At 56.7% G+C, this 56,668-nt stretch carries 53 protein-coding genes, 1 other RNA gene and 2 pseudogenes (1 of these 56 cut by a window edge); 28 read left to right on the top strand and 28 right to left on the bottom strand.

Annotation, left to right across the window (positions count from 1 at the left end; translation table 11 throughout):
• The 5 genes from tpiA to rlmE all read right to left on the bottom strand — a co-directional run.
• A protein-coding gene (gene tpiA / locus GHO25_RS08445) for a triose-phosphate isomerase (RefSeq protein ID WP_153390577.1) crosses the window boundary here: on the bottom strand, window positions 1-452 show its 5' portion. Its footprint begins 304 nt before the window's first position; only the first 452 of its 756 coding nucleotides appear in the window; its start codon is at window positions 450-452; the stop codon falls past the left edge of the window.
• 66 nt (window positions 453-518) lie between these two features.
• Complete coding sequence (gene glmM, locus GHO25_RS08440) at window positions 519-1,856, bottom strand: phosphoglucosamine mutase (protein WP_048373262.1); 1,338 nt, start codon at window positions 1,854-1,856, stop codon at window positions 519-521.
• A gap of 16 nt (window positions 1,857-1,872) precedes the next feature.
• Window positions 1,873-2,724, bottom strand: a complete 852-nt coding sequence (folP, locus tag GHO25_RS08435; protein ID WP_048385670.1) for a dihydropteroate synthase — start codon at window positions 2,722-2,724, stop codon at window positions 1,873-1,875.
• A gap of 8 nt (window positions 2,725-2,732) precedes the next feature.
• Window positions 2,733-4,646: an ATP-dependent zinc metalloprotease FtsH gene (gene ftsH / locus GHO25_RS08430; RefSeq protein ID WP_048373258.1), complete on the bottom strand. Its 1,914-nt coding sequence runs from the start codon at window positions 4,644-4,646 to the stop codon at window positions 2,733-2,735.
• Window positions 4,647-4,836: 190 nt separating this feature from the next.
• A complete protein-coding gene (gene rlmE, locus GHO25_RS08425) occupies window positions 4,837-5,487 on the bottom strand; it encodes a 23S rRNA (uridine(2552)-2'-O)-methyltransferase RlmE (protein WP_019410404.1) in 651 nt (216 codons plus the stop codon).
• 105 nt (window positions 5,488-5,592) lie between these two features.
• Between rlmE and yhbY the strand changes: the two genes are divergently transcribed.
• Window positions 5,593-5,901: a ribosome assembly RNA-binding protein YhbY gene (gene yhbY / locus GHO25_RS08420; RefSeq protein ID WP_048373256.1), complete on the top strand. Its 309-nt coding sequence runs from the start codon at window positions 5,593-5,595 to the stop codon at window positions 5,899-5,901.
• Between the two features lie 292 nt (window positions 5,902-6,193).
• On the opposite strand, the gene greA is transcribed toward yhbY, so the two are convergent.
• From greA to grpE, 7 genes are all read right to left on the bottom strand, one after another.
• Window positions 6,194-6,670: a transcription elongation factor GreA gene (greA, locus tag GHO25_RS08415; protein ID WP_048373254.1), complete on the bottom strand. Its 477-nt coding sequence runs from the start codon at window positions 6,668-6,670 to the stop codon at window positions 6,194-6,196.
• A complete protein-coding gene (gene carB, locus GHO25_RS08410) occupies window positions 6,667-9,888 on the bottom strand; it encodes a carbamoyl-phosphate synthase large subunit (RefSeq protein ID WP_048373252.1) in 3,222 nt (1,073 codons plus the stop codon). Before carB ends, greA begins: the two co-directional genes overlap by 4 nt.
• Before the next feature lie 114 nt (window positions 9,889-10,002).
• Window positions 10,003-11,139, bottom strand: a complete 1,137-nt coding sequence (carA, locus tag GHO25_RS08405) for a glutamine-hydrolyzing carbamoyl-phosphate synthase small subunit (protein ID WP_048373250.1) — start codon at window positions 11,137-11,139, stop codon at window positions 10,003-10,005.
• A gap of 260 nt (window positions 11,140-11,399) precedes the next feature.
• The gene (dapB, locus tag GHO25_RS08400) at window positions 11,400-12,206 is read right to left on the bottom strand and encodes a 4-hydroxy-tetrahydrodipicolinate reductase (protein WP_048373248.1); all 807 of its coding nucleotides are present in this window, start codon (window positions 12,204-12,206) and stop codon (window positions 11,400-11,402) included.
• 10 nt (window positions 12,207-12,216) lie between these two features.
• Entirely contained in the window at window positions 12,217-13,341 is a 1,125-nt protein-coding gene (gene dnaJ, locus GHO25_RS08395) for a molecular chaperone DnaJ (protein ID WP_048373247.1), read from the bottom strand.
• A 319-nt stretch (window positions 13,342-13,660) separates the two neighbouring features.
• The gene (gene dnaK, locus GHO25_RS08390; protein ID WP_048373245.1) at window positions 13,661-15,577 is read right to left on the bottom strand and encodes a molecular chaperone DnaK; all 1,917 of its coding nucleotides are present in this window, start codon (window positions 15,575-15,577) and stop codon (window positions 13,661-13,663) included.
• 100 nt (window positions 15,578-15,677) lie between these two features.
• Window positions 15,678-16,244, bottom strand: coding sequence for a nucleotide exchange factor GrpE (grpE, locus tag GHO25_RS08385; protein WP_048373243.1), 567 nt, complete (start codon window positions 16,242-16,244; stop codon window positions 15,678-15,680).
• A gap of 253 nt (window positions 16,245-16,497) precedes the next feature.
• Between grpE and recN the strand changes: the two genes are divergently transcribed.
• The gene (gene recN, locus GHO25_RS08380; protein ID WP_153390575.1) at window positions 16,498-18,180 is read left to right on the top strand and encodes a DNA repair protein RecN; all 1,683 of its coding nucleotides are present in this window, start codon (window positions 16,498-16,500) and stop codon (window positions 18,178-18,180) included.
• A 96-nt stretch (window positions 18,181-18,276) separates the two neighbouring features.
• On the opposite strand, the gene fur is transcribed toward recN, so the two are convergent.
• Window positions 18,277-18,690, bottom strand: a complete 414-nt coding sequence (fur, locus tag GHO25_RS08375; protein WP_048373240.1) for a ferric iron uptake transcriptional regulator — start codon at window positions 18,688-18,690, stop codon at window positions 18,277-18,279.
• 98 nt (window positions 18,691-18,788) lie between these two features.
• Here fur and GHO25_RS08370 point away from each other — a divergent pair, with 98 nt between their 5' ends.
• Window positions 18,789-19,322, top strand: coding sequence for an outer membrane protein assembly factor BamE (locus GHO25_RS08370; RefSeq protein ID WP_048373239.1), 534 nt, complete (start codon window positions 18,789-18,791; stop codon window positions 19,320-19,322).
• A gap of 59 nt (window positions 19,323-19,381) precedes the next feature.
• On the opposite strand, the gene GHO25_RS08365 is transcribed toward GHO25_RS08370, so the two are convergent.
• Both GHO25_RS08365 and GHO25_RS08360 read right to left on the bottom strand, forming a co-directional pair.
• On the bottom strand, window positions 19,382-19,699 hold the full coding sequence (locus GHO25_RS08365) for an RnfH family protein (protein WP_153372986.1): 318 nt from the start codon (window positions 19,697-19,699) through the stop codon (window positions 19,382-19,384).
• Entirely contained in the window at window positions 19,692-20,126 is a 435-nt protein-coding gene (locus GHO25_RS08360; RefSeq protein ID WP_153327479.1) for a type II toxin-antitoxin system RatA family toxin, read from the bottom strand. Before GHO25_RS08360 ends, GHO25_RS08365 begins: the two co-directional genes overlap by 8 nt.
• 233 nt (window positions 20,127-20,359) lie before the next feature.
• Here GHO25_RS08360 and smpB point away from each other — a divergent pair, with 233 nt between their 5' ends.
• Entirely contained in the window at window positions 20,360-20,842 is a 483-nt protein-coding gene (smpB, locus tag GHO25_RS08355; RefSeq protein WP_153390573.1) for an SsrA-binding protein SmpB, read from the top strand.
• A 123-nt stretch (window positions 20,843-20,965) separates the two neighbouring features.
• Here the strand turns inward: smpB and GHO25_RS08350 are convergent, their stop codons facing one another.
• Window positions 20,966-21,733 carry a GntR family transcriptional regulator gene (locus GHO25_RS08350; protein WP_048373231.1) on the bottom strand — a complete coding sequence of 256 codons (768 nt, stop codon included), beginning with the start codon at window positions 21,731-21,733 and terminating at the stop codon, window positions 20,966-20,968.
• A 260-nt stretch (window positions 21,734-21,993) separates the two neighbouring features.
• On the opposite strand from GHO25_RS08350, the gene GHO25_RS08345 reads away from it, so the two are divergent.
• The 5 genes from GHO25_RS08345 (at window position 21,994) to GHO25_RS08325 (ending at window position 29,574) form a co-directional block, all read left to right on the top strand.
• Window positions 21,994-23,688, top strand: a complete 1,695-nt coding sequence (locus GHO25_RS08345) for a lactate permease LctP family transporter (RefSeq protein WP_153390571.1) — start codon at window positions 21,994-21,996, stop codon at window positions 23,686-23,688.
• Between the two features lie 144 nt (window positions 23,689-23,832).
• Window positions 23,833-24,657, top strand: coding sequence for a (Fe-S)-binding protein (locus GHO25_RS08340; RefSeq protein ID WP_123751756.1), 825 nt, complete (start codon window positions 23,833-23,835; stop codon window positions 24,655-24,657).
• Entirely contained in the window at window positions 24,654-26,105 is a 1,452-nt protein-coding gene (locus tag GHO25_RS08335; protein ID WP_153390569.1) for a LutB/LldF family L-lactate oxidation iron-sulfur protein, read from the top strand. The genes GHO25_RS08340 and GHO25_RS08335 overlap by 4 nt, the downstream gene beginning before the upstream one ends.
• Window positions 26,102-26,773, top strand: a complete 672-nt coding sequence (locus GHO25_RS08330) for a lactate utilization protein C (RefSeq protein WP_153390567.1) — start codon at window positions 26,102-26,104, stop codon at window positions 26,771-26,773. The genes GHO25_RS08335 and GHO25_RS08330 overlap by 4 nt, the downstream gene beginning before the upstream one ends.
• Window positions 26,770-29,574, top strand: coding sequence for an FAD-binding and (Fe-S)-binding domain-containing protein (locus GHO25_RS08325; protein WP_153390565.1), 2,805 nt, complete (start codon window positions 26,770-26,772; stop codon window positions 29,572-29,574). Before GHO25_RS08330 ends, GHO25_RS08325 begins: the two co-directional genes overlap by 4 nt.
• Window positions 29,575-29,719: 145 nt before the next feature.
• On the opposite strand, the gene GHO25_RS08320 is transcribed toward GHO25_RS08325, so the two are convergent.
• A complete protein-coding gene (locus GHO25_RS08320; RefSeq protein ID WP_048373219.1) occupies window positions 29,720-30,070 on the bottom strand; it encodes a DUF6124 family protein in 351 nt (116 codons plus the stop codon).
• Between the two features lie 490 nt (window positions 30,071-30,560).
• Between GHO25_RS08320 and GHO25_RS08315 the strand changes: the two genes are divergently transcribed.
• The 4 genes from GHO25_RS08315 to GHO25_RS08300 all read left to right on the top strand — a co-directional run bounded on the left by GHO25_RS08315 (window position 30,561) and on the right by GHO25_RS08300 (window position 32,376).
• Window positions 30,561-30,839: a hypothetical protein gene (locus GHO25_RS08315; protein WP_153390563.1), complete on the top strand. Its 279-nt coding sequence runs from the start codon at window positions 30,561-30,563 to the stop codon at window positions 30,837-30,839.
• A 72-nt stretch (window positions 30,840-30,911) separates the two neighbouring features.
• Window positions 30,912-31,303: a transfer-messenger RNA gene (ssrA, locus tag GHO25_RS08310) on the top strand.
• A 120-nt stretch (window positions 31,304-31,423) separates the two neighbouring features.
• Window positions 31,424-31,978 (top strand): hypothetical protein, encoded by a 555-nt coding sequence (locus GHO25_RS08305; RefSeq protein ID WP_153390561.1) that lies wholly within the window; start codon window positions 31,424-31,426, stop codon window positions 31,976-31,978.
• A gap of 158 nt (window positions 31,979-32,136) precedes the next feature.
• Window positions 32,137-32,376 (top strand): hypothetical protein, encoded by a 240-nt coding sequence (locus tag GHO25_RS08300; protein ID WP_153390559.1) that lies wholly within the window; start codon window positions 32,137-32,139, stop codon window positions 32,374-32,376.
• A gap of 44 nt (window positions 32,377-32,420) precedes the next feature.
• On the opposite strand, the pseudogene GHO25_RS26865 reads toward GHO25_RS08300, so the two are convergent.
• Window positions 32,421-32,630, bottom strand: a pseudogene (locus tag GHO25_RS26865) (DUF2514 family protein); the annotation flags it as partial.
• Between the two features lie 48 nt (window positions 32,631-32,678).
• Window positions 32,679-32,912 (bottom strand): hypothetical protein, encoded by a 234-nt coding sequence (locus GHO25_RS26105; RefSeq protein WP_178110032.1) that lies wholly within the window; start codon window positions 32,910-32,912, stop codon window positions 32,679-32,681.
• Between the two features lie 78 nt (window positions 32,913-32,990).
• On the opposite strand from GHO25_RS26105, the pseudogene xerC reads away from it, so the two are divergent.
• A pseudogene (xerC, locus tag GHO25_RS08285) lies at window positions 32,991-33,905 on the top strand (tyrosine recombinase XerC); the annotation flags it as partial.
• Window positions 33,906-33,930: 25 nt separating this feature from the next.
• On the opposite strand, the gene GHO25_RS08280 reads toward xerC, so the two are convergent.
• The 5 genes from GHO25_RS08280 to GHO25_RS08260 form a co-directional block, all read right to left on the bottom strand.
• Entirely contained in the window at window positions 33,931-34,215 is a 285-nt protein-coding gene (locus GHO25_RS08280; protein WP_153390557.1) for an STAS-like domain-containing protein, read from the bottom strand.
• A gap of 2 nt (window positions 34,216-34,217) precedes the next feature.
• Entirely contained in the window at window positions 34,218-35,201 is a 984-nt protein-coding gene (locus GHO25_RS08275) for a hypothetical protein (protein ID WP_153390555.1), read from the bottom strand.
• A 242-nt stretch (window positions 35,202-35,443) separates the two neighbouring features.
• Complete coding sequence (locus tag GHO25_RS08270; protein ID WP_153390595.1) at window positions 35,444-36,754, bottom strand: IS4 family transposase; 1,311 nt, start codon at window positions 36,752-36,754, stop codon at window positions 35,444-35,446.
• Between the two features lie 148 nt (window positions 36,755-36,902).
• Window positions 36,903-37,187, bottom strand: coding sequence for a DNA-binding transcriptional regulator (locus tag GHO25_RS08265; protein ID WP_178110031.1), 285 nt, complete (start codon window positions 37,185-37,187; stop codon window positions 36,903-36,905).
• Complete coding sequence (locus tag GHO25_RS08260) at window positions 37,177-37,494, bottom strand: hypothetical protein (protein WP_048372842.1); 318 nt, start codon at window positions 37,492-37,494, stop codon at window positions 37,177-37,179. Before GHO25_RS08260 ends, GHO25_RS08265 begins: the two co-directional genes overlap by 11 nt.
• A 605-nt stretch (window positions 37,495-38,099) precedes the next feature.
• Here GHO25_RS08260 and GHO25_RS08255 point away from each other — a divergent pair.
• Window positions 38,100-40,025, top strand: coding sequence for a tyrosine-protein phosphatase (locus GHO25_RS08255; protein ID WP_153390553.1), 1,926 nt, complete (start codon window positions 38,100-38,102; stop codon window positions 40,023-40,025).
• A gap of 36 nt (window positions 40,026-40,061) precedes the next feature.
• On the opposite strand, the gene GHO25_RS08250 is transcribed toward GHO25_RS08255, so the two are convergent.
• The gene (locus tag GHO25_RS08250; protein WP_372240929.1) at window positions 40,062-41,045 is read right to left on the bottom strand and encodes a helix-turn-helix transcriptional regulator; all 984 of its coding nucleotides are present in this window, start codon (window positions 41,043-41,045) and stop codon (window positions 40,062-40,064) included.
• Window positions 41,046-41,461: 416 nt separating this feature from the next.
• Between GHO25_RS08250 and GHO25_RS08245 the strand changes: the two genes are divergently transcribed.
• Complete coding sequence (locus GHO25_RS08245; RefSeq protein ID WP_153390550.1) at window positions 41,462-41,749, top strand: hypothetical protein; 288 nt, start codon at window positions 41,462-41,464, stop codon at window positions 41,747-41,749.
• 24 nt (window positions 41,750-41,773) lie between these two features.
• Here the strand turns inward: GHO25_RS08245 and GHO25_RS08240 are convergent, their stop codons facing one another.
• Window positions 41,774-43,384 (bottom strand): hybrid sensor histidine kinase/response regulator, encoded by a 1,611-nt coding sequence (locus GHO25_RS08240; RefSeq protein WP_153390549.1) that lies wholly within the window; start codon window positions 43,382-43,384, stop codon window positions 41,774-41,776.
• Between the two features lie 113 nt (window positions 43,385-43,497).
• Between GHO25_RS08240 and GHO25_RS08235 the strand changes: the two genes are divergently transcribed.
• From GHO25_RS08235 to GHO25_RS08200, 8 genes are all read left to right on the top strand, one after another.
• The gene (locus tag GHO25_RS08235; RefSeq protein WP_153390547.1) at window positions 43,498-44,100 is read left to right on the top strand and encodes a response regulator transcription factor; all 603 of its coding nucleotides are present in this window, start codon (window positions 43,498-43,500) and stop codon (window positions 44,098-44,100) included.
• Between the two features lie 279 nt (window positions 44,101-44,379).
• Window positions 44,380-45,276, top strand: a complete 897-nt coding sequence (locus GHO25_RS08230; RefSeq protein ID WP_153390545.1) for an EcsC family protein — start codon at window positions 44,380-44,382, stop codon at window positions 45,274-45,276.
• Window positions 45,277-46,012: 736 nt separating this feature from the next.
• Window positions 46,013-47,044 (top strand): phosphate ABC transporter substrate-binding protein PstS, encoded by a 1,032-nt coding sequence (pstS, locus tag GHO25_RS08225; protein ID WP_048372862.1) that lies wholly within the window; start codon window positions 46,013-46,015, stop codon window positions 47,042-47,044.
• A 71-nt stretch (window positions 47,045-47,115) separates the two neighbouring features.
• A complete protein-coding gene (pstC, locus tag GHO25_RS08220; protein ID WP_048372864.1) occupies window positions 47,116-48,081 on the top strand; it encodes a phosphate ABC transporter permease subunit PstC in 966 nt (321 codons plus the stop codon).
• Window positions 48,081-48,974 (top strand): phosphate ABC transporter permease PstA, encoded by an 894-nt coding sequence (pstA, locus tag GHO25_RS08215; RefSeq protein WP_048372866.1) that lies wholly within the window; start codon window positions 48,081-48,083, stop codon window positions 48,972-48,974. Before pstC ends, pstA begins: the two co-directional genes overlap by 1 nt.
• A 75-nt stretch (window positions 48,975-49,049) precedes the next feature.
• On the top strand, window positions 49,050-49,811 hold the full coding sequence (gene pstB / locus GHO25_RS08210) for a phosphate ABC transporter ATP-binding protein PstB (RefSeq protein ID WP_218581072.1): 762 nt from the start codon (window positions 49,050-49,052) through the stop codon (window positions 49,809-49,811).
• A gap of 72 nt (window positions 49,812-49,883) precedes the next feature.
• Entirely contained in the window at window positions 49,884-50,582 is a 699-nt protein-coding gene (locus GHO25_RS08205) for a hypothetical protein (protein ID WP_048372868.1), read from the top strand.
• Window positions 50,582-51,217 (top strand): hypothetical protein, encoded by a 636-nt coding sequence (locus GHO25_RS08200; protein WP_048372871.1) that lies wholly within the window; start codon window positions 50,582-50,584, stop codon window positions 51,215-51,217. Before GHO25_RS08205 ends, GHO25_RS08200 begins: the two co-directional genes overlap by 1 nt.
• Window positions 51,218-51,362: 145 nt before the next feature.
• Here the strand turns inward: GHO25_RS08200 and GHO25_RS08195 are convergent, their stop codons facing one another.
• Window positions 51,363-52,238, bottom strand: coding sequence for an EamA family transporter (locus GHO25_RS08195; protein ID WP_153390543.1), 876 nt, complete (start codon window positions 52,236-52,238; stop codon window positions 51,363-51,365).
• Window positions 52,239-52,355: 117 nt separating this feature from the next.
• Here GHO25_RS08195 and GHO25_RS08190 point away from each other — a divergent pair, with 117 nt between their 5' ends.
• The 3 genes from GHO25_RS08190 (at window position 52,356) to GHO25_RS08180 (ending at window position 55,001) form a co-directional block, all read left to right on the top strand.
• Entirely contained in the window at window positions 52,356-53,129 is a 774-nt protein-coding gene (locus tag GHO25_RS08190; RefSeq protein ID WP_153390541.1) for a helix-turn-helix domain-containing protein, read from the top strand.
• 182 nt (window positions 53,130-53,311) lie between these two features.
• Window positions 53,312-53,695 carry a helix-turn-helix domain-containing protein gene (locus tag GHO25_RS08185; RefSeq protein ID WP_178110030.1) on the top strand — a complete coding sequence of 128 codons (384 nt, stop codon included), beginning with the start codon at window positions 53,312-53,314 and terminating at the stop codon, window positions 53,693-53,695.
• Complete coding sequence (locus GHO25_RS08180; RefSeq protein ID WP_153390539.1) at window positions 53,679-55,001, top strand: type II toxin-antitoxin system HipA family toxin; 1,323 nt, start codon at window positions 53,679-53,681, stop codon at window positions 54,999-55,001. The genes GHO25_RS08185 and GHO25_RS08180 overlap by 17 nt, the downstream gene beginning before the upstream one ends.
• A 94-nt stretch (window positions 55,002-55,095) precedes the next feature.
• On the opposite strand, the gene GHO25_RS08175 is transcribed toward GHO25_RS08180, so the two are convergent.
• Window positions 55,096-55,554 carry an Rrf2 family transcriptional regulator gene (locus GHO25_RS08175; protein WP_153390536.1) on the bottom strand — a complete coding sequence of 153 codons (459 nt, stop codon included), beginning with the start codon at window positions 55,552-55,554 and terminating at the stop codon, window positions 55,096-55,098.
• A 143-nt stretch (window positions 55,555-55,697) separates the two neighbouring features.
• On the opposite strand from GHO25_RS08175, the gene GHO25_RS08170 reads away from it, so the two are divergent.
• Window positions 55,698-56,582, top strand: coding sequence for an NAD(P)/FAD-dependent oxidoreductase (locus tag GHO25_RS08170; RefSeq protein ID WP_153390534.1), 885 nt, complete (start codon window positions 55,698-55,700; stop codon window positions 56,580-56,582).
• Window positions 56,583-56,668 lie beyond the last annotated feature (86 nt).

The raw sequence follows: 56,668 nt of genomic DNA, 5'->3' as shown, positions 1-56,668 counted from the left end.
ATGACAGCGTTCAGTTGACGCTCTACAACCTCAAGCGTTTGCCCCGCTTCGCGCTGCGCCAGGGTCTCCCCTATGCACAACACCGGCGTTAAGCCAGAAGCTTGAGCAGCTGCAAACTTGCGATTCAGCGTCTCGTCCGACTCACCTAAAATCAGGCGTCGCTCAGAGTGCCCTATCAACACCAGCTCACAACCCGCATCCACCAACTGGCTTGGAGATATCTCCCCAGTCAGCGCACCTTGCTTGGAGTCTATCGCAGCATCCTGAGCGCCAACCGAGATTGGCGTATCTTCCAAGCCATTGATTACACGATCAATAAACAAGTCAGACGGGAATACCGCGATTTCAACATCACTCGGCAAGTCCAGATTACGCAGACCATCGATCAGCTCAGCGACGCTGGCGCGGGTACCGTGCATCTTCCAGTTACCAGCTACCATAGTGCGACGCATGCTTTACCTCGTCGGTCAAAGTGGGCGCAGATGTTACCCAACCAAATCAACGCTTGCAAGCCGAAATCAGGCACAAACTTCACTTACTAGCTTTGTCAGCTCTTCTGCGTAGCCGCGAACCATGTTTTCGTCGTCACCTTCGACCATGACACGCACCAAAGGCTCAGTGCCAGACTTGCGCAGCAACACGCGGCCACGGCCTTTCATTTCATCGGTAACACGTGCACACGCCTCTTTTACAGCCGGGTGCTCAACTGGATTGACGCCCCCGCTAAAACGCACGTTCAACAGTACTTGCGGGCATTTGCGCAGCGCTTGACGCGCTTGAGCGAGGCTTTCACCACGACGGCGCAGCGCCAACAACACTTGCAGCGCCGCAATAATCGCGTCGCCGGTTGTGGTGTGCTGGAAGCAAACGATATGCCCGGAGTTTTCACCACCGATCTGCCAGTCACGCTCTTGCAGTGCAGCAATCACATAACGGTCACCGACACCGGCACGCACAAATGGAATACCCAGATCAGCCAAGGCCAGCTCAAGCCCCAGGTTGCTCATCAACGTGCCCACCACACCGCCCTGCAGCTTGCCGCGCTCATGCAGGTCTCGCGCAATGATGAACAGCAACTCGTCACCATCAACAATGGCGCCCGTGTGATCCACCATCAGCACGCGGTCACCGTCACCGTCGAAGGCGATACCCAGGTCGGCTTTTTCAGCGAGCACAGCCGCCTGCAACGACTCCATATGCGTCGAGCCGCAGTTGTCGTTGATGTTCAAACCATTGGGCTGGGCCGACAACACCGTAACGTTGGCGCCCAGCTCTTTGAACACGCTAGGGGCAACCTTGTAGGTCGCGCCGTGAGCGCAGTCGAGAACCACTTTCAGGCCGCTAAAGTTGGTACTGGTCGGCACACTGCTTTTGCAGAACTCGATATAGCGACCGGACGCATCATTGATACGCGACACTTTGCCAAGCTTGTCCGAGTCCACAACGGTCATCTGTGCGTCGAGCAACTCTTCGATCATCAGCTCAACTTCATCGGGGAGCTTGGTACCCTCACCCGAGAAAAACTTGATGCCGTTGTCGTCATGAGGATTGTGCGACGCACTGATCACGATGCCGGCTTCGGCATGAAAAGTTCGCGTCAGGTACGCAATGGCCGGTGTCGGCATTGGTCCCAGAAGCATGACATCTGCACCCGCAGCCGACAGGCCCGCTTCTAGCGCCGATTCAAACATGTAACCGGAAATACGCGTGTCCTTACCCACCAGAATCCGACAAGCACCCATGCTACGAAACGCCATACCCGCCGCCCAACCCAACTTGAGCATGAAATCCGGGGTAATCGGATAAACGCCGACGCGACCGCGAATACCGTCGGTGCCAAAATACTTCTTCGTCATAAGTGCTCCATCATTCTTAGTCGGCGGACTCTACCGCTGCGATCATCCGTACCACATCAACCGTTTCGGCCACATCATGGACACGCAAAATACGCGCGCCCTTGGTCACGGCAAGTGCCGCCAGCGCAAGGCTGCCAGACAAGCGCTCAGTGACAGGCCGATTCAACGCCTGACCAATCATACTTTTACGCGACACACCCACCAGCAAAGGCCGCCCCAACGCATGCAGGGCCTCCATATGCTTGAACAAGCTGAGGTTATGTTGCAGTGTTTTTGCAAAGCCAAACCCTGGGTCCAGCACAATACGCTCTGGCGCAATACCGGCCGCAACGCATTGCCGGGTACGCTCCAGCAGAAACGCCGAGACCTCACCCACCAGATCCGTGTAATGCGGATTATCCTGCATATCGCCCGGCTCGCCCAACATGTGCATCAAGCACACCGGCAAACCTGTAGCTGCAGCAGCCTGCAAGGCACCTTCACGACGTAACGAGCGAACATCATTGATAAGCCCCGCACCGAGGCGCGCAACTTCCGTCATGACGATTGGCGTGGAGGTATCGACCGAGATAATCACATCTAGTTCACGACTGATGCGCTCAACTACAGGGGCGACCCGATCAAGCTCTTCCTGTGCCAGGACTACACGGGCACCCGGACGCGTCGACTCCCCCCCGACATCAATGAGGGTTGCGCCCGCCAGCACCATCGACTCTGCATGGCGCACAGCCGAATCCGCCGGCGCAAAGCGACCACCGTCAGAAAAGGAATCTGGGGTAACGTTGAGAATACCCATAACATGCGTATGGGCTAAATCAAGAACCCGGTTGCCGCAAGGCAACCGGGTCAGGGACTGAACAGAAGTCATTTCAAGCCTTAGTGATCAGCTGCAGGACCGCCGATAGGCGCTTCTGGACGATCGGTCTTGTCCAGGGTCGGCGGAGGCGTCGGAGTGCCCTTGCCGCTGTCATCCCAATCACGCGGCTCGCGTGGCGTGCGTCCCGCCATGATGTCGTCGATCTGATCTGCATCAATCGTCTCGTACTTCATCAGTGCATCAGCCATGGCTTCAAGCTTGTCACGGTTGTCCGTAAGGATCTGCTTGGCCGTGCCGTAGCACTCATCAATGATGCTGCGCACTTCAGAGTCAATCAGCTTGGCTGTCTCGCCCGAAACGTTCGCACCCTGACCACCACCGCCACGGCCCAGGTAAGACTCGTCATCCTCGGCGTACATCAACGGACCCAGCTTCTCGGACAAGCCCCACTTGGTCACCATGTTCCGCGCAATCTGGCTCGCACGCATGATGTCGTTGGAGGCGCCGGTGGTAACACCGTCAAAGCCCAAGGTCATCTCTTCAGCAATACGACCACCGTAAAGCGAGCAGATCTGGCTGATCAAAGCACGCTTGGAGAGGCTGTAACGATCCTCTTCCGGCAGGAACATCGTCACACCCAGCGCACGACCACGTGGAATGATCGACACTTTGTACACCGGGTCATGCTCTGGCACCACACGACCGACGATAGCGTGGCCCGCTTCGTGATAAGCCGTGTTGCGCTTCTCTTTATCCGACATCACCATCGATTTGCGCTCGGCGCCCATCATGATTTTGTCTTTGGCCAGCTCAAACTCTTTCATTTCAACAATGCGTTTACCGGTACGCGCAGCGAACAAGGAAGCCTCGTTCACCAGGTTCGCGAGGTCTGCACCCGAGAACCCTGGCGTACCCCGTGCAATCACACCCGGCTGAACGTCATCACCCACCGGCACTTTACGCATGTGCACTTTGAGGATCTGCTCACGACCACGGATGTCCGGCAAGCCCACCACCACCTGACGGTCAAAACGGCCTGGACGCAGCAGCGCAGGGTCGAGTACGTCAGGGCGGTTGGTTGCGGCAATCACAATGATGCCGTCATTCATTTCAAAGCCGTCCATCTCAACCAGCAATTGGTTGAGGGTCTGCTCACGCTCATCATGACCGCCGCCCATACCGGCGCCACGGTGACGACCGACAGCGTCGATTTCGTCGATGAAGATGATGCAAGGTGCGTGCTTTTTAGCTTGTTCAAACATGTCGCGAACGCGGCTTGCACCGACACCCACGAACATTTCAACGAAGTCAGAACCAGAAATCGTGAAGAACGGTACTTTCGCTTCGCCAGCAATCGCCTTGGCGAGCAAGGTTTTACCGGTACCGGGCGGGCCAACCATCAGAACGCCACGAGGAATTTTGCCGCCCAGGCGCTGGAACTTGCCCGGATCACGGAGGAACTCAACCAGCTCGCCCACTTCTTCTTTCGCTTCGTCGCAGCCTGCTACATCAGCCAGGGTCGTTTTGACCTGGTCTTCTGATAACAGACGCGCCTTGCTCTTGCCAAAGCTCATCGGGCCGCCTTTACCGCCAGCACCGCCCTGCATTTGACGCATGAAGAACATGAAGACCGCGATGATCACCAGAATCGGGAAGCTCGCTACCAGCAATTGAGTCCAGATGCTTTGCTGCTCAGGCAATTTGCCTTCTACGGTCACATGGTTATCAACCAGATCGCCGATCAAACCGTTGTCCTGAATAGCAGGACGAATGGTTTTGAAGGTATCGCCATCACTGCGTTTGCCGGTGATCACGTAGCCATCCACGGCAACGCGCTCGACTTTGCCATCCTTAACTTGCTGGATGAAGTCGGAATAGTTGAGGGTTTGTGGCTCGTTTGGACTGGAGAAGTTGTTCATCACCGTCACCAGGACAGCTGCGATGATCAACCACAGGATCAGATTCTTTGCCATATCGTTCAATTAGCTACCCTCTGAAGCAAGCCCCGCTATTGAAGCGTGCTTCGCATGATATTCACCGGCATAACTTACTACATTGCCTACAACCCTTGCAGGCTCCGTCTGTAACCCTTTGTGAAACTTGCCTACACAATATTCGTTATGTCAGTTCTGTAAAGCGATACAAAAAAAGCTATCACTTCAGTTAGAGACGCTCATCGCTGGCCGAACCTTCGATGCCGCGGAAGCCGCGCCCCAATAAATACTGCTCGCGAGACCGGTCTCGTGACGACGTCGGCTTGCGCATCTGCACTTTATCAAAAAGTTTGCGGATGTCTTTGTGGTATTGGTCGAAGCCCTCACCCTGGAAGACCTTGATCAAGAAATCACCACCTGGACGCAGTACACGCCCGGCAAGATCCAGTGCCAATTCGCAAAGGAACATTGCACGCGGCATATCTACGGCGGCCAATCCACTCATATTGGGGGCCATATCTGAAATCACAAGGTCTACCTGTGTATTTCCGACGGCTTCGAGAATCTGGGCCAGAACGGCGTCCTCAGTAAAGTCACCTTTAATGAAGGTCACGTCCGGGATGCTGTCCATGTCCAGAATGTCGGAAGCGATCAAACGCCCTTGGCCACCAATCAGACGACTGGTCACCTGCGACCAGCCACCCGGGGCCGCGCCCAGGTCAATTACGGTCATGCCCGGACGGATCAAACGGTCACGCTCCTGGATCTCCAGCAGCTTGTAACTTGCACGCGAGCGGTACCCATCCTTTTGCGCCATTTTGACGTATGGGTCGTTGAAATGCTCTTTCAGCCAGTTAAGGCTAGTCTTGGAACGGGCCACGGGGCACCTCAAAAATATAAACGGGTCGTGATTAACTGGGCGGTCCCGGACTCGCTCGGGTAAACTGGCCGCCGCTTTTACAAGATCAGACACAGGGGTCAGATTATGCCGCTCACTCAAGAGCAGAAGAAACAGTACAAATCCATTGGCCACCATCTGAAACCAGTATTGACTGTGGCTGATAATGGTTTGACTGAAGGTGTTTTAGCCGAACTCGAACGCGCATTGGGCGATCACGAGTTGATTAAAATCAAAGTCAACATCCTGGACCGCGAGTCTCGCCTGGAAGCCATTGCAGAACTCTGCAAGGCCGGCAAAGCGGAACTGGTACAGATTATCGGCAAAATGGCGCTTCTGTACCGCAAGAACGTCAATGTTAACAAGAACCTGTCGAACATCCATCGCTTCAAGTGATGCCGACAGGAGTCAAGGGTGCGCCTGGCGCGCCCTGACACTCTTGCTTTGCAATAGCAAAACTGCCCGCGCAATGCATCAGGCAATCAGATCCGCCCAACGCAACACCTCCCGCCGACAGCCACCCTCAAAACGCTATAACGCGTACTGACGGGCGTCTTGTACATCAGCGATGCCAGTCGGTTGTGACCAGCATCGTACACATTCGTTGTACCGCACCTGCCAGCTGCCAACCCGCAACATCCGGGCTGACGGCCAAAGCAGAACGCCCGCACGAAGCGGGCGCTGTTACTTAGATATGACGCACTTCAACAATCTCGTACTCAATGACGCCACTCGGTGTTTTCACCGCGACCACGTCACCCTCTTCCTTGGCAATCAAGGCGCGAGCAATGGGCGAACCCACAGAGATTTTTCCGAGTTTAATGTCAGCCTCATCCTCACCCACGATCTGATACGTCACGGATTCGTCAGTTTCAACGTTCGCGATTTCAACCGTGGTACCGAAAATCACTTTGCCGGTGTGAGGGATCGTCGTGACATCAATGATGACCGCGTTCTGCATGCGGCCTTCGATATCACGAATACGCGCCTCAACCATACCTTGCTGCTCACGGGCAGCATGGTATTCAGCGTTTTCCTTAAGGTCACCCAGCTCACGCGCCGTGCCGATATCCTGGCTCAGCTTGGGCCGAACAACCTTGGTCAGATGAGTGTGCTCTTCTTCCAGGGCTTTCGCGCCCTGGACCGTCATTGGGTATTTGATCATGCCTTCAATCCTGCGTGTAGATCCTGCAAGCGACGTACGGTTTTTTCAGGACCGAATTTAAGCGCTTCACAGATCGCCGCGCCAGCAGCAATAGTCGTGGTGCAGTAAATCTTGTGCTGCAGAGCGTTGCGGCGGATGGAGTAAGAGTCAGCAATCGACTGACGACCTTCAGTGGTGTTGATAATCAACGTCACTTCGTCGTTTTTGATCATGTCGACAACGTGAGGGCGGCCTTCAGTCACCTTGTTCACGCGACGCACTTTCAAGCCGGCGGCTTCGATGAACTTGGCAGTACCCACCGTCGACACGATTTCAAAGCCGAGGTCGATCAGATCACGCGCAACAGCAGCCACCAGTGGCTTGTCGTCGTCACGCACGCTGATAAACGCAGTACCGCCAGTCGGCAGCACTTCGCTCGCGCCCATTTGCGCCTTGGCAAAGGCCTCACCGAAGGTGTCGCCCACGCCCATCACTTCACCGGTGGACTTCATCTCTGGGCCGAGGATCGGGTCAACACCAGGGAATTTGGCGAACGGGAAGACCGCCTCTTTCACACTGTAGAAGTCAGGAATGATTTCTTTAGTGAAGCCGATTTCTTTCAGGGTCTTACCGGCCATCACACGCGCAGCGATCATTGCCAGGGAGACACCGATGCACTTGGACACGAAAGGAACGGTACGCGATGCACGCGGGTTCACTTCGATCACGTAGATGTCTTCGCCTTGCAGGGCCAATTGCACGTTCATCAGGCCAACTACGCCCAGCTCCAGCGCCATTTTCTTGACCTGCTCACGCATCTCGTCCTGGATGTGCAGCGGCAGCGAGTACGGCGGCAGCGAGCAAGCAGAGTCACCGGAGTGAACACCAGCCTGTTCGATGTGCTGCATGATCGCGCCGATCACAACGTCAGTGCCGTCGCAGACAGCGTCAACGTCCATTTCGATTGCGCAGTTGAGGAAGTGGTCCAGCAGCACCGGGCTGTCGTTGGACACTTTCACTGCATCGCGCAGGTAACGCTTGAGCTCTTCTTCTTCGTAAACGATTTCCATCGCACGGCCGCCCAACACGTAGGACGGACGAACAACCAGCGGGTAACCGATCTTGCCAGCCGCACGAATCGCTTCGTCTTCGCTGCGCACAGTGGCGTTTGGCGGCTGACGCAGGTTCAGACGCTCAACCATTTGCTGGAAGCGCTCACGGTCTTCTGCACGGTCGATGGCGTCAGGGCTGGTACCGATGATCGGCACGCCGGCTTCTTCCAGCGCACGTGCCAGTTTCAGCGGGGTTTGGCCGCCGTACTGAACAATCACGCCCTTAGGCTTCTCGACACGCACGATTTCCAGCACGTCTTCGAGGGTCACAGATTCGAAGTACAGACGATCCGAGGTGTCGTAGTCGGTCGAAACTGTTTCCGGGTTGCAGTTAACCATGATGGTTTCGTAACCATCGGCACGCAACGCCAGCGCCGCGTGAACGCAGCAGTAGTCGAACTCGATACCTTGACCGATACGGTTAGGGCCGCCACCCAGGATCATGATCTTGTCACGGTCCGACGGATTGGCTTCGCACTCTTCCTCATAGGTCGAGTACATATAAGCGGTGTCAGTGGCGAACTCGGCCGCGCAGGTGTCAACGCGCTTGTAAACCGGGAACACTTCCAGCTTGTGACGGTGGCGACGCAGGTTCTTCTCGGTCACACCCAGCAATACAGCCAGACGTGCGTCAGAGAAGCCTTTGCGCTTGAGGCGGTACATGGTGTCGCGATCGATCGCAGACAGGCCCATGGTCTTGATCTTTTCTTCGTCCTTGATCAGATCTTCGATCTGTACCAGGAACCAAGGGTCAATCATGTTCATGCCGAAAATGTCTTCGACTGTCATACCCGCACGGAACGCGTCAGCCACGTACCAGATACGCTCGGCGCCCGGCACAGTCAGCTCGCGCTTGAGCACAGCCATGCTTTCCGGGTTGCTCAGGTCCAGCTTCGGATCAAGACCGCTAACGCCCACTTCCAGACCGCGAAGGGCTTTTTGCAACGATTCCTGGAAAGTACGGCCGATGGCCATTACTTCACCCACGGACTTCATTTGCGTGGTCAGGCGCGCATCGGCTTTAGCAAACTTCTCGAAAGCAAAGCGTGGCAGCTTGGTCACAACGTAGTCGATGGACGGTTCGAAGGACGCCGGGGTCGCGCCGCCGGTGATTTCGTTTTGCAGTTCGTCCAGGGTGTAGCCAATCGCCAGCTTGGCGGCGATACGCGCAATCGGGAAACCAGTGGCTTTGGAAGCCAGCGCCGAGGAGCGGGATACACGCGGGTTCATCTCGATCACGACCATACGGCCAGTGTTCGGGCAAATACCGAACTGAACGTTGGAACCGCCGGTTTCAACGCCGATCTCACGCAGTACCGCCAAAGAGGCGTTACGCATGATTTGGTATTCTTTGTCGGTCAGGGTTTGTGCTGGAGCCACGGTGATCGAGTCACCGGTGTGCACGCCCATCGGGTCAAAGTTTTCGATCGAGCAAACGATGATGCAGTTGTCCTTCTTATCGCGGACAACCTCCATTTCGTACTCTTTCCAGCCGATCAGCGATTCGTCGATCAGCAGTTCTTTGGTTGGCGACAGGTCCAGACCGCGAGAGCAGATCTCTTCAAACTCTTCACGGTTGTAAGCGATACCGCCACCGGTGCCGCCCATGGTGAAGGACGGACGAATGATGCACGGGAAGCCCAGCTTTTCGAGAACCGCGTTGGCCTCTTCCATGCTGTGAGCGATACCGGAGCGCGGGCAATCCAGGCCGATGGACTTCATGGCCTTGTCGAAACGCGAACGGTCTTCAGCCTTGTCGATGGTGTCAGCGTTGGCACCGATCATTTCTACGCCGAACTTCTCCAGAACGCCTTCGCGCTCCAGGTCCAGCGCGCAGTTCAGGGCAGTTTGGCCGCCCATGGTTGGCAGCAGAGCGTCTGGACGCTCTTTTTCGATGATCTTGGCAACCGTTTGCCACTTGATCGGCTCGATGTAGGTCGCATCGGCCATGTCCGGGTCGGTCATGATGGTGGCCGGGTTAGAGTTCACCAGGATGACGCGGTAGCCCTCCTCACGCAGAGCCTTACAGGCCTGGGCGCCGGAGTAGTCGAATTCGCACGCCTGGCCGATAACAATCGGGCCAGCGCCGAGAATCAGGATGCTTTTAATGTCTGTACGTTTTGGCATGGGTTTGTCACTCAAATCCGCAGGTCAGTCGGCAAGCCGTCAATCAGGTTCCTGAGCCGCACAAGGGGCCGCCGATTTCGGGGCCGCCTTGGGCTACTCATTACAAAGGACTGATCAGCGGCGCTTGGCCATCTCATTGATGAAGCGATCGAACAGCGGCGCAACGTCGTTCGGGCCAGGGCTTGCTTCAGGGTGACCCTGGAAGCTGAAAGCGCTCTTGTCGGTGCGCTCGATACCTTGCAGGGTACCGTCGAACAGCGACTTGTGGATGGCACGCACGTTGGCAGGCAGGGTCGCCTCATCAACCGCAAAACCGTGGTTTTGGCTGGTGATCATCACAACACCGGTGTCCAGGTCTTGAACCGGGTGGTTCGCGCCGTGGTGGCCATGACCCATTTTCACGGTCTTGGCGCCGGAGGCCAGTGCCAGCAGTTGGTGGCCCAGGCAGATACCGAATACCGGAATCTCTGTCTTCAGCACTTCTTGAATAGCCGTGATTGCGTAGTCGCAAGGCTCAGGGTCACCCGGGCCGTTGGACAGGAACACGCCATCCGGGTTGAGCGCCAACACATCGCTGGCAGGAGTTTGCGCCGGTACAACAGTGACGCGGCAGCCACGCTCAACCAACATGCGCAGGATGTTCCACTTTACGCCGTAGTCATAAGCCACTACGTGGTAAGGCAGATCGCTGGCTTCGATAGTCGGGTGACTGTCAGTTGCCAAGTTCCAGACGCTCGAACGCCATTCGTAAGTTTTGTCGGTGCTGACAACTTTCGCCAGGTCCATGCCTTTCAGGCCAGGGAAACCGCGCGCCGCCGCAATCGCAGCTTCGTCAGAAATGTTGTCACCGGCCATGATGCAGCCGTTTTGCGCGCCTTTCTCACGCAAAATACGGGTCAGACGGCGCGTGTCGATACCGGCGATTGCCACAACATTGTTGGCTTTCAGGTAGTCAGACAGCGACATTGTGTTACGCCAGTTGCTGGCAACCAGCGGCAGATCACGGATTACCAAACCTGCGGACCAAACACGATCAGACTCGGCATCTTCCGGTGTAGTGCCGGTATTGCCAACATGCGGGTAAGTCAGGGTCACGATTTGCTGAGCGTAGGAAGGATCCGTCAGGATCTCCTGGTAGCCAGTCATTGCGGTGTTAAACACCACCTCACCAACGGTCTGACCGTCGGCCCCAATGGCTTCGCCGCGAAAAATGCTGCCATCAGCGAGGGCGAGTATGGCTTGCTTAGTCAAGAAGACCTCCCGTAAATAAAGCCTGAAAGGGCGATCGCAGGTTGTAAAAAAGCGGAGTGACGTATGGACACGTCACCCCGCTTCTTCATCGAATTATCTGCGCGCTTTTAGTGGACACACTAAAGCTGTAGCTTACAGAAAAAGGCTTTTTTGGTCTACCGCTAAAAGAGCCCAAAAGGCAGAGGAATGCGACAGATCATCGCTTAGCGGTTGAAAATCGGACTGTTGCGCTTGCAACAGCCCGATTTTACAAAGATGACTCAACGCAGGTCGAGCACATCCTGCATGTCGTACAGGCCGGGCTCACGCCCGTCGAGCCACTGGGCAGCGCGAACGGCGCCCTTGGCGAAGGTCATACGGCTGGATGCCTTGTGGGTGATTTCCAAACGCTCACCCTCGGCCGCAAACAGCACCGTATGGTCACCCACCACATCACCGCCACGAACGGTCGCAAAACCGATCGTCTCGTGCTCACGCGCACCGGTATGGCCTTCACGACCATAAACGGCAACCTTTTGCAGATCACGCCCCAGCGCATCGGCAATCACTTCACCCATGCGCATGGCCGTGCCCGACGGCGCGTCGACTTTGTGACGATGGTGCGCTTCGATGATTTCAATGTCGGCATCATCACCCATCACCCGCGCTGCGATATCCAGCAGCTTGAACGACAGGTTAACGCCGACACTGAAATTCGAAGCAAAGACCACCGGGATGTCTTTGGCAGCGTCAACCAGCAACTGCTTTTGCGCAGCATTCAAGCCCGTGGTGCCAATGACCATGGCCTTGCCCGCCTGACGGCAGAACGCCAGATTGCCGAGCATCACCTCAGGCAGGGTGAAATCGATCAACACATCGAACTCATCTGCCACGTCTTCAAGGCTTGCAGACAACGGCACGCCAATTCGCCCGAGCGACACCAGCTCACCGGCATCAGCGCCTACAAGCGAACTGCCCGGACGGACAACCGCCGCCGTCAGCCCACACACCGGCGAGCGCTGCTGAACCGCGTCAATCAGGGTTTTGCCCATGCGCCCGGCAGCGCCCATCACAGCTATACGTCGCATGCCCCGCTCCTTATAAGTCGCCGAAGAAGCGCTTCACGCCTTCGAACCAACCAGTCGCGTTTGGCGAATGGCAGCTATCGCCTTCCAGTGTCGAGCGGAACTCTTCCATCAGCTCGCGCTGACGACGGCTCAACTTCACCGGAGTCTCGACCACGACGCGGCACATCAAGTCGCCAACGCCACCGCCACGCACCGGGGACACACCCTTGCCACGCAGACGGAATTGCTTACCGGTTTGTGTACCTTCAGGCACTTTGAGCTTGACCCGACCATCCAGCGTCGGCACTTCCAGCTCTGCACCCAGCGCCGCATCAGCAAAGCTGATAGGCACTTCGCAGAACAGATGCTTGCCATCGCGCTGGAAAATCGCGTGCTCACGCACCTCGATCACCACGTACAGGTCACCCGCCGGGCCACCCTGCACACCCGCCTCGCCTTCGCCCGACAGACGGATACGGTCGCCCGTATCAACACCCGCAGGCACTTTCACGGACAGGGTTTTGTATTCTTCTACGCGACCGTCGCCGTTGCAGCTTTCGCACGGGTCGGAAATGATCTTGCCCTGACCATGGCAACGCGGGCAGGTCTGCTGCACAGAGAAGAAACCCTGCTGCATGCGCACCTGGCCAATACCGCCACAGGTGGTACAGGTCACAGGCGAAGAACCCTTCTTCGCGCCCGAACCGTCACACGGCTTGCAGTTGACCAGCGTTGGCACACGAATATTGACCGTAGTCCCGCGCACCGCTTCTTCCAGGTTCAGCTCCAGCGTGTAGCGCAAATCGCTACCGCGCTGCGCGCCGCCCCGGGAGCCGCCACGGCCACCGCCAAAGAAATCACTGAATACATCGCCGAAAATATCGGAGAAGTTCTGACCACCAAAACCTGCACCGCCGCCACCCATTTGCGGATCAACACCCGCATGACCGTACTGGTCATAAGCAGCACGCTTGCTGGTATCAGACAGCACTTCATACGCTTCGTTAGCCTCTTTAAACAGCTCTTCAGAGGCTTTGTCGCCCGGGTTACGGTCCGGGTGGTGTTTCATTGCGAGACGACGATAAGCTTTTTTCAGCTCGACCACAGTGGTGGTCCGTTCGACACCCAATACTTCGTAATAGTCGCGCTTTGCCATAATTCTTTGCACTCTCAAGGACGTTTGGAAGAACCCTCCCGAGCCTCACCAAACCCGCTGAGCCTGAACGTACAAGGCTCAACTCACGTCTTTTCAACGATATTGGTTTCTGATTAACAGCCAATGCATTGGCCGACAGGAGCGGTCACCTCGGGCAGAAACACAAAGAAGTCCCTGCCTCAACCGCCAGCATCCGAGCTTGTCGCATGCTGTAAAAATTCCCTTGCTCCAGACACGCCAACGCGGGAGCAAGCTCCCGCGCGGCGACATCCTACCAGTCACCGCTTATGCACGGTTAACCGGCCGACCAACAAGCTTATTACTTGTTGTCTTTAACTTCTTCGAACTCAGCGTCGACAACGTCGTCCGCTTTTTCAGCCGAATCAGCTGGCTTGGCCGCTGCGTCTGCCGGGTTCGCTTGCTCAGCGTACATTTTCTGTGCGACTGGAGCAGACACCTTGGACAGCTCTTCAACCTTGGCTTCGATAGCGGCTTTGTCGTCGCCTTTAACAGCGGCTTCCAATGCGACTACTGCAGCTTCGATTGCAGTTTTCTCTTCCTCGGTCACTTTATCGCCAGCATCGACGATCATTTTACGAGTCGAGTGAACCAGTGCGTCGCCCTGGTTACGTGCAGCTGCCAGCTCTTCGAACTTACGGTCTTCTTCAGCGTTGACTTCAGCGTCACGGACCATCTGAGCAATTTCGTCCTCGGACAGACCCGAGTTCGCCTTGATCACGATGGACTGGGACTTGCCAGTCGCCTTGTCTTTCGCGCTCACGTTCAAGATACCGTTAGCGTCGATGTCGAAGGTTACTTCGATCTGAGGCACGCCACGTGGAGCGGGTGGAATGTCCGCCAGGTCGAACTTGCCCAACGACTTGTTCTGAGCCGCTTGCTTACGCTCACCTTGCAGCACGTGAATGGTCACAGCGCCCTGGTTGTCGTCAGCCGTCGAGAACACTTGCGATTTCTTGGTGGGAATCGTGGTGTTTTTCTCGATCAGAGCAGTCATCACACCGCCCATGGTTTCGATACCCAGAGTCAGCGGGCTCACGTCCAGCAGCAGAACGTCTTTAACGTCACCGGCCAATACCGCACCCTGAATAGCAGCACCCATGGCAACAGCTTCGTCCGGGTTCACGTCTTTACGTGCTTCTTTACCGAAGAACTCAGTTACCAGCTTCTGAACCAGCGGCATACGGGTCTGACCACCGACCAGGATCACGTCGTTGATCGCGCCAACGTCGATACCTGCGTCTTTCAGAGCAATGCGGCAAGGTTCGATGGTGCGCTGAACCAGGTCTTCAACCAGCGATTCCAGCTTGGCGCGCGAAATTTTCACGTTCAAGTGCTTAGGACCGGTCGCGTCTGCAGTGATGTACGGCAGGTTCACGTCAGTCGACTGGCTCGAAGACAGCTCGATTTTTGCTTTTTCTGCAGCTTCTTTCAGACGCTGCATTGCCAGCGGATCACCTTTAAGGTTCATGCCGGTTTCTTTCTTGAACTCGTCAACCAGGTAGTCGATCAGACGAATGTCAAAGTCTTCACCACCCAGGAACGTGTCACCGTTGGTCGCCAACACTTCAAACTGGTGCTCGCCATCAACTTCAGCAATTTCGATCACCGACACGTCGAAAGTACCGCCACCCAAGTCGTAAACGATGACAGTGTGGTCGCCTTTCGCTTTGTCCATACCGTAAGCCAGAGCAGCTGCGGTTGGTTCGTTGATGATGCGTTTTACGTCCAGACCCGCGATACGGCCGGCGTCTTTAGTCGCCTGGCGCTGGCTGTCGTTGAAGTAAGCAGGCACGGTGATAACCGCTTCAGTCACTGCTTCGCCGAGGTAGTCTTCGGCGGTTTTCTTCATTTTCTTCAGAATTTCAGCCGAGATTTGTGGCGGAGCCATTTTCTGGCCGTTCACTTCAACCCACGCATCGCCATTGTCTGCCTTGACGATTTTGTAAGGGACCATCTGAATGTCTTTCTGTACAACTTCTTCGTCAAAACGACGACCGATCAGACGCTTCACCGCGTACAGGGTGTTATGCGGATTGGTCACTGCCTGACGCTTGGCCGACTGGCCAACCAGAATTTCGCCATCGTTGGCGTACGCAATGATCGACGGCGTAGTACGCGCGCCTTCAGCGTTTTCGATAACTTTTGCTTTACCGTTTTCCAGAACCGACACGCACGAGTTGGTGGTCCCGAGGTCGATACCAATAATTTTGCCCATCTTCACTCTCCCTAAATTTGAATTTTTTTGCCGTAGCAGTAATGACCAACTACGGCATTTCTAAACGCATGACATCTAAATGGGGGCCTTGCGGCCGATTTCAAGCCTGCTCGTCAATCGATGGCGAAACCGGCGCTGGCGCCTTGCTGACTACGACCATAGCCGGGCGCAGTAAGCGACCATTGAGCTGATACCCTTTTTGAAACACCTTGAGCACACTGTTTGGCTCCAGGTCAGCGCTTTCCTGCATGGCCATTGCCTGATGGTGCTCGGCATTGAAGGGTTCGCCATGCGGATCGATCGCTTCCAGGTGATAACGCTTCAGGGTGTCCTGGAACATTTTCAGCGTCAGCTCGATCCCTTCACGCATTGGGCGAATGCTTTCGTCATCCGGACTGGACAGCTCAAGGCCGCGCTCCAGACTGTCGATCACCGGCAACAGGTCGCCAGCAAATTTTTCCAATGCAAATTTGTGTGCTTTTTCAACGTCCTGTTCGGCACGACGGCGAACGTTCTGCACATCAGCAGCCACTCGCAAAGCTTGATCGTTAGCTGCCGCCAGTTGCTCTTCGAGCTCCTGCACACGTGCCACCAGATCTACGCCTGCAACATCAGCAGCCTGATTAGCGTCTTGGTTCTGCGTATCCATAGTCTGTTCGTCTGCCATAGATTTCTCCTTTCAAACTTCGTCCGCGAGCTCGACTCGCGCTTCTGCCTCGGTATATGGGGTCGCAATTTTCAGGTTCAAGAGCCAAAAAGCACTAACAATTGCCTTTTAACGCCTCGGCGCACCCCACCCGCCCATACAAAACAGCCTAAAAAAGCCTCAATGCCAAGCAAATAGAACTAAGCACAGCCATTGTCAGCACGAAACAAAACACTGTATAAATAACCAGACATTACGTTTTGGAGCCGCTCCCATGCTGGTGCACCTGTCCGTACATAACTACGCCATCGTTGAACATCTCGATCTAGAGCTGGATCGCGGTATGAGTGTAATCACTGGTGAGACCGGCGCAGGTAAATCGATCATGCTCGATGCACTGGGCCTGACCTTAGGTGATCGCGCAGACAACGGGGTGGTTCGCCCCGGCGCTGAAAAAGCCGACATTCTGGCCACCTTCGACCTGCAGGACATTCCCGAAGCGCGTGCCTGGCTGGCCGAGCGCGACCTTGAGTGTGATGGCCCGTGCATCTTGCGCCGCGTCATCACCGCCGAAGGTCGCTCGCGCGGCTACATCAATGGCACGCCATGCCCCCAAGGCGACCTCAAGGCTCTGGGCGAGCTGCTGATCGACATCCACAGCCAGCATGAACACCAGTCGCTGCTCAAGCCCGACACCCACCGCCGTCTGCTCGACGAATACGCAGGCGCCACCGATCTCGCCCGTCAGGTGCTACTGGCCGCACAACGCTGGCGCCAGACCCGCCAGGAGCTGGAGCACCTGTCCAACTCGGGCGATGAACAGCGGGCACGCCATCAGCTACTGAGCTACCAGATCGAAGAACTCGAAACCTTGTCACTCGGTGAACACGAGCTGGAAGAGCTGGAGCAGGAACACAAAAACCTGACCAACGCCGAAACCTTGCTGACCATTTGCCGGCAGGTTGTTGAGCAGTGCAGCGAAAACGACTCAGGCAATGTGCTCAACGCCCTGACCGTTAGCCTGAACCGTCTGGCGAGCATTCATAACAATACCGGCTCATTGAACGAAGCCACCGACCTGCTGGCCAGCGCGCAAATCCAGGTCGAAGAAGCCGTGGGCGAACTCAATCGCTTCATTGATCACTTTGATGCCGACCCCGGTCGCCTGCAGTACCTCGAAGAACGGCTCGACACCATTTACTCGCTGGCGCGCAAACACCGCGTGCAGCCAACCGAGGTCGCCGCACTGCAACAGCGCTTGCTCGATGAACTCGAAACCTTGAACGCCAACGATGAAAACATCGAGCGGTTGACCCATGAGCTAGCGTCTTACGCACGCCACTATCAAGAGTGCGCGCGTGAACTGAGCGACCTTCGCAGCCATGCCGCCACCCGCCTGGGCAGCGCGGTAGAAGAAGAAATCCAGCGCTTGGGCATGCCAGGCGGGCGCTTTGTGATCGAACTGCGCCCAATGAGCAGCAGCGACCCCATGCCTCACGGCCTTGAACACGTAGAGCTGCTGGTCAGCGCCAACCCGGGGCAACCCCTCAAGGCGCTGGCCAAAGTGGCGTCGGGCGGCGAACTGTCGCGTATCAGCCTGGCCATCCAGGTCATCACCGCGCAGACCTCACGCGTCCCCACCCTGGTATTCGACGAAGTGGACGTGGGCATCGGCGGCCCGACCGCCGAGATCGTGGGCCAGCTATTGCGCCGCTTGGGCGAGCGCGGCCAAGTGCTGACAGTCACTCACCTGCCGCAAGTGGCAGCGCAGTGCCATCAACATCTATTTGTGCACAAGGTTCGCGAAAGCGAGACAACCCGTACCGCCGTCTCCAAATTGAGCAAAAAAGAGCGCGTAGAAGAAGTGGCGCGCATGCTCGGCGGCATCGACCTGACCAAAGAATCGTTAGCTCACGCCAAGAAAATGGTCGTCACTGCGAAGAATTTGGCCGCTTAGCGACGAACGGTCACAAAAAATTACATTTCAGACAGCACGAAGGCGACTCAGAGGTCGCCTTCGATCGTTTCGCGAACCGAAATTCGCGCGACATGCTTATTTACCTGACTTGCGTACGTACAGCACCAGGTTGTGATCCACCAACTCAAAGCCATGTTTAGTGGCAATGGCGTGCTGCAGCTTTTCGATCTCTTCGTCGAAAAACTCAATCACTTCACTGGTGTCCACGTTGACCATATGGTCGTGGTGACCACCGTCGGCATCAGCCAGCTCAAAGACTGCATGGCCCCCATCAAAATTGTGGCGGATCACCAGCCCTGCTGACTCAAACTGGGTCAACACACGGTAAACCGTGGCCAGACCGACGTCCTCGCCCGCGTTCATCAGTGCCTTGTAAACATCCTCGGCGCTCATGTGACGCTGATCAGCAGAGTCCAGCATTTGTAGAATTTTGACTCGTGGCAGAGTCACCTTAAGTCCGGCCTTACGTAGTTCGCTATTTTCAACCATGGTTAGCTTTCTCGCGGAAGCGGCTTCGCAGCTTCTCTTAATACGGGTATGATCGGCGTTTACGTTGTCCCAGCCAAGATAGTGGAAGTCGCCCACCGATGCAAAACACCAAGCTCTTGCTAACCAGTTTCACCTTTGTGGGACTGCTCGCACTCGCCGGTTGTTCATTCCCCGGGGTTTACAAAATCGACATCCAACAGGGCAATGTCGTCACGCAGGACATGATAAACCAGTTGCGCCCGGGAATGACCCGTCGGCAAGTGAAGTTTATTATGGGTAACGCCCTGCTGACAGATACATTCCACCCTGATCGCTGGGATTATTTGTATAGCCTGCAGCCCGGCGGCGGTGAACGCCAACAAGAACGCATCAGTGTGTTCTTCAACCAGAACGATCAGCTCGTCAGCCTGTCAGGCGATTTCAAGCCGGGCGTGAGCCGCGACGAAGCGATTCTGGGCAAAGAAGGGTCGACCGAGGTGATCTCACCGACGGATCCGGCACCAGAACCTGCCGAGAAGAGCGAAGTGCCGGCCAAGCCGGGCTCGTTGCTTGATCAAATCCAGAAAGACGTCGACGGCGTTAAAACTGTACCCGTCCCGACGCCAACACCGCTGGACACCCGCGACCAATAATCGCGCGTTGCAAAAAAGCCCGGCATGCCGGGCTTTTTGTTGCCTGCTGAAAAATCGACTTACAGCCCGCTCAATCGCTTGGCCTCGGCCGCTTTTGCAGCCCGCTGACGGCGAATCTCTTTGGGGTCAGCCAACAGCGGTCGGTAAATCTCGATCCGCTCACCGGCCTGCACCACGCGCACCTGCGGATCCATGACCTGCTTGCCAAAGATCCCCACAGGGCAATGCTCCAGGTCCAGCTCAGGAAACGCCCGACCAATCCCTGACGCCAGCACCGCCGCGCGTAACGTCGTGCCCTCAGGCACAGTCAGCGCCAGCAATTGCTGACGCTCAACCGCCGCGTAAACCACTTCAATCGCTATCACAGACTCAGCCATACAGCTGCTTGGCGCGCTGGCAAAACGCATCGACCAAGGTATTGGCCGCCTGATTAAACAAGGGCCCCAAGGTCGCCTTAACGATTGCACCGGCGTAATCAAAGGTCATGTCCAGGCTGATTTTGCAGGCCTTCTCGCCCAACGGCTTGAACACCCAGAGGCCGTGCAGCTTGGTGAACGGGCCTTCTTCCAGGTTCATCTCAATCGACTGCCCCGGCGACAACGTGTTGCGCGTTACAAAGTGCTGGCTCAAGCCGCCTTTGGCCACGCCCAGACTGGCGCGCATCAGCGACTCGGTGCTTTCGATAATCTCGGCCGATGAACACCACGGCAAAAACTCCGGATAACGCGCCACGTCGTTAACCAGGTCATACAAAGCCTGCGCCGGATACGGCAGCAAGGCGGAACGTTGGATATGGGTAGTCATGTCAGCGTTAATTCCACAGCTGGGCGGCAAACACCCTCAGGGTGCCAAGTGGCGCCGCATAAGCGCATCAAGAAAACAATCAGGACGAACAAGGGCAGCATGATACGCGAGGTAAGAAAATTACGCCCAAGCACTCAAAAATGAGGGCGTATTGTCCGGGAATCAAACTACGTGCTCAAGCACACAGGTTGACCGTAGCCGACTTGCTCGCAACTGCCTATAATGCCGCCCCTATGGCTAAACAGAAGAAGCACCCCACAGGGACCATCGCGCAGAACAAAAAAGCGCGACACGATTACTTCATCGAACATCGGTTCGAGGCTGGTCTGGTCCTGGCCGGCTGGGAAGTAAAAAGTCTGCGTGCAGGCAAGGCACAGCTGGTCGACAGCTACGTGCTCCTCAAAGACGGCGAAGCCTGGTTGCTCGGCAGCCACATCTCGCCGCTGACGACCGCCAGCACGCACGTTATCGCCGACCCGGTGCGCAGCCGCAAACTGCTGCTTAACAAGCGCGAGCTTGAAAAGCTGGCCGCTGCTGTGCAGCAAAAGGGTTACGCGTGCGTCTGCCTCTCGCTTTACTGGAGCAAGCACTTGATCAAGTGCGAAATTGCCCTGGGTAAAGGCAAGAAGGAATACGACAAGCGCCATACCGAGCGTGAGCGCGACTCTGATCGCGAGCTGCAACGCGCGGTGCGCAACAAGGGCAAGGAAGACTAAGTCCTGTTGCTTGCTGTTGGCGTACATTCTGTGGGAGCGGGCTTGCTCGCGATTCAGACAACGCGGTGTCTCTAGCACACCGCATTGATCCTATCGCGAGCAAGCCCGCTCCCACAGAGCAGTTCACAACCCATTACGTCGCTCTGCCCGCGCCACGCGCTGAACTTCCTGACGTACTTCCTCCAACACTTCCTGCACGTACATGAGATGGCGGCTCGCAACGCCCCGCGCATCCTCAGCCCGACCTTCCACAATCGCCAGATACAACTCGCGGTGCTGATCAATCAGCATGTCGCGCGTTTCGCTGCGCTGCTTGTACATGCCGCCAATGTTGGTCACCACGTTGCGCTTGAGCAAATCGAATAACCCGCGAATTGTGTGCAACAACACCGCGTTGTGGCTCGCCTCGGCAATCGCCAGGTGAAAGTTGGCATCGGCCTCCCCTTCCTCGGCCCGGCTCACCTCATCCACCCGCGTATAGCAATCCTGTAACCGCTCAAAAGCAAACCGCAGCCGCTCACGGTCCATCTCGGTCGCGCGCAATGCCGCGTAATACGCGCAAGACGCCTCCAGGGTATGGCGAAATTCCAGCAAATCGCGCTGCGCCTCCGGGTTGCTTTCCAGCAATTGCAGCAACGGATCACTGAAGGTCGAGCCCAGCGACGTCGCCACATAGTTGCCGCCGCCTTGGCGGCTGATCAGCAAACCTTTGGCCACCAACTTTTGAATCGCTTCACGCAACGACGGGCGCGACACCCCAAACTGCTCCGCCAGCGCACGCTCGGCCGGTAAGCGCTCACCGGCCTTCAACGTGCCCTCAAGGATCATGCCCTCAAGCTGCTCGACAATATCGTCCGACAAACGGCGCTGACGGATTTGACCAAACCCCATAACTGCTCTCCACGCACCCGACCACGCGCCGGGCCCTCTATTCTCGCCGATTGGCGCTCGCCAAACACCTATCAGAAAAACCGCCTTTTACCCCATCAGTTGCCCTGACAACGAACAGCGCGACTAAAGATTAAGTAGCGGCAAATTGACACACGCCATACAAGGCTTTTAACCTAGCCCACAGCGATTGTAAATTGGTATTACCAATTACCCAAATGCAGTCAGCAGCATCGACCAATAACAATTAGGGGCCACCCCATATGCAAACCTGGCAACAGCTTTACAGCCCGCTCGGCAGCCTCGGCTTGTCCGCACTCGCGGCCGTTATCCCGATTGTGTTTTTCTTCCTGGCCTTGGCTGTGTTCCGTCTCAAAGGGCACGTGGCTGGCAGCATTACCCTTGCCTTGTCGATTCTGGTGGCAATCTTCGCCTTCCAGATGCCGGTCGACATGGCGATTGCCGCCGCAGGGTATGGATTTGCTTATGGCCTCTGGCCGATTGCCTGGATCATCGTTGCCGCGGTGTTCCTCTACAAACTGACCGTCAAAAGCGGCCAGTTCGAAATCATCCGCAGCTCCGTCCTGTCGATTACCGATGACCAGCGTCTGCAAGTGCTGTTGATCGGCTTCTGCTTCGGTGCGTTCCTCGAAGGCGCAGCCGGTTTCGGTGCTCCGGTAGCGATTACTGCCGCCCTACTCGTAGGCCTGGGCTTCAACCCACTGTACGCCGCTGGCCTGTGCCTGATCGCCAACACCGCCCCGGTTGCCTTCGGCGCCCTCGGCATTCCGATCATCGTGGCAGGCCAGGTAACGGGCATCGACGCGTTCAAGATCGGCGCCATGGCCGGTCGCCAACTGCCGCTGCTGTCGCTGTTCGTACCATTCTGGCTGGTCTTCATGATGGACGGCCTGCGCGGCGTGCGTGAAACCTGGCCGGCAGCACTGGTGGCAGGCTTGAGCTTCGCCGTCACCCAGTACTTCACCTCCAACTACATTGGCCCAGAACTGCCGGACATCACCTCGGCACTGGCCAGCCTGATCAGCCTGACCCTGTTCCTGAAAGTCTGGCAGCCAAAACGCACCGCCGGCGCGCAGATTCCGGGCGTGAGCTCTGACGTTGTTGTTACCGCCAGCGCAGGCGGCTTCGGCAAACCAAACAACTTGATGGTTTCGCCTTACAGCCTGATGCAAATCCTCAAGGCCTGGTCACCGTTCCTGATCCTGACCGTACTGGTCACCATCTGGACCCTCAAACCGTTCAAGGCCCTGTTCTCGCCAGGCGGCTCGATGTACGGCTGGGTGTTCAACTTTGCGATCCCGCACCTTGATCAACTGGTGATCAAAACCGCGCCGATCGTCAACGCGCCAACCGCCATTGCCGCCGTGTTCAAACTGGACCCGATTTCGGCCACCGGTACCGCGATTTTCTTCTCGGCGCTGATCTCGATGCTGATCCTGAAAATCGACATCAAAACCGGTCTGACCACTTTCAAAGAGACCCTCTACGAGCTGCGCTGGCCGATCCTGTCCATCGGCATGGTGCTGGCCTTTGCCTTCGTGACCAACTACTCGGGCATGTCCTCCACCATGGCCCTGGTATTGGCCGGTACGGGCGCCGCGTTCCCGTTCTTCTCGCCGTTCCTTGGCTGGCTGGGCGTGTTCCTGACCGGCTCCGACACCTCGTCGAACGCCCTGTTCAGCTCGTTGCAAGCCACCACCGCGCACCAGATCGGCGTCAGCGACACCCTCATGGTGGCCGCCAACACCAGCGGTGGCGTGACCGGCAAAATGATCTCGCCACAATCCATCGCGGTCGCCTGTGCGGCAACCGGCCTGGTGGGCAAAGAGTCCGACCTGTTCCGCTTCACCCTCAAGCACAGCCTGTTCTTCGCCACCATCGTTGGCCTGATCACGCTCGCCCAGGCGTATTGGTTCACCGGCATGCTAGTGCATTAAGCAACAGGGCTATGGTTACACCACGTTAAAAGCGCCGGGGCACGTCCCCGGCGCTCACACTTTATTACCCGGTCTGCCTCGCGGCTGAAGAGGGTTTTCAGCCGCTACTGTGGATCTATAACCGGGACCACCCGGAGACGCCTGATGAGCGAGCTTTTTTACAACGCCGTGCCCAATGCGACCCGTGTCGCCCCACCCCTTCCGACCCCGCGCCATTACCCTGCGCACAAACCCCGCAAGGTCTACTTGTTCGGCACCTGCGTCGTCGACCTGTTCTTCCCCGAAGCCGGGATGGACGCGATCCACCTGATCGAACGCGAAGGCATCGACGTGGACTACCCGCAAGGCCAAAGCTGCTGCGGGCAACCGGCCTACACCTCGGGTTATACCGACCAGGCCCGCGAAGTGGCCCGTGCACAATTGGCGCTGTTTGCCGAAGATTACCCCGTGGTCGTGCCCTCCGGCTCCTGCGCCGGCATGCTGCGCGAACACTACGAAGACCTGTTCAAAGACGAGCCAGACACCTTGAAAAAGGTCCACGCCCTGGCCGAACGCACCTTTGAACTCACCGAGTTCTTGCTGTTTGTGTGCAAAGTGCAGTTCAAGGACAGCGGCGCCCCGATCAAAGTCGCGCTGCACACCTCCTGCTCTGCCCGTCGCGAAATGAACACCCACCTGCACGGCCGCGAAATGCTCGCGCAACTGGGCAACGTCGAGCGCATCGACCACAGCCATGAAAGCGAATGCTGCGGCTTTGGTGGGACATTCAGCGTACGCCTGCCAGATATTTCCGGGGCCATGGTCGCCGACAAGACCCGCGCCCTGATTGAAACCGGTGCACACCAAGTGTTGACCGCCGACTGCGGCTGCCTGATGAACATCAACGGTTCCCTCGAAAAACAGCAAAAAGCCCTGCGCGGTCAGCATCTGGCCAGCTTCCTGTGGCAACGCACCGGAGGTGCACAATGAGTGCGTTGATCCCTGCTGTCGTCATAGAAGACTTCCGCGAGCGCGCCCACGAGGCATTGGCCGACAAACAATTGCGAAATAACTTTCGCAACGCCATGGACTCGCTGATGACCAAACGCGCGGTGTCCTTCAGCGATGCCCACGAACGCGAGCATTTGCGTGCGCTGGGCAATGCCGTCCGCGCCCGCGCCCTGTCCAAACTGCCTGACCTGCTGGAGCGCCTCGAAGCCAACCTGACCCGCAACGGTGTGCAGGTGCACTGGGCCGAAACCGTCGAGCAGGCCAATGACATCGTGCTCTCGATTGCCCGCCGCCGTGCCGCCAAGCAAGTCATCAAAGGCAAGTCGATGGTCAGCGAAGAGATGGAAATGAACCACGTGCTCGGCGCACAAGGTATTGAATGCCTTGAGTCCGACATGGGCGAGTACATTGTTCAGCTCGACAACGAGAAGCCGTCCCACATCATCATGCCCGCGATCCACAAGAACGCCGGGCAAGTGGCCGACCTGTTCCACAACAAGCTCGGCGTTGAATACACCAAAGACGTCGACCAACTGATCCAGATCGGTCGTCGCGTGCTGCGCCAAAAGTTTTTCGAAGCCGACATCGGCGTGTCCGGCGTCAACTTCGCCGTGGCCGAAACCGGCACCCTGCTGCTGGTCGAAAACGAAGGCAACGGGCGTATGTCGACCACCGTGCCGCCAGTACACATTGCCGTCACCGGCATCGAGAAAGTGGTCGAAAACCTGCGTGACGTTGTACCGCTGGTGTCATTGCTGACCCGCTCGGCCCTCGGCCAACCGATCACCACCTACGTCAACATGATCTCCGGCCCACGCAAACCCGGTGAGCTCGACGGCCCCGAAGAAGTCCACCTGGTGCTGCTCGACAACGGTCGCAGCCAGGCGTTTGCTGACAGCGAACTGCGCCAAACCCTCAACTGCATTCGCTGCGGTGCCTGCATGAACCACTGCCCGGTGTACACCCGCATCGGCGGTCATGCCTACGGCGAGGTGTACCCCGGCCCCATTGGCGCAATCATCACCCCGCACATGGTCGGCCTGGGCAAAGTCCCGGATCACCCCAGCGCCTCGTCGCTGTGCGGCGCCTGTGGCGAAGTGTGCCCGGTAAAAATTCCGATCCCGGCATTGCTGCGTCGCCTACGCGAAGAGAACTTTAAATCGCCCGATGCCGTACCACGCATCATGCGCGGCCAAGGCAGCAAGTACTCACGCAAAGAGCGCCTCATGTGGAACCTGTGGGCCAAGCTCAACAGCTCGCCCGCGCTCTACCGCGTGTTCGTCAAAGCCGCTACCCGCCTGCGCGGGCTAACGCCAAACAACGTCGGCCCGTGGACCCAAAACCACAGCGCCCCTAAACCCGCCGCCCGCTCGCTGCACGACATGGCCCGCGAACACATGGCGAAAAAGTCGGGAGCCTCGCGATGAGCGCCAAGCAAAACATCCTCAACAAACTGCGTAAAAGCCTGACAGGCACCACACCCGTGCCTGACAACTTCGACGAAGCATTAGTGACAGAACCGTGGACCTACACCCCGGAGCAACGCATCCCGCAACTGCGCAAGTTGATGGAAGCCGTGCACACCGAAATCCACCTCACCACCGAAGCCGACTGGCCCGCCCTGCTGGCGCAATTGGTCGGTGATCGTCAATTGCCGAGCCTGTTAATCGCCCCAACCACCGCGCACGGGCAGAAAGTGACGGCGCATTGGGCACAAAACCCTGCGCTGCCCCCACTCAAAGCCTACGACCGCCCCGTGGAAGAATGGAAAGCCGAGCTGTTCAATGACACCCCGGCCAGCTTCACCACCACCTTGGGCGCGATTGCCGCCACCGGCAGCTTGATCCTCTGGCCAACGCCAGAAGAACCGCGGCTGATGAGCCTGGTACCGCCGGTGCATTTTGCGTTGCTCAAGGCCAGCCAAATCCGCGACAACTTTTATTCAGTGCAGCGTGAAATGAACTGGACCGCGGGCATGCCGACTAACGCATTGTTGGTGTCTGGCCCGTCAAAAACCGCTGACATCGAACAAGTACTGGCCTACGGCGCCCACGGCCCGAAAGACCTGGTGGTATTAATTCTGGAGGACGCATGAGCCTGCCTGCGACGTTTACTCGTGATGCCGAGCGGTTGATCCCCGACGACCGCCGCTTCACCGACCCGCTTTCCACCCTGGCTTTCGGCACCGACGCGAGCTTTTACCGGCTGATCCCGCAACTGGTGATCCGCGTCGAATCTGAAGACGAAGTGGTTGAACTGCTCAACCTCGCCCGCCGCGACCAGGTGCCCGTCACCTTCCGCGCCGCGGGCACCAGCCTGTCAGGCCAGGCCATCAGCGATTCAGTGCTGATCGTGCTCGGCGACAACTGGAACGGCAAAGTTATTCGCGAGCAAGGCGCGCAAATCCGCCTGCAACCGGGGGTCATCGGCGCGCAAGCCAACGCCTGGCTGGCACCGTTCGGGCGCAAGATCGGCCCCGACCCGGCCTCGATCAACGCCTGCAAAATCGGCGGCATCGTCGCCAACAACGCCAGCGGCATGTGCTGCGGCACCGCGCAAAACACCTACCACACCCTGGCCGGTATTCGCGTGGTGTTGGCCGACGGCACCCGGGTAGACACCGAAGACGCGGCCAACATCGCCGCCTTTCGTCAAAGCCACAGCGCCCTGCTCGACCAATTGGCGACATTGGCCCGCGAGACCCGCGCCAACGCTGAATTGGCTGCAAAAATCCGCCACAAATACCGTCTGAAAAACACCACGGGCCTGTCACTCAACGCCTTGGTCGACTTCGATGACCCGCTGGATATCCTCAGCCATTTGCTGGTCGGCAGCGAAGGCACCCTGGGCTTTATCAGCTCGGTGACCTACGACACGGTCATCGACCACCCCAACAAAGCCTCGGCGCTGATCGTCTTCCCTGACGTAGAGACCTGCTGCAATGCGGTCACCGTGCTGAAAAGCCAGCCCGTGTCAGCCGTCGAACTGCTCGACCGCCGTAGCCTGCGCTCGGTGCAAGACAAACCCGGCATGCCCGCGTTCGTTAAAGAGCTGTCGGCCAATGCCTGCGCCCTGCTGATCGAGTCCCGCGCGGCCAGCCAAAGCTTGCTGCACGAGCAACTGGCGCAGATCATGGCGTCGCTGGCCGACTTTGCGGTCGAGAAACAAGTCGACTTCACCGAAAACCCCGGCGAAAACGCCAAACTCTGGGCGATTCGCAAAGACACCTTCCCGGCCGTCGGCGCGGTGCGCAAAACCGGCACCACGGTGATCATCGAAGACGTGACCTTCCCGGTCGAGCAACTGGCCATCGGCGTCAACCGCCTCATCGAACTGTTCGACAAACACCACTACGACGAAGCGATCCTGTTCGGCCACGCCCTCGAAGGCAACCTGCACTTTGTGTTCACCCAGGGCTTTAACAACCCCGAAGAAGTCGCCCGCTACCAAGCGTTTATGGACGACGTGGCGCAACTGATCGCCGTGGAGTTCGGCGGCTCGCTCAAGGCCGAACACGGCACCGGGCGCAACATGGCGCCGTTTGTTGAGCTGGAATGGGGCAGCGACGCCTACCAATTAATGTGGGCACTCAAGCGTTTGCTCGACCCGCAAGGCATCCTCAACCCCGACGTGGTGCTCAGCGAAGACCCGCACATCCACCTCAAACACCTCAAGCCGATGCCGGCCGCCGACGAGATTGTGGATAAGTGCATCGAGTGCGGTTTTTGTGAGCCGGTGTGTCCCTCTAAAGGCCTGACCCTCAGCCCACGGCAACGGATTGTGATCTGGCGTGACATTCAGGCCAGAAAGCGCGCCGGGGTCGACACCCGCGAGCTGGAAAAAGCCTACGCCTACCAAGGCATCGACACCTGCGCCGCCACCGGTTTGTGCGCCCAGCGTTGCCCGGTGGGCATCAACACCGGCGAACTGGTGAAAAAACTGCGCGCGCGCAGCGCCAACCACCTCAAAGCCGCCAACCTACTGGGCAATCACTTTGCAACCACGCTACAGGGCGCGCGCTTCACCCTGCACGTGGCCAATGGCGCACGCATCCTGCTGGGTGCGCCGCGCCTGGGCAAAATCTCGGCAGCGCTGACCAAAGCCAGCAAAGGCCGCGTGCCGCTGTGGACCAACGCCATGCCGCAACCCGAGCGGGCGATACGCTTCAGCCCGCCGGTTAAAGATGCCCGCCCGCGGGTGGTGTATTTGGCGGCCTGCGTGTCCCGCGTCATGGGCCCTGCGGCGGGCGACAAAGAGCAAACCTCGTTGCTCGACAAAACCCGCAACCTGCTGGAAAAAGCCGGTTACCAAGTGGTCTTCCCCGAGAACATGGACAGCCTGTGCTGCGGCCAGCCGTTTGCCTCCAAGGGCTACAACGAACAGGCTGAACACAAACGCCAGGAACTCATCGGCGCCTTGCTGCACGCCAGCCGTGGCGGGGTCGACCCTATTTACTGCGACACCAGCCCCTGCACCCTGCGCCTGGTCCAGGACTTGGGCGAAACCCGCCTCGACCTCTACGACCCGGTGCGCTTCATCCGCACCCACCTTGTGGATAAGTTGAACTTCACCCCACAAACCGCCCCCATCGCCGTGCATGTCACCTGCAGCACCCAGCACCTGGGCGAAAGCCAGGCGCTGATCGACATCGCACGCCTGTGCAGCACCGAGGTGGTGATACCCGAAGGGATACATTGCTGCGGTTTTGCCGGCGACAAAGGCTTTACCACCCCCGAGCTAAACGCCCACTCACTGCGCACCTTAAAAGATGCCGTGCAGCATTGCAGCGAAGGAATATCGACCAGCCGCACGTGTGAAATCGGCCTGAGCCAACATGGCGGCATCGACTACCACGGCCTGGTCTACCTGGTAGACCGCGTCAGCACCGCTCGTTGAGCGGTGAACAATGTGGGAGCGGGCTTGCTCGCGATACAAACGACGCGGTGGTTCTGAGACCGCGCCGACACTATCGCGAGCAAGCCCGCTCCCACAGAAATGAGGTCAATAGGACGCGCCTGCTTGCACTCAGGCGCGTGCTGCTCTAGTGCGTCGTCAACCCATCCAGCGACTTATCCACATACGCTTTGGCCAACTCCACCAAATGCATGCTCGACAACACCAAGCTGCGCGCATGCCCGCTCAAACCATTCCCCGCCTCACACGCCGAAGCACCCGCGCAGCGCAACAAGTCTGACGCTTGGGCCAAAGCCGCTTCTACATTGACGTTGTCGGGTATGGCATACGTGGCCTGATCCACGTGCCGTGGAGGCTTATGGTCGTGCAGGTAGTAATTGAGGGCGCGCTCGGTGGCCGCGCGGTCTAACGACAGTGCATCGCACTGAACAGCCTCTTGCGAGGGTAAGGCAGGTGGATCGGGGACAATCTTTTTCATCGGTACAACTCCATCATTATTTAAGGAGCTGTCACCTGTCGCTACTAAACGAATGGGTGGCAGCCATGCGCAGGTTAGTAGACCGGTAATGACGGAAACCGGCGCGCCACATGGGCGCCCTGCGCACGGCCACCATAAAACGCAGGCCAAAAAAAACGCCTCGCGGAGGTGGCGCCTTGCGCCGTCAATTTAAACCGGGCTACTAAACCCGACCGCTGATGTGCAGCGATGGGCCGAGACTATGCCCCGAACTGGACAGGCGCAAGCGAACGAGAGTGTCTAGGAAGTTTCATAAGAAGGAAAGGGATCGGGCCTACGAACCGCCTGAAAACGCCCCCTTTTTGGGCACAAAAAAATTCATCAAATACTGGCCAAACGCAGGCAGAACTCGAGAGCGTGGCTATAGTCAATTGGCTTGAGCCCTAACGATTGGGGCCTATAACCGAGCCCGGAGCCACCGGGCCTTACTGTGCACAAGGAGCTTGACCCTATGAAACGTACCGCATTGGCTGGTCTGTTTGTATCCGCTGCAATGTTGGCCTCTCCGGTGTTTGCGGCAGAAAATCTGTGCCAGATCAACCTTCAGAAAATTGACGATGCGATGGCAACGCTGGTAGCCACCAGCGAGAACACAGACACCAACCTGACTGATCAAATCCAAAAGGCCAAAACTGAACAAGCGGCTGGCAAAACCGAAGATTGCATCGCCACCACCACCCAAGTGCTGCAGCGACTGCAAGACCTCACCAAAGGAGGTGAAGGTAAATAGCCCCCTGAGATTGGCCTTCTGCGCCGAATTGGCGTAGACTGCGCAGCTTGCTGGTTACGGCCAGCAAGCATCGGGGCCGTTTAGGATTCGACGCCGGTTGCGAAACTCTAGGTGCATGCCGAGTTGGTAACAGAACTCGTAAATCCACTGTTGCAACTACTTATAGTTGCCAATGACGAAACCTACGAGGGTCAAGCTCTCGCAGCGTAAGCTGCCTTAGCCATCCTCCTGGTACCTTCGGGTCCAGCAATCACTAGGGGATGCCTGTAAACCTGAAGTGATTGTCATATAGAACAGGATCGCCGTGCAGTACGTTGTGGACGAAGCGGCTAAAACTTACACAACTCGCCCAAAGCACCCTGCCCTTCGGGTCGCTGAGGGTTAACTTAATAGAAACGGCTAAGCATGTAGTACCGACAGCGGAGTACTGGCGGACGGGGGTTCAAATCCCCCCGGCTCCACCAAATCCGATACAAAAATCAGGCACTTAGCGATTATCGCAAGTGCCTTTTTTGTGCCTGAATGGGTGGTTTTGACTCGGTTATGCCAGCTTAATGACAGCATCACGGATCAAGGACGAAGAAATGCCGGATTGGCTTACAGCATTAAACTGGGGATCAATGGCGGATTGGGCGAGCGCAGGCGGCTCAGTCTTCGCGGCAGTCGTAGCTCTTACCCTGGCAAAAGAAGTGGGCCGGGTGAAAATCCAAGCCACATGCGGCGTTCGGACTATCGTGGGTGCGGGCATGAATCCAACCAACCTAGCTTCGATAATGGTGACAAATGTCGGTGAACGGCCATTTAAAATCAGCGCAATAGGCCTGAGCCACGGCCTGTTAAAGAAAACACACGGGATCATCAAAATCGGGGCACCTACTGAGTTCTGCGATCAACTCCTGCGAACGCTCAATGATGGCGAGCAATCACATTTCGGCTTTCTGTTGGAGTCCAACAGCAACTGGGTCGCGCATCAGGGTCGGAGCTTCAAAAACTGGATCGACCTCATGACATTCCGGGTGACCATCCATTGCACGAATGGCCAGAGCCTTAAGCTTAAACCGGAAAAGCAACTGCGTGATGAAATAGCCAAGCGCATGAAGGCCAACAAAGAATTACGCAATAGTACCGATCGCCAATGATGCTGCAGTATGGGCGGAAACACGTCTCGGGCCTCGCGTTGCAGGGCTTTTAGCGCCTACCTAGAACCCTTGCACCGTTCTCAAGGCTTTGCAGTCAATGAATCCGTGCTAGCTTGAGGTAGTTTTAGACAGGAAGTTCCATTAGATAGAGGTGCTGCATGGGTCTCAATAGCCACGGTAATGAAGAGCTACATGAAGAGATTCAAAACTTGGTGGATGAAGGTCTTCTGGAGGAAGGATCTAAGACCCACGGCATAGCGCGGCACATAGCCGATGTCGGTTATGACAAAGTGACAGATCGGCAGAGACACAATTTTGATCAATATGTAGCGCCACAACTGAAATCCAGGAAGAAGCAGTTGGAGCATCAAAGAATTATGGGCTCCAATCTGGAGTAATCGTGCAGCGTCCTGACGTCCGAACACAATCCCTTTCAAACTCTTCAACGCAGCCCAGCTACGGCGTCATAGCTTGCCTCGCAAGGAAATCCGGCCCGACGGCTTGCTGTAAGCACTGCCGCCAACTCTCCCGCGTACCCATCAGCTTCTGCGAGCAGATCGGCAAGGTCTTCGATTGTCTTGCCTCGCTCGGTAGGGCGAGTATTGAGGATTCTTTTGTCGGCAAGTAGTTGTCCGATATGCTCGCGCAGCCGGTTACTGTCAGCACGCTACAAATCAGCAAGAGCATCATCCTTCTGTTTCTATTCAGCGGCATCAGTGCGCACCTTTTGAATGTCACGCTGGCGTTGCTGCTCGATCGCCCGGACTTCCTCGCTGGCTTTCGTCGCGGCAGTGGCTGTTTTTGATTTGAAGTCAGCGAACTCCTTGCGGACGTCGGCCAGTTGCTTACCGTAACGCCAGGCGTCCACTTTCCATGTGTCAAAACAAGCAATGGCCAGCAGCAGCACAAGGCCCAGCCAGCGCGCCGGGCTCATGCCAGCACCTTCAGCGCCCGGGCGTAGATTGCCGAGCGATCAGCCAACCCGATCAGCCCGTAGTTGATGCACCGGGTGTGGCTGGCTGCGAAGGAAAAGCACATCGCCAGCAGCACCTTCGACGGGTACCGGAAGCTGGTCACGCTTCGTCTGATCCCAGCCCTGGGCGACACGATGCTGGTGGTCCTGAAGCGAAAGGCCGTTCGCGAATGGCTCGACACCCTGGAAGTGAGAAATAAGACGCTCAGCAATATACAAAGCTGCCTGCGCTCGGCGCTGAACGATGCCGCCGAGGAAGAGTTGATTGAGTTGAGTCCACTGGCGGGCTGAACCTATTCGAGGGAGGCCGCGCCGCCGAAAGAGGATGATGTAGATCCATTCAGCCCCGAGGAGCAGCAAGCCGCTCTGGGCGCCCTCTCCGGCCAGGCTCGCAATATGATGCAGTTCGCTTTCTGGACCGGCCTGCGTACCAGTGAACTGGTGGCGCTTGACTGGGGCTACATAGACTGGCTTCGGGAGGAAGTAATGGTGAGTAGAGCAATGACCCAGGCGAGCAAGGGGAAGGCTGAGATCACGAAGACCGCCGCCGGGCGCCGAAGCGTGAAGCTGCTCCGGCCTGCGCTGGAGGCATTAAGATCGCAAAAGGCTCACACGTTCTTGGCAGATGCTGAAGTCTTCCAGAACCCAAGGACGCTGGAGCGTTGGGCGGGAGACGGGCCGATCCAGAAAACGATGTGGGTGCCTGCGATGAAGAAAGCTGGTGTCAGATACCGACGGCCATACCAAACCCGCCACACCTACGCGTCAATGATGCTGTCTGCCAGCGAACATCCTATGTGGGTTGCAAAACAAATGAGGCATAGCGACTGGACTATGATTGCACGTGTCTATGGACGATGGATGCCCGCTGCAGATTTGTCCGCTGGTCAGCGCGCCGAGGGGTTATGGAAAAACCAAACAGAAGAGTCAGCGACGAAAAAGGGGGCTACTTAGCCCCCTTTTTCTCGCGCTCATCACGCTATGCAGCTACAACTCTACGTCGCTTCATTGCGATCGCAATAGATCTCAGCACATCGTCTGCAGCGTTAACAATCTTTACGTGCTTAATAACGAAGTCGAATCCTCGCTCAAGCACAAGTACACCGAAAAGCTCATCAGCAAAAGACTCGGAGATAGACTCTACCGACGCGAGATCGATCACAATCTGCTCATGATCGTGTAACTGCCGGTACAAAGCACTCCGCTCCTTCGAGGCGAGGCTTCGGGAAGCTAGGTCACTGTGCCGAAAGGCAAACGTTTCCATCATTACCCCCTCAATAAATTCATGATATCTCGTACATCTTCAGCCTCAACAACCTTAGCGCCCATGAGACTAGATTCTTTAATGGAAAGGGAAACCGCAACTCCCCTCCACGGCCGCGAAAGCCGTCTAAAACTCTGCCCACCTCGGCGCAGCATCATCAAGCAATCACCCGAGGCAATATTCAAAATTCCCTCATAAGACTTGGCGAGTTCAAGAAGCTTAGCCAATCCTAAGCCTTGGTGATGGTTTCCGTTTCCAGATCTCGCGACTGCGATGCCACCAAAAGGGCTTGATCCAAGGTAATCTTCCGGTACTGATTGCGCCCACTCATCTTCGAGCGTAGCAAGCTTTGACGAGTTCCCTTCCTGTATACACCACTCGACTGCTTCCCTATCAGTAGCGATGCCCTTTGCACCCGCGATCCGAGAGCGTTTCAGCTCCTGGAGAAAACCCATGCCACAATCCGCCAAGGAAAACTCGATGGCGTAGCCTGATCCGTTTTTGATCGCATGACGCTGAGCCACAGAGAACCCCGTGTTAAGGCCGTGCGACCATACGTTGTCGTGCATCTCTCCAACGACGTGGGTCAGCTCTTTAAAAGCCGGACTACCCACGTAATCTTCAGGACCAGCACGCGCAAACGACCTTAAACAACTGTTGATCTGGGCGGTCGCTTTGTCAACATCATCTTGCGATGCAAGCGCTGTCAATGGAGCATAGTTCAGTCCCGCATTCTTGCGCTCATATTGATAATCGTCTACCCCCCAGAGAGCCTTAGCCAGACCGACGGCAGAAAAATACCCTTTGTGATTCTCGTTATCAAAAACGACGGATTTCTGGTTAACACGTTTATGGACTAGATACGCTGCGAAAGCGGCGATGAATCCAGGTGAATAATACTTATCTGGAACCCGATGCTCCGCTTCAGCATCTAGGTGACCGTAATACTTTGGAAGCCAATCGAGGGCCTCGACGAGGGTAGCCAAGCTCATTCCTTTGAATTTATTGTCGGTCTATCATATTGCCACTACTGGCCTCTTTTTCCAAAATGATCTGATACGCGGTTTTGGTGGGCTGAATGTTGCGATGACAGCCTTATGCCAGTCATCAAGCTGCAAGGCCCGTATTACTTAGCTTGGATGCGGGTTCAAATCCCCCCGCCTCCACCAAGTCCGAAAAAAAAGAGGCCCTGAGGCCTAATGCCAGTCAGTTAAGCTGACTGGCATCTTTATTTTCGGGTCGGATATTTTGCTGGGCGCTGCTTCACTGCTCGCGGGAACCACCGATCAGGTCGCCGATGGGGCAAAACATACTGCGGCGCTGATGCCTGCAAATCGGCTAGAAACCCTGGCAAGTTGCCGGGATGGTTCAGTGACGTGCCATGCAGCAAGCCCAAAATCGCCCAACTGCAGGCGGTAAAGCTCATTTCACATGGGTACACACCAGGGCACTGCCTGGACATTTGCACCATCTGATAACGCAATAGGTTGTAACCCAGCTGCACGCCCCACAGCTCTTGCGCAATCATCTCCGGTGTCTTGCTTCGCAGCGTGTACTCTCCCCCCAAAAGTCCTTGTTTGATCTCGCGATAGCCCAGTTCGATTTCCCAACGCTGACTGTAAAGATCGACGATCTCATCGCACGGGAAGCGCAGCGGATCGGTCATGGAGGTCAGCACGCTTACAACCTTTCCCTTGATCGTTTTGCTTAATAGTCGCGCTCGAATTTCTAGCGGCAAGCCTGGCCATTGCTTGCGGGCTTGAGGCGATGTCCGCAGCATGACCAAGGCATCATTGCGCCCAAGCTTGTGCTCAATCTCGTACTGAGTGCCTTTTTTCAAAGGGATCAGCCAGTGTCGATGCTCACCTTGTGATTGCCAGTGGTGCAGCAAGCCCAACGAGTAGAACCCTTTGTCGAACAGGGTGAGCGAATGATCGGGAGTCGTGGAGATCAGTTTTTCGGCCAACTTCATTTCGCTACTGTGGTAGCTCTCGAACGTGCTGCTTATCAGCAGGTGGCTGGTCAGCTCCATCTGACAGACCATTCGAACTTGAGGAAAACTGCCATCGCCGTGCTGGTTAGTAGCGCCGCCATAGTGCGCACGGTTTTGCGCGGTATCCGGAGCATTCCAGACGACACCATCCACGCCAAGTAGCGTTAGTCCCAGCCATTGAGGGTGTTTGGCCTCTTCGTGCCACCGCTGCTGGGTAAGCGTGAAGACTTCGCGGACAGCATCGCTCCCGAGCCGTTGCCGCCCTTGAACAACAGCGCTCGGTGCTACCAGAAGCCGCTTGCCCGGCAGCATGATGTCCATGTGATTCACAACATCCCAAGCCGACATCCGGCGAAACAACGCCATGCCGATGATGCACCACACTAGGCTTTCAAGTGGAAGACGGCGCTTGCGAATGGTCGAGACACCCGCGCTTTCGAAGGCTTGCTTAACGATGTCTGGATCAAGCAAGGCTCCTAGCCCCTCAAGGGCATGTGGCCGCGATGCCATTTCATGGGTAAGGGACAGGGCTTTTGACAGGCGCATAAAAAATCCGATGCTCGTTTCCAAGCATCGGATTTTGCGGCCTGTGGGCTAAAGGTCAATGCGTCAGTCTTAACTGACTGGCATTAGCCTTAGGGCGTCTTTTTTTGTGCCTGAATTTCACTGAATTAAAGGCATTCACACCCCAGCATCAGATAGCCTGCAGGTCCCGCAGCGCTTCTGGATGCTGACTTGCCACCCTCAACAGCGTCTGTGCCGCACCCGCTGGTCTGCGGCGGCCTTGCTCCCAATCTTGCAACGTACGCAGGCTGACCCCTAGAAGCTGCGCAAATGCACTTTGAGATAATCCGACTTTAGCTCTCGCCTCAGCGGCGACCGAAAGTGTCACCTCAGTTGCGCGCACCGCCTTGCCAGCTTTCATTTGGCGAACAGAAGCCAACAAGTCTTTCTGGAAATTTTCCATTTCATGATCCATTACTGATCTCCTCTTTCAATTGATTCAGGAAGGCGATCGGCAGGTTGTCAAACTTCGCCTTGGCGTAGGCGATCAGCAACCATATATGGCCTTCAGCAAGCGCGTTGTAATAGATAACCCGCGTACCACCACGCTTACCCATCCCACCACGAGACCAACGCACCTTACGTAACCCACCGCAGCCGGGAATCACTTCGCCTACGAACGGATTCACCGCCAACCACGCGATAAACTCCTGGCGCTCATCATCACGCCATATGGATTCGGCGTAACGCTTGAAAATTTCGGTTTCGACGATCGTATACATGGCGAAAATATACGGCAAAGCCGTATGAACGTACAAGGCACGCTGGTCGGGTGATTTACGTTCAACGCCGTGCCATCCATACCGTCAAACCTGCTCAAAGCATCTTGCAGCTACCTGATGACCAATGAGGGCGGGGTTATAACGCCTTAATCGCACATCTCTGTGTCGAAAGTTTGGGGGCATGATTCAACCGGCTAGTACTTTTCATACAACACCGACACTTAGATAACTCTCTACACGTGGCACCCAGTACTCACGTACATACTGAGCTAACGCAAATCCCCCGGCCCACCAAATAGCTTTCTGCCAAACACCCAAGAAGCCCGCCCCGTGCGTGCTTTCTTGTTTCTGGCTATCCGCCGCCCTCCCTCTACTCACGCCCGCAATTTATTCCCCCTGCACCAAAACATAATTTGAAGCCGTGCGGGATGCGCAGACACAGTCCCGAGAGGCGATATTCCACTTTCAATCAAGCATGAATTGGACAAAAAGCGCAGCCAATGGACCAATCACGCATAAATTCGTCTTAGCCACCAATTTGTCATCTTTGGTATCAGTTCGATACAGATAGTAGGCAGCCTTAACGTTATCGATGAGGCTGAACCATGCTGCAACGTTCTCTGTACTCGCTGTCCATTTTGAGTCTTTCCATCGTCGCGGCTCACGCCGTCGGGGGTGAAGCCCTTAATACTCCGCGCCTGAGCAGCATGGACAACTTCCGCGACGTGGCCGGCACTACCACTGCTCGCTCCACAGCCCACGATGGGACCCTGCGTGCAGGTGTGTTTTATCGCTCGAATGCGCTGACGCCATCGGCTGCGGATCTGGCCACGCTTGATAGCTTGGGCATCAAGGCGGTCTATGACTTACGCACACCCGGCGAAATCTCGACGGCGCCTGACGCGCCGCTCACTGGCGCTACTTATCAAAATATCGACATCCTCGGTGCCGCCACGTCGGGGGCAAATATCACTACCGCTGCAATCCTTAATGCACCGGATTCTGCTGCAGCCATGAAGTTGATGCAGGAAACCAATCGCGCTTTTGTCGGCGATGCCGGAATGCGCGCGCAGTTCGGTACGCTGTTCAATGAACTGGCCAGCGTTGATGCGGCGCAGTTGCTGCATTGCACTGCCGGCAAAGACCGTACAGGGTGGGCAGCAGCCGTTCTGCAAAGCATCGCAGGCGTCGACAGCGCGACGATTATGAGTGATTACCTGGCGACCAATGAATACTCTGCCGAGCGTATAGCTGCGACGTTGAAAGCCATGCCGCCGGGCATGGCAAGCATCTACGCTCCGTTACTCGGTGTAGATGCGAGCTACCTGCAGGCTGGGCTGGACCAGGTCAGCGCCCAATACGGCAGCATGGATAATTACCTCAAGCAAGGGCTGGGATTATCACAAGAAACTATCTACGTGTTGCGGGCCAAAATGGTCGAGTACAACAGTTTGCCTGGGCAAGCAGGGGTGGTGGGTAACTCGGCGGCTGGTGCGAAGCTGCTACAGCAATTGCAAAACACCCGCTTGTCCGGCACCTACACGGCTTACAACTATTACTTGCAGGCTGCCATCGACAACCAAAATCTGGACGGTGTCGAGTCCACCGTTGGGGGCCAGGTCCACGCTGACGCCGCCAGCTATCTGCTGCGCCAGAATGCTTTGATTGATCAATCTGCGGCACCTTACGCAAGCGGTACCGATCTCAAAATGGGTCAATACCGATTGTGGTCCACCACACTGACAGATTACCTCGGCACTGATGGCTCCTCGCACACTCAAAGCAGTAACGAACACAACCAAGGTTTAATGCTGGGAGCGACCCAGCGCTTCTCAGAGCAATTGAGTGGCCGGGCAAGTGTTGGTTATAGCCAAGGTAAAGTCGGTGGCGCGGGTGGCTCGGTCGACACCGATTTGACCTTCTTCAACCTCGGCGCTCGTTACGCGCTGGAGAGGTTAGAACAGGGCCTTTTCGTCGACGCCAATGCCAGCGCAGGCTATTTCGACTACGACAGCAAACGGGAACTAGGCGGTGGTCTCGGTACTGCCCAAGGGGACAGCCATGGCAAGCTCGTCGGGGCGACGCTTTTGTTTGGCTATCGTGCTCCCGTCAGCGGCATGATTTTCGAGCCCGGCCTTGGTGTACGCATCAGCCACCTGGACCAAGCGAGCTTTAAGGAAAAAGGCAGCGAGTTGGCACTTGATGTCGACAGCAACAAGCAAACCCGCCGCAGCGCCTTGGCCAAGCTGGATGTGTCGTTTGCGCCTATTAGCCTGGGCAATTGGCAACTAGTGCCTGGCGTTAGGGTGGGGTATGAGCACACGCTCGGCGATCGTGACGTGCAAAGCAGTGGGCAACTGCTCGGTCTGAATATCGAGCAACGTGCTGCTTTCGACAGCCGTGATCAGTTCACAGGGGGCGTCAATCTCATGGCCAAACTTGGCGCGCTGAGCCTGGGTGCTGACATGAATGCAAGCGCCGGTGGTAGCCACGGCTTTGGGGGTAATCTCAAGGCCAGCTATGCGTTCTGAGTGACAGGGCAGCGGCCTCGACTCGCGATCAAGTCGCTAGCGTCGAGGCCGCTTGCCTGACTTTACATCGGCGGGTCTAAGACCATATGCACTCTGAAAGTACTGGCAAAATCGGCCGACATTGCTGAAACCAAAGCGCAAGGCAACGTGCGCGACTGACGCTCCTGCCCCGTACGCCAGAGCATCGTAGGCATACTGCAACCGCACTTGGCGTTGATAGCTCACAATGGATACGCCCATAAACCGCCGAAATCCTTCCTGTAAAGAGCGGTGACTGACGTTGCTCAGTCGCGCAAGGTCAACGCCACTGAGCAACTGCTCGGGGTGCGCCTGAATGTACTCAACCGCCAACTTCACATGCCGGGGCGCAATCATCGGGGCAGGCAGCCGCAGTGCTTGAGTGAAGTTGTGAGGCCAGGTTTCCAGTACCGCATCGATCAACATTTCTCGCAGCCGAGAAGGCATCAACGTACCGGCGTGAATCAACGCATCGAACTCAACCCCTGTGGCCATGGCGATCAACCCCTTAACGCCCTGGAGCGCTGGATTGTGCAGATCCACTGTTGAGTCAAAAACCAGCCGCTGCAAAACCGGCTTACCTATTAGTGTCGATAAACGCTCAGTAAGCACCCCTCGATTGAGTGAAATCCCGTGGTGAGCATGGTTATCGATAAACCGCATCGAGCGAATGTCAGCCTTATCAATCGCCAAGCCGGTTTGCGGAGCACCACATGATTCGGACGTGTGATTGAAGACAATCCGGCCCTCGGTGGGAATGACGAAGGTGATCTCATCCACGGGGTCAGGCAAAGTTACTGTGAAATTGCCTTGGTAATGCAGGCGGCGGAAACTAACCCCTTCGTGCCTGCCGTAAACTCCACCAATGATGATATTGGGAGTTTGGGACGCAAGATCGGGGTAACCGTTGCCAAACATCTTTGAGAACCGGGCAAAAAAATCGTCCGACTTGAGGTTATCGGCACGCAAAATTATTCGCTGGCGCGTAGAGACTGAAAACACCTTGGCTTAAACCTTGAGTTATTAACGCTAAAGACTGTTTAAAAGCTAACAAGTACTTGTGACAGGTGTATTGCCGCACATTTGATAGCCAAACTTCACCGCAATAAGCTTTTCAAAACTAAATCGTATGTGTGCCTCCTACGAAAAACCTAATTATTGATTTGCACGCCCCCCCATAGCCAACAGCCACTAGCCCATCCGCCCTAATTGCACTCCCCCCACCCACCCCCAATACTTCCAACCTGCACCCCAACTCAATCCCAAAAAAACCACCCACGGCGGGCGCGGCCTTTAAACCTTAGACGGTGAGCCAGTAGCTAAATCAGGGCCTGCCCCTGCGATGTTCAGTGCGCTTCATAAAGCCCCATCACGCCCAAAAATCATCAAAAAACAATCAGCACTCCCCAGAGGTTGCCATGAAGCTTTTTCACTCAATAACGGTTCTTACAGTTTTCAGCACGTTGTCTATCGGCATGTCCGGGTGTCAGGTGGTCAAGCCTGCGGAAGGTGATCTTAAGAGTCGCGCTCAAACCAGTATTGGTAAGCCGGTTACGGATATTTCGAACATCCGCAACGATTTCAATACGACGTACTTCAGCGTTAAAACCGCCGGCGGGGAATATACGTGTGAGTTGCCCAGCGGCCCGATGGTGGCTCTCGCGTCCATGGGCATGGGGGCAGGCGCGCAGTGCACTAAGCAATAAGCTCGCACTCGCGCTAACCGCTGGTTAATCCGTTTGTTTGCGCGCTAGTTCTCGCAATGTTGTGCGTAATTCTGTCGGGCGCACGGGTTTGGAGAGGATGGCGATATCGTTTTCTCGAAGCTGTGTCTGGATTTTATCGGTGTCGTGCCCGCTGAGTATCAACGCGGGCACCGCCCAGCCGCGTTGTTGGCGCAGGCTGTTGATGCACTCGATGCCGGTTGCGTGGTTGCCCAGGTCATAGTCGGCGATGATGACGTCGCAGTCGCTGCTCAGGTTTTGCCCGGTCAATTCGGCCTGCACTGTACACCCCCAGCGCTCCAGCAGTGCGCGGGTGGCCATTAATACGTTGTGATCATCTTCGACCAGGCAGACTTTCAAGCCTGTGAGCAGCCAGGTTTTGTGCTCGCCTTCTTGAGGGGCAAGGGTGGGCGGCGGCACTGTCGGCGCTAAACCATACAAGCAGACTGACGTGCCGTGGCCGACCCGCGAGCGGATAGCAACTTCAAGGTTCATCAAGAGGCCCAGCCGCTTGACGATGGAAAGGCCCAGGCCAACGCCTTCAACGTCTTTGTCGCGCTGATGGCGCACGCGGTAAAACTCGTCGAAGACTTTTAGCAGGTGCTCTTTATGGATGCCCCGCCCTTGGTCATGAACCTCGATCGCAAGCCCTTGACCGCGTTTGCGCACGCCGATCAGTACCGGGCGCTGAGCACCGTACTTGAAGCAATTGGACAGTATGTTTTGCACCATGGTTGTGAGCAGCACAGGGTCGGCCCGAACCCAATGCGGGCAAGGCCGCAGGCGCAATTCAACACCGGCCCAACGCGCAGCTTCGGCATTTTGTCGTACCACGTCGGCCAAAAAATCCCCCAGGTGCAGGGGCTGAAAGGTGGGCAGTACGCGGCCGTTGTCCAGGGTGTAGAGGTCGAGTATCGAGCGAAAGAGTTGCGAGACGTTGAGGAGCGAGCGGTCGATGCTGTCCACCAGGCGTTGCTCGTCATCCCCCAAGCGGGCTTCGCGCAAGCACGCGGTAAAAAGGCCGATGGAATGGATGGGCTGGCGCAGGTCATGGCTGGCCTGGGCCAGAAAGCGGGATTTTTCCAGGTTGGCGGCTACAGCTTCTTCAGACGCTTTGCGCGTGCGCTCCAGCAAGAGGTGGGCATACACCGGAATCACCGTGCTGGTGATCATCAGCATCAGCACCATAAACGGTTGCGTCTGCCACCAGGGTGTCAGCCAGTAGACGATCATTAACGCCAGCAGCGCCAGCGCCGTGGCAATGGCCAAGTAGCGCGAACCATAGCGCATGCCGTTGCCCAGGTTGATCCAGACCATCACCGCGTAGAGAGGCAGCGCGGCTTCTGCGCCGACGATCAACCCGAACGAGGTCCCGGTGTAGTCGTGAACCATCCCCAAAATCCGGCGCACAGGGTAATGCCCGGGCCAATGAGAAATGGCGTAACGAAAGCCAATGGACGCCAGCAGGAACAGCACGTAATAAAGGATGACAGGGAGATAACGCTCTACTTGGTGCCCTGGCAGAAAGCCCAGCACGCTGATATAGCCAATGGCGCAGAGGGTCACAATGATGCGCAAGTTGGCCTGGTCGAGTTCGGTGTTCTTCTGAAACGTCATACAGAGCATCCTGAACTGAGCATCTGGCAGGCCGTGATGGGCCCTGCGGGTTATCAACAGGCTCGATGCTAAAGCCATCCTTATAAAAAGCCTGACTCAAGGTAAAACACGATATGTCATGCAGAATCATTATTGCCGACGACCACCCGATGTTTCGCGAGGGGATGCTGCGCACCGTGCAACGCCTGTTACCTGAGGCGACGGTCGAGCAGGCGGGCGACTTTCAGACGGTCAAGGCGTTGATACAAACGGGCGAAGAAGTCGATACGCTTATTCTCGACCTGCGCTTTCCCGGTCTGACCTGCATGAGCCTTTTGCATGAGCTGAGACAAACGTTGCGGCGCACCACGCTGATCGTCGTGTCAATGGTCGATGACCCGGCGCTGATCGAGCAGGTGATGGCTTTGGGCATCGACGGTTTTATTGGCAAAAATATCGCCCCGGACGACATCGGGCAGGCGCTGCTGGAAATTCGAGAAGGCAATGTACTGGTTAAATGTGCGCCCTCGGGCTTGCTGCCACTGCACACCCATGTGCTCACCACTCGCCAGCAGGAAGTGCTGCGCCTGATTGCGGACGGCAAGACCAACAAAGAAATTGCCAAAGAACTCTCTATTTCGCCCTTTACCGTGCGTATTCATGTGTCGGCACTCTTGCGCGCCTTGAATGTGCCCTCTCGGGCAGCAGCGGCGGTGAAGTATTCAGGTATCCATTGAGGCCTGACTGTATCAGTGCGCAAGTACGGCGTAAGTAACACAGATGAGCTAATAGCGTGTTCCTAATCCAGCAACGTACGCATGCTGCCCCCGAGAAGCTCCACAAAAACACTTTGAGATAAACCAACTTTAGCCTTTACATCAACGGGGAGGGGAATGTGCACATGCCGACAGCTAATAGGTGCGAGAGCCCCAAATAGGGACGAGTGAAAATGAATTTCTCACGGCATAATGGCATTTGGCAATCACTGACGATTGATTCACTACCAAGGATCCAGCATGCAGAAAATGAGCAAGTACGAGCAACACGCACTCAAGGAAATTCACAACTGGAAAGAGCCTGACATTGGCTGGTTCGGTCAAGCTATGAAAGTGATAAACCAGCCGTTGGACAAAGCTGGTGATCTACTGTTCAAGACACCAGGTGTCGGCCCCGCGATCCAAGGCGCTATCGAAGGTTTGACCAGCGTATGTCACGACGCAGCCCAGTGGAGCGTTCGGCCGGAAGCTATTTTTGAAGAGTTTCGTGGCGACGGGCATAGCACGATTAATACCCATAAAGACATCCACGACTTAGATCTGGAGCAGATCGACAAGGTTGTTGGTTTTCTGGGCGCAAAATACAAGGGCATCGCTCTGGTGGAAGGTGCAGGAGCAGGTGCGGTAGGCATTGCAGGTCTTGCCGTCGATATTCCAACGTTGATTACACTTAACCTTCGGGCAATCGGCGAATACGCAGCCTATTACGGTTTTGATACCTCACGTCAGGAAGAGCGGCTGTTCGCCTTTAACGTCCTTGGACTGGCGTCCTCTCCAACCGACAGTTCCAAAGCACTCGCCATGGCTCAACTGATCAAGATTTCTCAGGATGTCGCGAAAAAGGCAACATGGCAGGAGCTGGAAAAAAGTGTTTTTGTGAAGATCATCCAAGAAATAGCCAAGTCTCTGGGCATACGTCTCACAAAAGCAAAACTGGCACAAACAATCCCGGCCGTGGGTGCAATTGTGGGTGGCGGTTTCAACGCCTACTTCACCATGAAAGTCTGCGACGCTGCTTTCTATCTTTACCGGGAGCGCTTCTTAGCACACAAGTATGGCCCTGGAGTCATTGAGGTGACGGTAAAACCAGCTAAAGATTATGACCCACACTACACCGAAGCCTTAGAAACAGTTTAAGACCCTCAGCAAAGCTGAGGTTGCGAAGTAAAACCTAGCCTCAAAATCTTCGGCGATATTATCTCGATGATCAGGCTAATGCTTTGTCGGCAACGGCTCAGGACGGCTTTACCTAGCAATCCGCTAAATGGGCAACGAGGTACAAACCTGGGAATCACTAAATTCCCAGGTCTTCTTGTGTATGCCCAAGTCCGTCATCCCTTCATCAGCTCGAGAATGACTCTCAGACCTCCTACCCCCAATTGCAGTAGCAAGCCCCAAACAAACAGTTAATAAATGTCGGCACTCGCACCTTTCATCAATCCCCTGTCCCTATGTCTAGCTAGCAAATCTCCCCATGATCAAACCGCCATCCCCCCCAATAAAATCGTTTAAGCAAACGAATCTGCTCGATCCCTCTAGAAAATCACACAATCACAGATGATGGCGCCCCCCCCATATCCTCCATCAAAACCGCCAACCTAAAATGTTAAATAATGTCCGACACTGCCTTTTACCACCTCTACCCACCCGTCTACGCTCCAACCTCAAAGCGCCCTGGCGTCGATCAAAGCAGCAGTTTCCAACATTAGGATTAAGCATGGGAGTGAAGTAACTCGCCCGTTTCAGTGTGCGAAGGACCCAGATCGAGGGACACCCAGGGTGCTGATGACCCTGTAAGAACAATCGGCATTCATAAAAGTGTCACACGATTGTTGCAAAGTTCTCGGGCCCGATCTCACACGGAATTTCTTTGATGAAAAGCTTAATGAAGTCTGCTGCACTGGCTGTTGCTGTTTCTCTCTGCGCTACGTCGGCGGCATTTGCTGCTGAGAGCGTACGTCTGACAGGTTCCGGTGCCAGTTTCCCGGCTCCGATTTACCTGACCTGGTTTAAAGATTTCAGTAAGAAAACCCCTGGTGTCACCGTGGACTATCAGTCCAAGGGCAGCGGTGCGGGCGTTCAGGACTTTTTGAACAAGACCGTTGATTTCGCTGCAAGCGACTCGGCAATGAGCAAAGAAGACATCGCCAAAGTGGCCGAAGGCGTGCAATTGCTGCCGATGACCGCCGGTGAAATCGTCTTGGCGTTCAACCTGCCAGGCAACCCGAAAGAGCTGAAATTGCCACGTGATGTGTACTCCAACATCTTCCTGGGCAAGATCACCAAGTGGAACGACCCACTGATCGCTGCCGCCAACCCTGGCCTGAAGCTGCCGGATCTGCCGATCACTGTGGTGGTGCGTGCTGACTCCAGCGGTACCACCGCGGTCTTCACCAAGCACTTGGCTGCTATCAACCCTGAGTTCAAAAAAGACCTGGGTGAAGGCAACACTGTTAACTGGCCTGCCAGCGACAAGTTCATCAAATCGCCTAAAAACGATGGTGTGACTGCCACCGTTCGTCAGACTCCAGGCGCCATCGGTTACATCGAATACGGCTTCGCCAAGTTGGCCAAAGTAGACTTCGCTCAACTGCAAAACAAGGCCGGCGAGTATGTTGTGCCTAACGCTGAAAGCGGCGCCGAAGCCTTGGCTGCGGTGAAGATGCCAGAAGACCTGGTGGCCTGGCTGCCAGATCCGGACGGTGCCAAGTCTTACCCGATCACCACGTACACCTGGATGATCTTCCGCAAGCACAACGAAAACCCGGCCAAGGCCAAAGCCATGCGTGAAATGGTTGAGTACGGCCTGACTGAAGGTCAGAAAATCTCTGACTCGATGGGCTACATCCCGCTGCCACCGTCGGTTGTTGATCAAGTTCGCAAAGCGTCTGCCAACATCCAGTAACACGCGTGAGGTCTCTCCCGGCAGGCGCTTGCCATGCCGGGAGAGTGTCCCCCCAGCTCCGGAATTAGCCAATGAATACACCATTTGTCGTACCGGTTAATCCGGATTCTGCTTGCCAACCACCGTCCACGAAGGACTTTCTGGTTGATCGCACCTTCCGTGCACTCGCTCGCATAGGGGTCGTTTTGATTCTGGCGTTGGTCTTCGCCTTGGTATTCGAGGTAGGACGCAAGGCCCTTCCCGGCATGGAAAAGCACGGCTTTGACGTGATTTTCGGCAGTGTCTGGGACGTTAACCAAGGCAAATACGGCATTCTGCCGGCTATTTGGGGCACGCTTTACAGTGCCTTTATCGCGTTGCTGATCGCAGGCGTGTTCGGCGTCAGCATGGCGATTTTCCTGACCCAGGATTTTTTGCCAGCCAAACTGGCTGCTGTGTTTCGCACCATCGTAGAACTGCTCGCCGCCATCCCGAGTGTGGTGTATGGCCTGTGGGGCATCTACGTGGTGATACCGGCCATTCGCCCGCTGACCGCGTGGCTGAACACTGAGCTGGGCTGGATTCCTTTCTTCGGCACCTCTTTAAGCGGGCCGGGACTTCTCCCCGCGGCACTGGTACTGGCAATCATGATTTTGCCGACCATTGCTGCTGTTTCGCAGGACGCCCTCACCGCCGTCCCGATGAAAACCAAGCAAGCCGCCTACGGCATGGGCACCACCCACTGGGAAGCGATTCTCAAGGTGATGGTGCCATCGGCCGCCACCGGTATTTTCGGCTCCCTGGTACTCGGCCTCGGCCGTGCGCTGGGTGAAACCATGGCCCTGGCGATGCTGGTAGGCAATGCAAACAATATTTCACTGTCCCTGTTTGCGCCGGCCAATACACTGGCCGCCTTGCTGGCACTGAACTTCCCTGAAGCCGGGCCTAACGAGATCGAAGTGCTGATGTACGCAGCCCTGGTGCTGATGTTCATCACGCTGCTGGTTAACGTGTTCGGCTCCATGATCATGCTCTACGCCCAGCGGGGTCATAAGTAATGACAAACCTCACGTCCCCTACCAAGGCGCTGCCAAGCCTGCAACGTCGGCTCGAAGGCCGCTCGTTGCGCAGCCTGATTTTGACCACGCTGGTGTGGTTTGGCGCGCTGCTGGCCAGTGTGCCGCTGATTTCCGTGCTTTATATGTTGATCACCCGCGGCGGTGCCCGCCTGAGTCTTGAAGTGTTCACCGAGCTGCCACCCACCGGTTTTGAGACCGGCGGCGGTTTCGGTAACGCCCTGGCCGGTACGTTTGTGATGGTCGGTATCGCCGCTGCCATCGCGGTGCCGGTCGGCATCCTGGCTGCCGTGTTCCTCGCTGAGCTGGGCCCGGACAGCAAGCTGGCCAACGCCTCGCGCTTTGCCGCCAAAATGCTCACCGGCCTGCCGTCGATTCTGGCCGGTGTATTTGCCTACGCGCTGGTGGTGATGACCACCGGGACCTACTCGGCGCCAGCCGGTGGCGTGGCACTGGCCGTGTTGATGCTGCCAATCGTGGTGCTGACGGCTGAAGAGTCGATGAAGATGGTGCCCAAGATCATGAAAGACGCCGCTTACGGCATGGGCTGCACCCGCTCACAAGTCATCTGGAAAATCGTCTTGCCCACCGGCCTGCCGGCCATTTTGACCGGTGTGATGCTCGCCGTCGCACGCGCCGCCGGTGAAACCGCGCCGCTGCTGTTTACCGCACTGTTCAGCAACTACTGGATCTACCACGACGGCAGCCTGGCGGTGATGAATCCAACGGCCTCGCTTGCCGTACTGATTTACAACTTCTCTGGCATGCCCTTTGACAACCAGCTCGAACTTGCCTGGGCAGCTTCGCTGGTGCTGGTGATGATCGTACTGCTCGTGAATATCGTCAGCCGTATTTTCGGCAAGCCCAAGTATTGAGATAGGGAGCACCTGATTTTGAACGTATCAACTGCGCAAATAGCCGCTCCGTTTATCACCCAGGCCCCGGTGGTCATGGACTGCAAGCTGGACAAGATTTTCTACGGCAACTTCCTGGCCGTCCGTGACAGCCATGTGCCGATTGAAAAGAACAAGATTACCGGCTTCATCGGCCCGTCTGGCTGCGGTAAAAGTACCGTGCTGCGTAGCCTCAATCGCATGAACGACCTGGTTAAAGGCTTCCGCTTTGAAGGCCATGTGCACTTCCTCGGGCAGGACGTCTACGGCAAGGGCGTAGACCCTGTCGTGGTACGCCGCTACATCGGCATGGTGTTCCAGCAGCCGAACCCGTTCTCGATGAGCATCTTCGACAACGTCGCCTTCGGCCTGCGCCTCAACCGCTATAAGGGCGACATTGGCGACCGCGTCAAACACGCCCTGCAAGGCGCCGCGTTGTGGGATGAGGTCAAGGACAAGCTCAAGGTCAGCGGCCTGTCGCTGTCCGGTGGTCAACAACAGCGTCTGTGCATCGCCCGCGCCATCGCCACCGAGCCAGAAGTGCTGCTGCTGGATGAACCTTGCTCGGCACTCGACCCGATCGCGACCCGTCGTGTGGAAGAGCTGATGGTCGAGCTGAAAAAGGACTACACCATCGCCCTGGTGACCCATAACATGCAGCAAGCCATTCGTGTGGCGGATACCACGGCGTTTTTCTCGGTGGATATCTCCCAGGGCACCCGTACCGGTTATCTGGTTGAGATGGGGCCTACCACCCAGATCTTCGATAGCCCACGCGAACAAATGACCAGTGACTACATCACCGGCAAGTTCAGCTGATTAACAGGCGCCCGCACTTCAGCGGGCATCGGTTTGTTTCAACGTGTTTTTTACTGTTTTTCAGGGATACCAATGCCTGCATCGCGTCGTCTTGATCTGCCAGCCATTGAACACTCACTGCGTGAGGTTCAAAGCGGCTTTGCCGAGCTCAGCCGGCACTTTACCGAGCAGCGCGATCCGCTGACCGACGAAGTGCTCAACAATGTGCTTGAAGGCTATGCGCTGATTGATGACTATGTCGCTCGGGGTGTCGACCTGTTTGACCTTCAGCAACTCAACCTGATGCTGGAGATCAATGCGACCGTGCTGTGTGGCAGCGACCCGCAGCGTCGCCTGGAATACGCTCAGCACCTGTTGGCGACCGAGGAGCATTTCTTCAACAACGTTGAGGGAGGCATAAAGGACTTGTTCAACTGGTACGGCGCGCATCGCAACGAGTCCGTGTGGAAGCGTGCGGCCGGGGTCTATGTACGCATCCTCAGCGAGCCGCAATTGTTTATCGAAGGCAATCACCGCAGCGGTTCACTGATCGTCAGCTATTTGCTCATGCGTGAAGGCTTGCCGCCGTTTGTACTGACGCTGGAAAACGCCGAAGGCTACTTCAACCCGTCATCGGTCATACGCAATTCGGCCAAACATGGCGTCAGAGCGTTGTATGAATTGCCCAAGATCAAGAAGAAGTACGCAGCTTTCCTGGAAGATCAATCACCGGCTCCCAGAAAGTTTTTTCTTAAAGACAAACCCTTGACCGTCATTCAAGGAAGGCACTGATGAACAAGGAATCAACCCTCGCTAACGGCCCTACGGTGGTCGGTCGATTAAAGCAGGCCGTCCAGGCCAGCCTCCCGACATCGCTGCAAAAACGCCAGCGCGTGCGTATTTCGTTTGATATCGATGACACCCTCGCCTGCCAGCTTCACCACTGCGACGTCGAGCAAAGCCGCCTGCCCGATTGCGTCCATCGCTGGTTGGGTGAACCGCTGCGTTTCGGCACCCGCGCCCTCATCCGAGAACTGCGTCGCCAGGGCTGCAGCATTTGGGTCTACACCTCGTCCGGCCGCACCCCGGCCTACATCAAGCGCTGGCTCATGCTGTACGGCATCCGCGTTGACGGCGTGGTCAACAGTGATCGCCACAGCCTTGCGCTGGCCGCTCGCGGGCTTTCAAACGCCCCGTCGAAATTGCCATCGGCCTTTGATATCGACCTGCATGTGGATGACTCCGAAGGCGTGAGGCTTGAAGGTCAGGACCACGGTTTCCGCGTTGTCGTGGTTCACCCTGAAGACGAAAACTGGGCCCGGCAAGTGCTGGACGCCGTCGCCGTGGTCCAGGCGCAACTGGACTGGCAGCACTCGTTCAAACGCCCAGCCCCGGCAACACAAACCGCCAGGGCGTTTTCTTCCTGATCCCTGTAGCCCGCCACTCAGGGTCGCTTCGCAACCCATCGCAGCCTCATGCTTCGGCAGCGACTATAGGGTTCATGCAGCTTTTGTAGGAGCTGACGAGGCACGAAGGCTGCGATGCGGGCCGCAGGACCGCCATTCAAAGTGGCTACGTCCGGCCAACAAGCCGTCGCGGCCACCTCACCATCCCCACCACCAGCGCCAGCAACATCACCCCCAGCGACACCGCTTCGCTCGCCCCCACCCGATGGCCCAGCATCAGCATCGAGCCCACAACCCCGAACACCGGGATCAGCAACGACAACGGTGCAACCCGGGACACCGGGTATTCCCTGAGCAATACATTCCAGCCCCAATAGCAAAAATGCGTCGCGACATAGACCTGAAACAACAGCGACAACACGGCCACCCACTCAACGTGCGAAACAACGCTGACAAACGGCGCGCTGCCGTGCGCCAGCCACGTGAGCGCAAGCAACGGCAGCGGCGGGAACAGACTGGCCCAGACCACAAAGGCAAAGATTTCCCGCACTCTCGACTGCTTGATGATGATATTGCCCACACTCCAGCTAAAGGCACTCACCACCAGCAACCCATAGCCCACCAGCAACCCATGGCCGGGGCTGCTGAGGATGATACTGATCAGCCCCAACACCCCGAACCCTACCCCGAGCTTCTGCCCAACACTCAACCGCTCACCAAACAGCAACACGCCCCAGCCCAACGTGAAAAACGCACTGAACTGAATCAACAGAGCAGCGGTGCCCGGCGGCACGCCCATCTCAATGCCCAGGTTAATCAGCGCCCACATCGCCACGCCGAAAATCAATCCATACGCCGCCAGCCATTTAAGGGCGATGGGCGGTCGATTGATAAAAAACACCCACGGTAGCGCCGCCAGCGTAAAGCGCAGCGCGGTGAGCAACAGCGGATCAATGGCCGCAAGCCCCAGTTTAGTGATGGGAAAGTTAAGCCCCCACATCGCCGTCACGGCGATGGCCAAGGCCAGGTGTTTGTTTTGCATCGTAATGGCGTCCAGTCGTCAACGCGGATGCCTGTCTGCATTCGCTGGACGTCACTATGCGCAATACGCGACATGGCCCGCTTGCACTGCAAGGTCAATATTCATTAAATTCGGGCCATGCGCGAAATAGACATAGATCCTTACGAAAACACGCCCCGTGATGCCGTCGTCACAGCCAACAACTACCCCGACGGGCAGCACTTTGCGCTGCACACCCATCAACGCGGGCAATTTGCCTATGCCGCTTGCGGCGTGATTACAGTGTTCAGCGGCCAGGGCAACTGGGTGGTGCCGCCGCAACGGGCGATCTGGGTGCCGGCGGGAGTGGCTCACGAAATGACCATGGCCGGGCCGGTGACCATGCTCAACACGTACATTGCCAACCCGGCCGCCGGGCAACTCGCCCTGCCCGGCCACTGCCAGGTCTTCGGCGTTTCGCCCCTGCTGCGTCAGTTATTGCTGCAAGCCCAGGACATCCCTGCACTGTACGACGAGACCCAGCGTGAGGGCCTGCTGATGCGCTTGTTGCTGCACGAAATCGCCGCCATGCCGCCCTTGTCCCTCAACGCGCCCCTGCCCAACGAACCCCGGCTTGCACGTGCCTGCCGCCACTTGCTGGCGCAGCCGTCACTGGACATCGGGATCAACGACATGAGCCGACAAGTGGGCATGAGCCGCCGCACCTTCACCCGGCTGTTTCGCCAACAGACCGGCATCAGTTTTGTCGAATGGCGCCAACAAGCCTGCTTATTGGCCGCAGTGGTGCGCCTGGGCAACGGCGAACCGGTCACACGGGTCGCCACCGACTTGGGCTACAGCAGCCCCAGCGCGTTTACCAGCGTGTTTCGCAAAGTCTTGGGTGAGGTTCCGAGCCGGTATTTTGCGCAATAGCACGAGTAGGACAATACAAATAATTTTTTGTATAAATCCAAAAAATGACCAACAACATGAATTTTTATTTGTATTAAATAGAAGGTCTCTTTTTCTATGACCTACAATACAAACAAATATTTGGCTTAAAGCTCAAAACAGCCATTACACAAAGGATTATTTACCTTATGCGTATTCAACGCATGTCTGACGAAGCCATTGCCATTCAGTTGGGTAAAGCCATCCGTGAGCGTCGATTGCGCAAAAACACAACCCAGGAGCAACTGGCTGAAGCCATCGGTGTCAGTACGCCGACCCTGCAAAAACTTGAAAAAGGCAAAGGCACCCTTGCCGTCCTGATTGCGGCGTTAAGAGAACTCAATGCTCTGGAACTGCTTACAGCGCTGACTAGTCCTGCGCCAGCCAGCCCTTTGGCAGCGTCTAAAACCCCTTCTTTGCGCCTCAGGGCTAAAGGCCGCCCAAAAAATGCATCAAAGGATGTAAGCCAGAAGTATCCGGGCAGCACTACAGGCAAACTGCTCTTCCCTAAAATAACAACGAGAAAAGACCATGGCGAAAGTCGCTGAGGTATGGATCTGGGACAGGAAAGTAGGCGCCGTTCTCTGGGACGAAACACGTCCGGTTCCGACCGGCACGTTTGAATTTGAGCCAGAGTTTTGCTTGATCGGCCTGCAACTCGCCCCGCTTACGATGCGAGCCGAACCTGAAGTGATCTACGAATTTGCATCGCTTCCAGACAAAGCGTTCAAACGCCTGCCGCCATGCTTGTCTGATTCATTACCGGACGACTTCGGTAATGCAGTGATCGATAGCTGGCTGGCCACCCAAAACCGGGACCCCAAGACTTTCACTCCGGTCGAGCGCTTGCTCTACATCGGTAGCCGCGGCATGGGAGCCCTTGAATACAAGCCTGCTGCATTGAAGCCGGCAGACACCATTGAGCGCCTGCAGATAGATACACTGGTCGACCTTGCCGGCAAGATTCTGGCAGACCGCCATGACCCACTCGACGGCCTGCGGCTCGCCCCCCAAACAGACCGCGAAGACGAGGCGTTGAAAAGTCTGTTTAAAATTGGCTCATCTGCTGGCGGCGCACGGGCCAAGGCCATTATTGCCCTCAATGAAAAAAGCGGTGAGATTTGCTCCGGTCAAATTCTGGCGCCAGAAGGCTACAGCTATTGGTTGCTCAAGTTTGATGTCGACCAAAAAGAAAACGCACTGGGTGACCCGCAAGGGTTCGGTAAAGTCGAGTATGCCTACCATCTGATGGCCAAGGCCGCAGGGATCGAGATGACCGAGTGCAGGTTGCTACAAGAGGGGGCGCGGTCTCACTTCATGACCAAGCGCTTCGATCGAATGGAAGACGGCGACAAGCTGCACGTCCAGACCCTGTGCGCGATGGATCAGGCTGACTACAACGCCCCTGGTAGTTACAGCTATGAATCGGCGCTGATGGTATGTCGTGATCTGGAGCTGAGTCGTCTTGAGCAAATTGAGCTCTACCGGCGCATGGTTTTCAATGTCTTGGCGCGCAACCAGGATGACCATACGCGCAACATTGCATTCATGGTCTGGCGCGACGGTATCTGGAAACTGACGCCAGCCTACGACGTCTGCTGGTCCTACAATCCCAACGGAGACTGGACTGCCAAACACCAAATGACACTCAACGGAAAGCGGGATGACTTTGTGCTCGACGACCTGCTCAGGGTCGCGACTCATATCGCCAACTTTAATCCGCGAACAGTCATCAAAAAGGTTGCTTCAGCCGTCAGTCGCTGGAAAACCTTTGCGACTAAGGCGCAGGTTCCAGACGCGCTTATCGACCAAATTGCAGCGTCTCACCGGCTTTACCTGGCAAAAGACCTGTAACCCGTCCTCTGAGTGCCGCCACTCAACACTCCCAATACAGGGGCTGTAAGGCGACGATCTTAACGTCGTTTAACGGCCCTAAAAGTCCCCCACATCACTGCGCCGTGCTTCCCCCCTCACACAGCCCCAACCCCTGAAAACGCGCCTCAAAATCCTCCGCCAACTGCTCCAGCGTCACACTGCCAAGGCGTTCGATCAGCAGTGCTTGAGCGGCATCGAAAGCATCGGTAAGGGCGGCATTCACGGCTTGTTCAACCAGGCATTCCGGGTGGTCGGTGGATAGGCCAATGGCGAATAGCGAGGCCGAGCCGAGGGCTTCGTGGATGTCCAGCAAGGTCATGTCCGCCAGCGGTTTGACCAGAGTCCAGCCGCCGCGATGGCCCTTTTCTGAGCGTACGTAACCTTGCTCCTTGAGTAGGGCCATGGTGCGCCGAATGACCACGGGGTTGGTGCCCAGCATCTGCGCAAGGGTGTCGGAGGTCGCCGGGTGTTCGTGGCGCGCCATGTGGATCAGGACGTGCAGCATGCGGGACAGGCGGGTGTCGTTTCTCATGGGCGTTCGTTTCAAGCGTGAAGGTGCGCAGAGTATCGCTCGCCACACTAAAAGTTACGAGAGTGTTGACACGCCCACTTCACGTAACTTACGTTGTGTCGAGAAATCTTCGAGGGGTCGAAGAGATAACGGGAGGCGTGATAATGGTTTACGACGTAGTGATTGTGGGTGGGAGCTATGCCGGGCTGTCCGCGGGCTTACAACTGGCGCGGGGACGACGCAAGGTGTTGGTGATTGATGCGGGGCTTCGGCGCAATCGATTTGCCCAGCACTCGCACGGGTTTCTCGGGCAGGACGGTCGCGCCCCTGGCGAGATAGCCGCTCAGGCGCGAGCGCAATTGCTGGCGTACCCGAACGTTGAGTGGGTCGATCAATCGGCGGTCAAGGCCGGACAATGCGCTGAAGGGTTTGCCGTGGTGACGGCAGACGAACAACGCTTTGCGGCGCGGCGTTTGATCATTGCCACCGGCATGGTCGATGTCCTGCCAGAAATCCCGGGGCTGGCAGAGCGCTGGGGCAAATATGTATTTCACTGCCCGTACTGCCACGGCTATGAACTGGACCGCGGGCCGATCGGGGTGCTGGCAGCCACGCCAGTGGCGTTGCATCAGGCGCTGATGCTGCCGGATTGGGGCCCGACTACCTTGTTTCTGAATGGTGTGTTTGAGCCCGACGCCGAACAACTGGCCAGCCTCGAAAAACGTGGGGTTACGCTGGAACGCGAGCGGGTTGTGTCCATCAGCGGCCACGCGGATGTAACGCTGGCCAGCGGTCGTGTGGTTGAGTTGGCAGGCGTGTTTACCCAGCCGCACATACACATGGCCAGCCCGTTGCCCGTGCAACTGGGCTGCGAGTTCGAGGCCGGGCCGATGGGGGATTTCATCAAGGTCAATGCCACCCGCGAAACCAGCGTGCCAGGTGTATTTGCCTGTGGCGATGCAGCCGTGGCCGCTGGCAACGTGGCCATTGCCGTGGGTGATGGCGCGCGAACCGGCGCGGCGGCGCATCAATCACTGATGTTCCGCTAACCCCAACACCCCTGTAGGAGGGGCCGCCCCGTCTTCGACGCCGCGCTGTCGCGCAGCAAACTGGGTCTAGAGTTGAAGAGCGCGCG

Origin of the sequence: Pseudomonas sp. FSL R10-1350, assembly GCF_009600525.1 — a bacterium.
Classification (GTDB): domain Bacteria; phylum Pseudomonadota; class Gammaproteobacteria; order Pseudomonadales; family Pseudomonadaceae; genus Aquipseudomonas; species Aquipseudomonas helleri.
Note: the sequence above shows the minus strand (reverse complement) of the source record. Positions and strands in the feature narration are given on the sequence as shown.

Excerpts from the sequence above, each read along its gene's own strand:
- GHO25_RS08240 (WP_153390549.1), bottom strand. The coding sequence starts at position 43,384 with ATGACGTTTCAGAAGAACACCGAACTCGACCAGGCCAACTTGCGCATC.
- dnaJ (WP_048373247.1), bottom strand. The coding sequence starts at position 13,341 with ATGGCAAAGCGCGACTATTACGAAGTATTGGGTGTCGAACGGACCACC.
- GHO25_RS08270 (WP_153390595.1), bottom strand. The coding sequence starts at position 36,754 with ATGCGCCTGTCAAAAGCCCTGTCCCTTACCCATGAAATGGCATCGCGG.
- GHO25_RS26105 (WP_178110032.1), bottom strand. The coding sequence starts at position 32,912 with ATGAGCCCGGCGCGCTGGCTGGGCCTTGTGCTGCTGCTGGCCATTGCT.
- GHO25_RS08315 (WP_153390563.1), top strand. The coding sequence starts at position 30,561 with ATGAAACGTACCGCATTGGCTGGTCTGTTTGTATCCGCTGCAATGTTG.
- GHO25_RS08350 (WP_048373231.1), bottom strand. The coding sequence starts at position 21,733 with ATGGGGTTTGGTCAAATCCGTCAGCGCCGTTTGTCGGACGATATTGTC.
- GHO25_RS08175 (WP_153390536.1), bottom strand. The coding sequence starts at position 55,554 with ATGAGAAACGACACCCGCCTGTCCCGCATGCTGCACGTCCTGATCCAC.
- glmM (WP_048373262.1), bottom strand. The coding sequence starts at position 1,856 with ATGACGAAGAAGTATTTTGGCACCGACGGTATTCGCGGTCGCGTCGGC.
- GHO25_RS08205 (WP_048372868.1), top strand. The coding sequence starts at position 49,884 with ATGCCTGCATCGCGTCGTCTTGATCTGCCAGCCATTGAACACTCACTG.
- ftsH (WP_048373258.1), bottom strand. The coding sequence starts at position 4,646 with ATGGCAAAGAATCTGATCCTGTGGTTGATCATCGCAGCTGTCCTGGTG.
- GHO25_RS08170 (WP_153390534.1), top strand. The coding sequence starts at position 55,698 with ATGGTTTACGACGTAGTGATTGTGGGTGGGAGCTATGCCGGGCTGTCC.
- GHO25_RS08345 (WP_153390571.1), top strand. The coding sequence starts at position 21,994 with ATGCAAACCTGGCAACAGCTTTACAGCCCGCTCGGCAGCCTCGGCTTG.
- pstA (WP_048372866.1), top strand. The coding sequence starts at position 48,081 with ATGACAAACCTCACGTCCCCTACCAAGGCGCTGCCAAGCCTGCAACGT.
- dapB (WP_048373248.1), bottom strand. The coding sequence starts at position 12,206 with ATGCGACGTATAGCTGTGATGGGCGCTGCCGGGCGCATGGGCAAAACC.
- GHO25_RS08280 (WP_153390557.1), bottom strand. The coding sequence starts at position 34,215 with ATGGAAACGTTTGCCTTTCGGCACAGTGACCTAGCTTCCCGAAGCCTC.
- GHO25_RS08300 (WP_153390559.1), top strand. The coding sequence starts at position 32,137 with ATGGGTCTCAATAGCCACGGTAATGAAGAGCTACATGAAGAGATTCAA.
- pstS (WP_048372862.1), top strand. The coding sequence starts at position 46,013 with ATGAAAAGCTTAATGAAGTCTGCTGCACTGGCTGTTGCTGTTTCTCTC.
- GHO25_RS08325 (WP_153390565.1), top strand. The coding sequence starts at position 26,770 with ATGAGCCTGCCTGCGACGTTTACTCGTGATGCCGAGCGGTTGATCCCC.
- GHO25_RS08305 (WP_153390561.1), top strand. The coding sequence starts at position 31,424 with ATGCCGGATTGGCTTACAGCATTAAACTGGGGATCAATGGCGGATTGG.
- GHO25_RS08230 (WP_153390545.1), top strand. The coding sequence starts at position 44,380 with ATGCAGAAAATGAGCAAGTACGAGCAACACGCACTCAAGGAAATTCAC.
- GHO25_RS08365 (WP_153372986.1), bottom strand. The coding sequence starts at position 19,699 with ATGGCTGAGTCTGTGATAGCGATTGAAGTGGTTTACGCGGCGGTTGAG.
- GHO25_RS08320 (WP_048373219.1), bottom strand. The coding sequence starts at position 30,070 with ATGAAAAAGATTGTCCCCGATCCACCTGCCTTACCCTCGCAAGAGGCT.
- GHO25_RS08255 (WP_153390553.1), top strand. The coding sequence starts at position 38,100 with ATGCTGCAACGTTCTCTGTACTCGCTGTCCATTTTGAGTCTTTCCATC.
- GHO25_RS08190 (WP_153390541.1), top strand. The coding sequence starts at position 52,356 with ATGCGCGAAATAGACATAGATCCTTACGAAAACACGCCCCGTGATGCC.
- GHO25_RS08245 (WP_153390550.1), top strand. The coding sequence starts at position 41,462 with ATGAAGCTTTTTCACTCAATAACGGTTCTTACAGTTTTCAGCACGTTG.
- GHO25_RS08370 (WP_048373239.1), top strand. The coding sequence starts at position 18,789 with ATGCAAAACACCAAGCTCTTGCTAACCAGTTTCACCTTTGTGGGACTG.
- GHO25_RS08235 (WP_153390547.1), top strand. The coding sequence starts at position 43,498 with ATGTCATGCAGAATCATTATTGCCGACGACCACCCGATGTTTCGCGAG.
- pstB (WP_218581072.1), top strand. The coding sequence starts at position 49,050 with ATGGACTGCAAGCTGGACAAGATTTTCTACGGCAACTTCCTGGCCGTC.
- GHO25_RS08180 (WP_153390539.1), top strand. The coding sequence starts at position 53,679 with ATGGCGAAAGTCGCTGAGGTATGGATCTGGGACAGGAAAGTAGGCGCC.
- recN (WP_153390575.1), top strand. The coding sequence starts at position 16,498 with ATGCTGGTGCACCTGTCCGTACATAACTACGCCATCGTTGAACATCTC.
- GHO25_RS08340 (WP_123751756.1), top strand. The coding sequence starts at position 23,833 with ATGAGCGAGCTTTTTTACAACGCCGTGCCCAATGCGACCCGTGTCGCC.
- fur (WP_048373240.1), bottom strand. The coding sequence starts at position 18,690 with ATGGTTGAAAATAGCGAACTACGTAAGGCCGGACTTAAGGTGACTCTG.
- smpB (WP_153390573.1), top strand. The coding sequence starts at position 20,360 with ATGGCTAAACAGAAGAAGCACCCCACAGGGACCATCGCGCAGAACAAA.
- GHO25_RS08330 (WP_153390567.1), top strand. The coding sequence starts at position 26,102 with ATGAGCGCCAAGCAAAACATCCTCAACAAACTGCGTAAAAGCCTGACA.
- GHO25_RS08260 (WP_048372842.1), bottom strand. The coding sequence starts at position 37,494 with ATGTATACGATCGTCGAAACCGAAATTTTCAAGCGTTACGCCGAATCC.
- yhbY (WP_048373256.1), top strand. The coding sequence starts at position 5,593 with ATGCCGCTCACTCAAGAGCAGAAGAAACAGTACAAATCCATTGGCCAC.
- pstC (WP_048372864.1), top strand. The coding sequence starts at position 47,116 with ATGAATACACCATTTGTCGTACCGGTTAATCCGGATTCTGCTTGCCAA.
- GHO25_RS08195 (WP_153390543.1), bottom strand. The coding sequence starts at position 52,238 with ATGCAAAACAAACACCTGGCCTTGGCCATCGCCGTGACGGCGATGTGG.
- greA (WP_048373254.1), bottom strand. The coding sequence starts at position 6,670 with ATGATCAAATACCCAATGACGGTCCAGGGCGCGAAAGCCCTGGAAGAA.
- GHO25_RS08335 (WP_153390569.1), top strand. The coding sequence starts at position 24,654 with ATGAGTGCGTTGATCCCTGCTGTCGTCATAGAAGACTTCCGCGAGCGC.
- GHO25_RS08185 (WP_178110030.1), top strand. The coding sequence starts at position 53,312 with ATGTCTGACGAAGCCATTGCCATTCAGTTGGGTAAAGCCATCCGTGAG.
- grpE (WP_048373243.1), bottom strand. The coding sequence starts at position 16,244 with ATGGCAGACGAACAGACTATGGATACGCAGAACCAAGACGCTAATCAG.
- carB (WP_048373252.1), bottom strand. The coding sequence starts at position 9,888 with ATGCCAAAACGTACAGACATTAAAAGCATCCTGATTCTCGGCGCTGGC.
- GHO25_RS08360 (WP_153327479.1), bottom strand. The coding sequence starts at position 20,126 with ATGACTACCCATATCCAACGTTCCGCCTTGCTGCCGTATCCGGCGCAG.
- GHO25_RS08265 (WP_178110031.1), bottom strand. The coding sequence starts at position 37,187 with ATGGATCATGAAATGGAAAATTTCCAGAAAGACTTGTTGGCTTCTGTT.
- folP (WP_048385670.1), bottom strand. The coding sequence starts at position 2,724 with ATGACTTCTGTTCAGTCCCTGACCCGGTTGCCTTGCGGCAACCGGGTT.
- dnaK (WP_048373245.1), bottom strand. The coding sequence starts at position 15,577 with ATGGGCAAAATTATTGGTATCGACCTCGGGACCACCAACTCGTGCGTG.
- GHO25_RS08200 (WP_048372871.1), top strand. The coding sequence starts at position 50,582 with ATGAACAAGGAATCAACCCTCGCTAACGGCCCTACGGTGGTCGGTCGA.